General features: G+C 72.7%; 54 protein-coding genes and 1 pseudogene (1 of these 55 running past the window's edge). 34 read left to right on the top strand and 21 right to left on the bottom strand.

What is annotated here, in order from left to right; translation table 11 throughout:
* On the top strand, positions 1-827 hold the 3' portion of the coding sequence (locus ABZZ17_RS01555) for a methylmalonyl-CoA mutase family protein (protein ID WP_356870799.1). It extends 769 nt beyond the left edge of the window; only the last 827 of its 1,596 coding nucleotides appear in the window; its start codon lies beyond the left edge, outside the window; its stop codon occupies positions 825-827.
* A gap of 45 nt (positions 828-872) precedes the next feature.
* Positions 873-1,523: a leucine efflux protein LeuE gene (gene leuE / locus ABZZ17_RS01550; protein ID WP_356870797.1), complete on the top strand. Its 651-nt coding sequence runs from the start codon at positions 873-875 to the stop codon at positions 1,521-1,523.
* A gap of 6 nt (positions 1,524-1,529) precedes the next feature.
* Here leuE and ABZZ17_RS01545 read toward each other — a convergent pair whose 3' ends face one another.
* Together ABZZ17_RS01545 and ABZZ17_RS01540 are read right to left on the bottom strand one after the other, a co-directional pair.
* Positions 1,530-2,927, bottom strand: a complete 1,398-nt coding sequence (locus ABZZ17_RS01545; RefSeq protein WP_356870795.1) for a polysialyltransferase family glycosyltransferase — start codon at positions 2,925-2,927, stop codon at positions 1,530-1,532.
* Positions 2,924-3,907 (bottom strand): glycosyltransferase family 2 protein, encoded by a 984-nt coding sequence (locus ABZZ17_RS01540; RefSeq protein ID WP_356870793.1) that lies wholly within the window; start codon positions 3,905-3,907, stop codon positions 2,924-2,926. The genes ABZZ17_RS01545 and ABZZ17_RS01540 overlap by 4 nt, the downstream gene beginning before the upstream one ends.
* 155 nt (positions 3,908-4,062) lie before the next feature.
* Here ABZZ17_RS01540 and ABZZ17_RS01535 point away from each other — a divergent pair, with 155 nt between their 5' ends.
* From ABZZ17_RS01535 to ABZZ17_RS01480, 12 genes and pseudogenes are all read left to right on the top strand, one after another.
* Positions 4,063-5,601 (top strand): DUF6716 putative glycosyltransferase, encoded by a 1,539-nt coding sequence (locus ABZZ17_RS01535; protein ID WP_356870791.1) that lies wholly within the window; start codon positions 4,063-4,065, stop codon positions 5,599-5,601.
* Positions 5,598-5,984 (top strand): annotated as a pseudogene (locus tag ABZZ17_RS01530) (NTP transferase domain-containing protein); the annotation flags it as partial. The gene ABZZ17_RS01535 and the pseudogene ABZZ17_RS01530, both read left to right, overlap by 4 nt.
* Before the next feature lie 390 nt (positions 5,985-6,374).
* Positions 6,375-7,286 (top strand): N-acetylneuraminate synthase family protein, encoded by a 912-nt coding sequence (locus ABZZ17_RS01525; protein ID WP_356871138.1) that lies wholly within the window; start codon positions 6,375-6,377, stop codon positions 7,284-7,286.
* Between the two features lie 37 nt (positions 7,287-7,323).
* On the top strand, positions 7,324-8,505 hold the full coding sequence (locus ABZZ17_RS01520; protein ID WP_356870789.1) for a hypothetical protein: 1,182 nt from the start codon (positions 7,324-7,326) through the stop codon (positions 8,503-8,505).
* Between the two features lie 137 nt (positions 8,506-8,642).
* Positions 8,643-9,887 carry an amidohydrolase gene (locus ABZZ17_RS01515; protein ID WP_356871136.1) on the top strand — a complete coding sequence of 415 codons (1,245 nt, stop codon included), beginning with the start codon at positions 8,643-8,645 and terminating at the stop codon, positions 9,885-9,887.
* Between the two features lie 252 nt (positions 9,888-10,139).
* On the top strand, positions 10,140-11,204 hold the full coding sequence (locus ABZZ17_RS01510; protein ID WP_356870787.1) for a BMP family ABC transporter substrate-binding protein: 1,065 nt from the start codon (positions 10,140-10,142) through the stop codon (positions 11,202-11,204).
* A 253-nt stretch (positions 11,205-11,457) separates the two neighbouring features.
* Positions 11,458-13,125: an ABC transporter ATP-binding protein gene (locus tag ABZZ17_RS01505; RefSeq protein WP_356871134.1), complete on the top strand. Its 1,668-nt coding sequence runs from the start codon at positions 11,458-11,460 to the stop codon at positions 13,123-13,125.
* The gene (locus tag ABZZ17_RS01500; protein ID WP_356870785.1) at positions 13,122-14,237 is read left to right on the top strand and encodes an ABC transporter permease; all 1,116 of its coding nucleotides are present in this window, start codon (positions 13,122-13,124) and stop codon (positions 14,235-14,237) included. The genes ABZZ17_RS01505 and ABZZ17_RS01500 overlap by 4 nt, the downstream gene beginning before the upstream one ends.
* The gene (locus ABZZ17_RS01495) at positions 14,234-15,499 is read left to right on the top strand and encodes an ABC transporter permease (protein ID WP_356870783.1); all 1,266 of its coding nucleotides are present in this window, start codon (positions 14,234-14,236) and stop codon (positions 15,497-15,499) included. Before ABZZ17_RS01500 ends, ABZZ17_RS01495 begins: the two co-directional genes overlap by 4 nt.
* Complete coding sequence (locus tag ABZZ17_RS01490; RefSeq protein ID WP_356870781.1) at positions 15,496-15,894, top strand: cytidine deaminase; 399 nt, start codon at positions 15,496-15,498, stop codon at positions 15,892-15,894. Before ABZZ17_RS01495 ends, ABZZ17_RS01490 begins: the two co-directional genes overlap by 4 nt.
* A 104-nt stretch (positions 15,895-15,998) precedes the next feature.
* Positions 15,999-17,276 (top strand): thymidine phosphorylase, encoded by a 1,278-nt coding sequence (locus ABZZ17_RS01485; protein WP_356870779.1) that lies wholly within the window; start codon positions 15,999-16,001, stop codon positions 17,274-17,276.
* A 166-nt stretch (positions 17,277-17,442) separates the two neighbouring features.
* Positions 17,443-17,769 carry an STAS domain-containing protein gene (locus ABZZ17_RS01480; protein WP_356871132.1) on the top strand — a complete coding sequence of 109 codons (327 nt, stop codon included), beginning with the start codon at positions 17,443-17,445 and terminating at the stop codon, positions 17,767-17,769.
* On the opposite strand, the gene ABZZ17_RS01475 is transcribed toward ABZZ17_RS01480, so the two are convergent.
* The 3 genes from ABZZ17_RS01475 to ABZZ17_RS01465 form a co-directional block, all read right to left on the bottom strand.
* On the bottom strand, positions 17,665-18,669 hold the full coding sequence (locus tag ABZZ17_RS01475; protein WP_356870777.1) for a sigma-70 family RNA polymerase sigma factor: 1,005 nt from the start codon (positions 18,667-18,669) through the stop codon (positions 17,665-17,667). The two genes, ABZZ17_RS01480 and ABZZ17_RS01475, sit on opposite strands and share 105 nt — an antisense overlap.
* 86 nt (positions 18,670-18,755) lie before the next feature.
* Entirely contained in the window at positions 18,756-19,448 is a 693-nt protein-coding gene (locus ABZZ17_RS01470) for a L,D-transpeptidase (protein WP_356871130.1), read from the bottom strand.
* A 188-nt stretch (positions 19,449-19,636) separates the two neighbouring features.
* Complete coding sequence (locus ABZZ17_RS01465) at positions 19,637-20,950, bottom strand: MFS transporter (protein ID WP_356870775.1); 1,314 nt, start codon at positions 20,948-20,950, stop codon at positions 19,637-19,639.
* A gap of 98 nt (positions 20,951-21,048) precedes the next feature.
* On the opposite strand from ABZZ17_RS01465, the gene ABZZ17_RS01460 reads away from it, so the two are divergent.
* Positions 21,049-21,987: a LysR family transcriptional regulator gene (locus ABZZ17_RS01460; protein WP_356870773.1), complete on the top strand. Its 939-nt coding sequence runs from the start codon at positions 21,049-21,051 to the stop codon at positions 21,985-21,987.
* Positions 21,988-22,002: 15 nt separating this feature from the next.
* On the opposite strand, the gene ABZZ17_RS01455 is transcribed toward ABZZ17_RS01460, so the two are convergent.
* Positions 22,003-23,100 (bottom strand): helix-turn-helix transcriptional regulator, encoded by a 1,098-nt coding sequence (locus tag ABZZ17_RS01455; RefSeq protein ID WP_356870771.1) that lies wholly within the window; start codon positions 23,098-23,100, stop codon positions 22,003-22,005.
* A gap of 138 nt (positions 23,101-23,238) precedes the next feature.
* Here ABZZ17_RS01455 and ABZZ17_RS01450 point away from each other — a divergent pair, with 138 nt between their 5' ends.
* Positions 23,239-24,489, top strand: coding sequence for an ATP-grasp domain-containing protein (locus ABZZ17_RS01450; RefSeq protein WP_356870769.1), 1,251 nt, complete (start codon positions 23,239-23,241; stop codon positions 24,487-24,489).
* Positions 24,490-24,505: 16 nt separating this feature from the next.
* On the opposite strand, the gene ABZZ17_RS01445 is transcribed toward ABZZ17_RS01450, so the two are convergent.
* Positions 24,506-25,225: an alpha/beta hydrolase gene (locus tag ABZZ17_RS01445; protein WP_356870767.1), complete on the bottom strand. Its 720-nt coding sequence runs from the start codon at positions 25,223-25,225 to the stop codon at positions 24,506-24,508.
* A gap of 114 nt (positions 25,226-25,339) precedes the next feature.
* Here ABZZ17_RS01445 and ABZZ17_RS01440 point away from each other — a divergent pair, with 114 nt between their 5' ends.
* From ABZZ17_RS01440 to ABZZ17_RS01430, 3 genes are all read left to right on the top strand, one after another.
* Positions 25,340-26,488 (top strand): adenosine deaminase, encoded by a 1,149-nt coding sequence (locus tag ABZZ17_RS01440; protein ID WP_356870765.1) that lies wholly within the window; start codon positions 25,340-25,342, stop codon positions 26,486-26,488.
* Between the two features lie 139 nt (positions 26,489-26,627).
* Entirely contained in the window at positions 26,628-26,894 is a 267-nt protein-coding gene (locus ABZZ17_RS01435; RefSeq protein ID WP_356870763.1) for a hypothetical protein, read from the top strand.
* 124 nt (positions 26,895-27,018) lie between these two features.
* Complete coding sequence (locus ABZZ17_RS01430) at positions 27,019-27,783, top strand: hypothetical protein (protein WP_356870761.1); 765 nt, start codon at positions 27,019-27,021, stop codon at positions 27,781-27,783.
* Between the two features lie 73 nt (positions 27,784-27,856).
* Here ABZZ17_RS01430 and ABZZ17_RS01425 read toward each other — a convergent pair whose 3' ends face one another.
* The 3 genes from ABZZ17_RS01425 to ABZZ17_RS01415 form a co-directional block, all read right to left on the bottom strand.
* Positions 27,857-28,075 (bottom strand): PspC domain-containing protein, encoded by a 219-nt coding sequence (locus ABZZ17_RS01425; protein ID WP_356870759.1) that lies wholly within the window; start codon positions 28,073-28,075, stop codon positions 27,857-27,859.
* Positions 28,076-28,129: 54 nt separating this feature from the next.
* Positions 28,130-28,630: a VanZ family protein gene (locus ABZZ17_RS01420; RefSeq protein WP_356871128.1), complete on the bottom strand. Its 501-nt coding sequence runs from the start codon at positions 28,628-28,630 to the stop codon at positions 28,130-28,132.
* A gap of 117 nt (positions 28,631-28,747) precedes the next feature.
* Complete coding sequence (locus tag ABZZ17_RS01415; RefSeq protein ID WP_356870757.1) at positions 28,748-29,374, bottom strand: PH domain-containing protein; 627 nt, start codon at positions 29,372-29,374, stop codon at positions 28,748-28,750.
* A 130-nt stretch (positions 29,375-29,504) separates the two neighbouring features.
* On the opposite strand from ABZZ17_RS01415, the gene deoC reads away from it, so the two are divergent.
* Genes deoC through ABZZ17_RS01400 form a run of 3 tightly spaced genes read left to right on the top strand, consistent with a single transcriptional unit; the run spans position 29,505 to position 32,812 of the window.
* Positions 29,505-30,467: a deoxyribose-phosphate aldolase gene (gene deoC, locus ABZZ17_RS01410; protein WP_356871126.1), complete on the top strand. Its 963-nt coding sequence runs from the start codon at positions 29,505-29,507 to the stop codon at positions 30,465-30,467.
* A 10-nt stretch (positions 30,468-30,477) separates the two neighbouring features.
* The gene (locus ABZZ17_RS01405) at positions 30,478-31,923 is read left to right on the top strand and encodes an aldehyde dehydrogenase family protein (RefSeq protein ID WP_356870755.1); all 1,446 of its coding nucleotides are present in this window, start codon (positions 30,478-30,480) and stop codon (positions 31,921-31,923) included.
* A complete protein-coding gene (locus ABZZ17_RS01400; RefSeq protein WP_356870753.1) occupies positions 31,916-32,812 on the top strand; it encodes an aldehyde dehydrogenase family protein in 897 nt (298 codons plus the stop codon). Before ABZZ17_RS01405 ends, ABZZ17_RS01400 begins: the two co-directional genes overlap by 8 nt.
* A 124-nt stretch (positions 32,813-32,936) precedes the next feature.
* Here ABZZ17_RS01400 and ABZZ17_RS01395 read toward each other — a convergent pair whose 3' ends face one another.
* Complete coding sequence (locus ABZZ17_RS01395; protein ID WP_356870751.1) at positions 32,937-33,287, bottom strand: hypothetical protein; 351 nt, start codon at positions 33,285-33,287, stop codon at positions 32,937-32,939.
* A 154-nt stretch (positions 33,288-33,441) separates the two neighbouring features.
* On the opposite strand from ABZZ17_RS01395, the gene ABZZ17_RS01390 reads away from it, so the two are divergent.
* Positions 33,442-34,074 (top strand): hypothetical protein, encoded by a 633-nt coding sequence (locus ABZZ17_RS01390; protein ID WP_356870749.1) that lies wholly within the window; start codon positions 33,442-33,444, stop codon positions 34,072-34,074.
* A gap of 141 nt (positions 34,075-34,215) precedes the next feature.
* On the opposite strand, the gene ABZZ17_RS01385 is transcribed toward ABZZ17_RS01390, so the two are convergent.
* A complete protein-coding gene (locus ABZZ17_RS01385; RefSeq protein WP_356870747.1) occupies positions 34,216-34,914 on the bottom strand; it encodes a SigE family RNA polymerase sigma factor in 699 nt (232 codons plus the stop codon).
* A 175-nt stretch (positions 34,915-35,089) separates the two neighbouring features.
* Here ABZZ17_RS01385 and afsQ1 point away from each other — a divergent pair, with 175 nt between their 5' ends.
* From afsQ1 to ABZZ17_RS01370, 3 genes are read left to right on the top strand one after another with little or no spacing between them, the layout of a single operon-like run.
* A complete protein-coding gene (gene afsQ1 / locus ABZZ17_RS01380; protein WP_180291024.1) occupies positions 35,090-35,767 on the top strand; it encodes a two-component system response regulator AfsQ1 in 678 nt (225 codons plus the stop codon).
* Positions 35,764-37,251: a HAMP domain-containing sensor histidine kinase gene (locus tag ABZZ17_RS01375; protein ID WP_356870745.1), complete on the top strand. Its 1,488-nt coding sequence runs from the start codon at positions 35,764-35,766 to the stop codon at positions 37,249-37,251. The genes afsQ1 and ABZZ17_RS01375 overlap by 4 nt, the downstream gene beginning before the upstream one ends.
* The gene (locus tag ABZZ17_RS01370; RefSeq protein WP_356870743.1) at positions 37,235-37,879 is read left to right on the top strand and encodes a hypothetical protein; all 645 of its coding nucleotides are present in this window, start codon (positions 37,235-37,237) and stop codon (positions 37,877-37,879) included. Before ABZZ17_RS01375 ends, ABZZ17_RS01370 begins: the two co-directional genes overlap by 17 nt.
* Before the next feature lie 91 nt (positions 37,880-37,970).
* On the opposite strand, the gene ABZZ17_RS01365 is transcribed toward ABZZ17_RS01370, so the two are convergent.
* From ABZZ17_RS01365 to ABZZ17_RS01355, 3 genes are all read right to left on the bottom strand, one after another.
* A complete protein-coding gene (locus ABZZ17_RS01365; RefSeq protein ID WP_356870741.1) occupies positions 37,971-39,626 on the bottom strand; it encodes a phospho-sugar mutase in 1,656 nt (551 codons plus the stop codon).
* Positions 39,627-39,654: 28 nt separating this feature from the next.
* On the bottom strand, positions 39,655-40,461 hold the full coding sequence (locus ABZZ17_RS01360; RefSeq protein WP_356870739.1) for a purine-nucleoside phosphorylase: 807 nt from the start codon (positions 40,459-40,461) through the stop codon (positions 39,655-39,657).
* Between the two features lie 147 nt (positions 40,462-40,608).
* Positions 40,609-41,046 (bottom strand): gamma-glutamylcyclotransferase, encoded by a 438-nt coding sequence (locus ABZZ17_RS01355; RefSeq protein WP_356870737.1) that lies wholly within the window; start codon positions 41,044-41,046, stop codon positions 40,609-40,611.
* A gap of 173 nt (positions 41,047-41,219) precedes the next feature.
* Between ABZZ17_RS01355 and ABZZ17_RS01350 the strand changes: the two genes are divergently transcribed.
* On the top strand, positions 41,220-42,659 hold the full coding sequence (locus ABZZ17_RS01350) for an NAD(P)H-quinone dehydrogenase (protein ID WP_356870735.1): 1,440 nt from the start codon (positions 41,220-41,222) through the stop codon (positions 42,657-42,659).
* Between the two features lie 187 nt (positions 42,660-42,846).
* Entirely contained in the window at positions 42,847-43,806 is a 960-nt protein-coding gene (locus tag ABZZ17_RS01345; protein ID WP_356870733.1) for a DeoR/GlpR family DNA-binding transcription regulator, read from the top strand.
* A 71-nt stretch (positions 43,807-43,877) separates the two neighbouring features.
* On the opposite strand, the gene ABZZ17_RS01340 is transcribed toward ABZZ17_RS01345, so the two are convergent.
* The gene (locus ABZZ17_RS01340) at positions 43,878-45,638 is read right to left on the bottom strand and encodes a biotin carboxylase N-terminal domain-containing protein (protein ID WP_356870731.1); all 1,761 of its coding nucleotides are present in this window, start codon (positions 45,636-45,638) and stop codon (positions 43,878-43,880) included.
* A 377-nt stretch (positions 45,639-46,015) separates the two neighbouring features.
* Here ABZZ17_RS01340 and ABZZ17_RS01335 point away from each other — a divergent pair, with 377 nt between their 5' ends.
* Positions 46,016-46,480 (top strand): hypothetical protein, encoded by a 465-nt coding sequence (locus tag ABZZ17_RS01335; RefSeq protein ID WP_356870729.1) that lies wholly within the window; start codon positions 46,016-46,018, stop codon positions 46,478-46,480.
* On the opposite strand, the gene ABZZ17_RS01330 is transcribed toward ABZZ17_RS01335, so the two are convergent.
* The 4 genes from ABZZ17_RS01330 to ABZZ17_RS01315 form a co-directional block, all read right to left on the bottom strand.
* Positions 46,461-47,084, bottom strand: coding sequence for a nucleoside triphosphate pyrophosphatase (locus tag ABZZ17_RS01330; RefSeq protein ID WP_356870727.1), 624 nt, complete (start codon positions 47,082-47,084; stop codon positions 46,461-46,463). The two genes, ABZZ17_RS01335 and ABZZ17_RS01330, sit on opposite strands and share 20 nt — an antisense overlap.
* A 56-nt stretch (positions 47,085-47,140) precedes the next feature.
* Entirely contained in the window at positions 47,141-47,275 is a 135-nt protein-coding gene (locus tag ABZZ17_RS01325) for a hypothetical protein (protein WP_319188909.1), read from the bottom strand.
* Positions 47,276-47,362: 87 nt separating this feature from the next.
* The gene (locus ABZZ17_RS01320; protein WP_356871124.1) at positions 47,363-47,575 is read right to left on the bottom strand and encodes an acyl-CoA carboxylase epsilon subunit; all 213 of its coding nucleotides are present in this window, start codon (positions 47,573-47,575) and stop codon (positions 47,363-47,365) included.
* Positions 47,576-47,596: 21 nt separating this feature from the next.
* Entirely contained in the window at positions 47,597-49,192 is a 1,596-nt protein-coding gene (locus ABZZ17_RS01315; protein WP_356870725.1) for an acyl-CoA carboxylase subunit beta, read from the bottom strand.
* A gap of 131 nt (positions 49,193-49,323) precedes the next feature.
* Between ABZZ17_RS01315 and ABZZ17_RS01310 the strand changes: the two genes are divergently transcribed.
* From ABZZ17_RS01310 to hutH, 5 genes are all read left to right on the top strand, one after another.
* Complete coding sequence (locus tag ABZZ17_RS01310) at positions 49,324-50,190, top strand: biotin--[acetyl-CoA-carboxylase] ligase (RefSeq protein WP_356870723.1); 867 nt, start codon at positions 49,324-49,326, stop codon at positions 50,188-50,190.
* Positions 50,191-50,498: 308 nt separating this feature from the next.
* A complete protein-coding gene (locus tag ABZZ17_RS01305; protein WP_356870721.1) occupies positions 50,499-51,656 on the top strand; it encodes an adenylate/guanylate cyclase domain-containing protein in 1,158 nt (385 codons plus the stop codon).
* Positions 51,657-51,685: 29 nt separating this feature from the next.
* Positions 51,686-52,489: an enoyl-CoA hydratase-related protein gene (locus tag ABZZ17_RS01300; RefSeq protein ID WP_356871122.1), complete on the top strand. Its 804-nt coding sequence runs from the start codon at positions 51,686-51,688 to the stop codon at positions 52,487-52,489.
* Positions 52,490-52,620: 131 nt separating this feature from the next.
* Positions 52,621-53,736: a GGDEF domain-containing protein gene (locus ABZZ17_RS01295; protein WP_356870719.1), complete on the top strand. Its 1,116-nt coding sequence runs from the start codon at positions 52,621-52,623 to the stop codon at positions 53,734-53,736.
* 99 nt (positions 53,737-53,835) lie between these two features.
* Entirely contained in the window at positions 53,836-55,377 is a 1,542-nt protein-coding gene (gene hutH, locus ABZZ17_RS01290) for a histidine ammonia-lyase (protein ID WP_356871120.1), read from the top strand.
* A gap of 88 nt (positions 55,378-55,465) precedes the next feature.
* Here the strand turns inward: hutH and ABZZ17_RS01285 are convergent, their stop codons facing one another.
* Complete coding sequence (locus ABZZ17_RS01285) at positions 55,466-55,705, bottom strand: LPXTG cell wall anchor domain-containing protein (protein WP_356870717.1); 240 nt, start codon at positions 55,703-55,705, stop codon at positions 55,466-55,468.
* Between the last annotated feature and the right edge of the window lie 226 nt (positions 55,706-55,931).

The following is a 55,931-nucleotide window of genomic DNA, read 5'->3' as shown; positions in this document are numbered from 1 at the left end:
TCTTCGTCGCCCGGACCGCCCTGCTGGAGGAGGTCGCCAAGTTCCGGGCGGCCCGCCGCATCTGGGCCCGGGTCATGCGGGAGGAGTTCGGCGCCCGCAACCCCCGGTCGCAGATGCTGCGCTTCCACACCCAGACCGCCGGGGTCCAGCTGACGGCCCAGCAGCCCGAGCTGAACCTCGTACGGGTCACCGTGCAGGCGCTGGCCGCCGTGCTCGGCGGCACCCAGTCGCTGCACACCAACGCCTTCGACGAGGCCATCGCCCTGCCGACGGAGAACTCCGCCCGCCTCGCCCTGCGCACCCAGCAGGTCCTCGCGTACGAGACGGACGTGCCGCACACCGCGGACCCCTTCGCCGGGTCCTACGCGGTGGAGCGGCTGACCGACGGGGTGGAGGCGGCGGCGCTCGCCCTGATGCGGCGGATCGAGGAGCTCGGCGGGGCGGTGGCCGCCATCGAGGCCGGATTCCAGAAGGAGGAGATCGAGCGGAACGCCTACCGGATCGCGCGGGAGCAGGAGTCCGGGGAACGGGTGGTGGTCGGCGTGAACCGGTTCGCGCTGGAGCGGGAGGAGCCGTACGAACCGCTGCGGGTCGATCCGGCGATCGAGGCCCGCCAGTGCGCGGCCCTCGCCCGGCTGCGGGCCGGACGGGACGGGGAAGCGCTCGCGGCGGCGCTGGCGGACCTGCGCCGGGCGGCGTCCGGGACGGAGCGCAACGTACTCCCCCCGATGAAGGAGGCCCTGCGGGCGCGGGCCACGGTGGGGGAGGTGTGCGGGGTGCTGCGGGAGGTGTGGGGGACGTACGAGCCCTCCGGTTCCAGCTGGTGAAACTCACTGGCGGGACAGGTGCGTACCTGTGCGACACTCCTGCGCATGCTGGGTGTGACAGATCTTCCTACGTACCTCGCCGGCCTGGTGCTGATCATTCTGCTGCCGGGGCCGAACTCGCTCTACGTGCTGTCCGTCGCCGCGCGCGGCGGGGTGCGGGAGGGCTACAAGGCGGCCTCCGGTGTCTTCACCGGGGACACCGTCCTCATGGTGCTGACCGCCGCCGGGGCGGGCGCGCTGCTCCAGGCGAGCCCGGTGGTGTTCACCGTGGTGAAGTTCCTCGGCGCCGGATACCTGGGCTGGCTGGCCGTCGGCATGATGCGGGCCGCCTGGGGCATGTGGCGCGACCGCAAGGCCCGCCAGGAGGAGCTGCTGACCGGCGAGGCGCCGGAGGGCGGCGCCGAGCGGCCCTACCGGCGGGCGCTGCTGGTCAGCCTGGTCAACCCGAAGGCCATCCTGTTCCTGCTGTCGTTCTTCGTGCAGTTCGTCGACCCCGGCTACGCGTACCCGGCGCTGTCGTTCCTGCTGCTCGGGCTGGTGTCGCAGCTGGTCAGCTTCGTCTACCTGTCCACCCTGATCTTCACCGGGACCCGGCTGTCGGCCGCCTTCCGCCGCCGCAAGCGCCTGTCGGCGGGGGCGACCTCGGCGGCCGGCGTGCTCTTCCTGGGCTTCGCCGCCAAGCTCGCCACGAGCTGAACGCGGCTACGGCCTCCCCCCGGCCACCCCGCCGAGCCGGCGCCGCACCCGGTGCACCACCCGGCGCACGGCCGGACTGCGCGGGAGGAACGCCAGCTGGGCGGGGATCCCGCCCGGCAGGCCCAGCGCGGTCAGCCGGCGGCGCTTGAAGTACCGCCAGGTCTGCTCCGTCAGGTGCCGCGCCAGGTAGCGCTCGGCGTCCGCCCGGCGCTCCGCGAGGACCCGCGGCTGCATGGTGAAGCCGACCGCGGCGACCAGACCCGGCAGATCGGCCGGGGGCCCGTCGGGCGCCGGTCCGGCCAGGTCCGGGACGAGGGCGTCCACCAGCGTCAGCGGGATCCGGTTGCTGTTCTGGTACGGGGCCAGGCGGGCCAGTATGGCGCCGGTCCCGGCGCGCGCGACCGGGATCCCGTACAGCGCCCGGGCCGTCAGCAGTCCCGTCGAGAAGCAGCCCACCACCAGCGCCGGGCGCAGCTGCTGGTACAGCGTCTCCGCCAGCACCGGGGCGTCCAGCACCGTCAGGCGCGCCCCGAGGCGCACGGCCTCCTCCTCCGCCCGCCGGGAGTAGGCGGCGGGGGCGCTGGGGTGCGGCTTGAAGACCAGCTCCCGGTGGCCCCACTCACAGGCGCCCCGCACCATCTCCACGTGGAGCTCCTCCTCCTGCGCCGGGGACATCAGGTCCAGCGCGGAGAGGTACTGCCCCAGCAGCAGGGCGGGCGCCTCCGCCCCGGCGTCCTCACCGGCCGCCGGGGCGGGGTCCCGGGCGGGGTCCCGGGCGGGCGGTACGGGAAGGGCAGGGCCGGGGAGCTCCGCCAGTTCCGCCAGGACCTTCAGGACGGCCGGTGCGGGGATCACCTCCGCAGGCACCCCGAACTCGGTGAGCAGCAGCGGTTCCAGCCCCGGTACCAGGTCCAGGTGCAGGACCCGCCGCACCCGCATGCCGATCTGCGGATCGAGGCGGAAGCGGGTGGGGCCGTACGACATCAGGCCGTCGGCGTAGACCTCGACCGCGGCGCCCGGGAAGAGCCGGCACAGGCTCTGCGCGGGCGGCACCTGGAGCGACTCCACGACCAGCTCGACCCGGTCCTCGCCGAGCCCCCACAGCGAGCGCAGCTGCCGTTCCCACAGCGGGACGTCCTCCGGGCGCGGGGCCCAGGTGCTGGGGTGCTGCGGGGCGACGACGGCGTTCCAGTCGAGCACCTCGTCGAAGCGGGTGCGCAGCGCGGCGAAGCCGGGCAGACCGGGCAGGCCCGGGGTGATCTCGGGCGCGGGGGAGTGGTTGCTGGTCAGCAGGATCCGCCGGCCGGCCGGGGGGAGGACGCCCGCGTCGAGGGCGGCGGCGAGCGTGGCCGTCCCGTACAGCGTGGAGGCGAGGAAGAGCTGGGTGACGCCGGGGCCGTTCACGCGGCGGCTCCCGCGGCGCGCGCGGAGGTGCGGCGGCGGAGTTTGCGCAGGAGGGCGGCGCGTTCGGCGTCCATCGAGGCCAGGGACCCGTCCAGTACCGCCTGGGGCATGCGGCCGAGCGCGGCCGCGCTCATCGACCGGAGTTTTCTGGCCACGGCAGGTTCGAACCTCTCGATGGACCCGATATGGTGCGCGATAATCGCGCAATACGTTCGGACGGCTTTGGGGAGCAGCAGTTCGGATTCCGGGTCGGCGGCCGTGTCCGCCAGTACTTGATCAAATGCGCGGATGAAATCGAGCTGCCGTTCGTCACCGATCTGCGTCAAGGACGTGGAAATGCCGCGCCGGTAGAAGATCCCGGGCATTCCGACCGCCGCGAAGGACCGTGCCTCCCGGTGCAGCCGCCAGATCCACGGCCGGTCCTCCGCGGTCCGCAGCCCGTCCGTGAAGTGCAGCAGCCCCCGGTCCAGCAGCCGCCGGTGGTACATCCCGGCCCAGGCGTACGGGTAGTCCACCGCGGTGGCCCGCGAGACCGGCAGGATCCCGGCGCGCGGATCGGCCACCACGCCCTGCGGCCCGTACGGGACGCGCTGCACGCTCCGGGCGCGGCCCGTCACCTGGACGTGGTCGGTCCGAACGAAATCGCAGTTCAGGGCCTCGATGGCGGCCAGGGTGCGGGACAGGTGCCCCGGCTCAAGCCAGTCGTCGCCGTCGAGGAACGCGATGTACTCCCCGGAGGCCGCGTCCAGCCCGGTGTTGCGGGCCGTCGCCAGCCCGCCGTTGCGGTCCCGTCTGAGGTGCACCGCCCCGGGCAGCGCGGCGGCCGCCCGCTCCAGCAGCTCGGGCGTCCCGTCCGTGGAACGGTCGTCGACGAGCAGGAACTCGAAATCCTCGCGGGAGTTCAGTTCGAGACTCTTCAGGGCATCCGGTGCGTATGTCTGCACGTTGTAGAACGGCACGACGACAGAGAGCTTGAGCACCCGCGAGACAATAGGGCGCGGGCCGTCATTCACCATGGCCCGGACGCGGATTCCATGTGAACGAAGCGCGGCGGGCGCGTTAACCCGCACGCTTTCGCATTTCGTCGACGGGTTGTTAACCCGCCGTTGTGCGTTCGTTGGGCCGAACACCGGAAATGCGGAATAGCTTCTGCCGGGTGCCAGTGCCACTCAGCAGCAGCCGAGCCGATCTTCGCATCGCCGTCATCGCCGATTCCGATACGCGGTGGAAATGGGGCGCCCTCACCGCCCGCCGCCTCGCCCCGGACCCGGAACACCGCCGGGTCACCGGGTACCTGTTGCGCGGCCGGGCCACCCCCACCCCGCGCCAGCTCGGCGAGGCCGGCGTCGTCACGGACGGCCTCCCGACGGAGGTGACCTGCGCGCAGTTCCTCGCCGAACTCGGCCGCGAACGCTTCGACGTGGTCGTCCTCGCCCTCGTCGGCGGCGCCGTCCAGGCCGTCCTGCACGGGGTCCGCGCCCTGTGGCCCGGCCCGGCCGCCCGGCCCGTCCTCGTCACCGGGTACGTCGGCGTCGTCTACGAGAAGCTCGCCGACGGGCTGCTGCTGCGGCACGGAGCCGACCTCGTCCTCGCCAACTCCCGCCACGACGCCGGCCGGTTCCGCGCCGTGTACGAGGGGGTCGGCGCGGACGCGGGCGCCGTCACCGAGACCGCCCTGCCCTTCCTGGGCGGCGCCCCGTACGCCCCCGCGGGCGGCGGCGCCCACACCGTCGTCTTCGCCGTGCAGCCCTCCGTCCCGGAGAGCCGGGCCGACCGTACGTACCTCCTGGAGCGGGCCGCCGGCCACGCCCGGCTCCACCCCGGGCGCGAGGTGCTCGTCAAACTGCGCAGCCGGCCGGGGGAGCACACCACGCACCTGGAGGAGCACCCCTACCAGCGCCTCGCGGAGCGGCTCCCCGGCGGGCTGCCGGCCAACTGCCGGCTGGTCTACGGGAACATGGGCGAGGTGCTGGACGGCACCGACCTGCTGGTCACGGTGTCCTCCACCGCCGCCCTGGAGTCCCTGCACCGGGGCATCCCGACCGCCGTCCTGACCGACCTCGGCGTCCGCGAGGCCCTCGGCAACCACCACTTCCTCGGCTCCGGCTGCCTGACCTCGTGGGACCGCCTCGACGAAGGCCTCCTCCCCCACGGCAACCCCCACTGGCTGGCCACCCACGGCGTGACCCCACCCCACCGGCCCCCACCCGTCACGCTCCCGGGCGGTCCGGCCCCGGAGGCTGTCCGTCCCGAAGTCCCTGCCTCCGCCCCCGGCGCCGACGTCCCGCCGGGCCTGCTCTCCGTACGGCCCGCCGCTGAGGAGCCCGTCCAGGACAGCGGCCCCCGCACGGGCGGCCCCCGCGCCGAAGGCGGCCACGCCGACGCCCACGCCGTCGCCCGGGCCCGGCTCGCCGAGTTGCTCGCCCGCGAGCGGCTCCCGGCCGTCGCCCCGTACTACACCCCCGCCACCGCGCCCGGTTACCTGCCCGGCATCCTGGCCCGCCACCACCTCGGCATCGACGGGACCCCGCTCCCCGGCGCGGCCCGCCCGGAGGCGGCGGAGTCCGGGGCGCGCCGCTGGCTCCGGGCCCACCTGCGCGAGGCCGCCCGCGGGGCGTACCGGCACGGCGTCCAGCGCGTCGCCCCCGTCATCCGCAGGCTGGGGGAGCTGTGAGGGTCCTCGCGGTGATCCCGGCCCGCGGCGGCTCCAAGGGGGTTCCGGGCAAGAACACCGCCCCGGTCGGCGGGGTGCCGCTCGTCGCCCGCGCCGTCCTCGCCTGCCTGGCCGCGCCCACCGTCACCGACGTCGCGGTCTCCACCGATTCCGAGGCGGTCGCCGCGGCGGCCCGTACCGCCGGGGCCCAGGTGATCCACCGCCCGGCCGAGCTCTCCGGCGACACCGCGAGCAGCGAAGCCGCGGTCCTGCACGCCCTGGACGTCTTCGAGGCCGCCCGCGCCACCACCGTGGACGTGGTCCTCCTGGTGCAGTGCACCAGCCCCTTCCTGACCCCCTCGGACGTGGAGTCCGTCGCCGTCGCCGTCGCGTCCGGAGCAGCCGACTCGGCCCTGACCGCGGCCCCGTTCCACGGATTCCTCTGGCGGCCCGGACCCGACGGCACCGGAACGGGGGTCAACCACCAGGCCGCGCACCGGCCCCGCCGTCAGGACCGGCCCGTGGAACTGCTGGAGACCGGCGCCGCCTACGCCATGGCCGTACCCGGCTTCCGCGCCGCCCGGCACCGCTTCTTCGGGCGCACCCTCCCCGTCGCCGCCGACCCGGCCCGCGTCCTGGAGGTCGACGACCCCCACGACCTGGCCCGCGCCCGCCTCCTGTCCCCCCTCTTCGACCCCCAGCCCCCAGCCCCCACACCCCGAGCCACCCCCGTACCCGCGGCCCCCGCCGCCCCCGCCGCCTTCCCGCACACCGATCGAAGGACCGTACCCGCCATGACCGTCACCCCCGACTCCCGCCTCCGCAGCTTCGGTTCGCGCACCGCCGGCCCCGGCCGTCCCGTCTACGTCGTCGGTGAGATCGGCATCAACCACAACGGCGACCTCGGTACCGCCTTCGCCCTCGTCGACGCCGCCGCCGAAGCCGGCTGCGACGCCGTCAAGTTCCAGAAGCGCACCCCCGAGATCTGCACCCCCCGCGACCAGTGGGACATCGAACGGGACACCCCCTGGGGCCGGATGACCTACATCGACTACCGCCACCGCGTCGAGTTCGGCGAGGCCGACTACCTCGCCATCGACGCGCACTGCGCCAAGCGCGGCATCGACTGGTTCGCCTCCCCCTGGGACACCGAGGCCGTCGCCTTCCTGGAGAAGTTCGACGTCCCCGCCCACAAGGTGGCCTCCGCCTGCCTCACCGACGACGAACTGCTGCGCACCCTGCGCGCCACCGGCAGCACCGTCGTCCTGTCCACCGGCATGTCCACCCCGCAGCAGATCCGCCACGCGGTGGAGGTGCTCGGCAGCGCCAACATCCTGCTCTGCCACGCCACTTCGACGTACCCGGCCAAGGCCGAGGAGCTCAACCTGCGGGTGATCAACACCCTCCGCGAGGAGTACCCGAACGTCCCGATCGGCTACTCCGGGCACGAGACCGGCCTCCAGACGACCCTGGCCGCCGTAGCCCTCGGCGCCACCTTCGTCGAACGGCACATCACCCTCGACCGCGCGATGTGGGGCTCCGACCAGGCCGCCTCCGTCGAACCCGGAGGCCTCACCCGCCTCGTCCGCGACATCCGCACCATCGAGACCGCCCTCGGCGACGGCGTCAAGCGGGTCTACGACTCCGAACTGGGCCCGATGAAGAAGCTCCGCCGCGTCCAGGCCCCGGTCCCGGCAGCGGTCTGACCTCCGCTCCGGCCCTCCCCCCGACGAGGAGTACGTGGTGTCTCCCTCAGCCCCCAGCTCCACCCTGGCTTTCGTCGAGAGCCCGGTCCAGCTCCTGAACGTGCTGGAGTGGGCGCACGCCCGCGGCGCCACCCCCGCGGGCCCCGCCGGAACCCCCGGCCCCGCCGGAACCCCCGGCACCCCCGCCCCCCTCTTCGACGGCGTACCGCCCCAGCGCGGCCGCCGCCCCCGCCCCGCCCCGCCCGCCGAACCGCCGCGGATCGTGGTGCTGCCCCCCACCGACCCCATGTCCCGCGGCCAGCTGCGCCGGGTCGCCGGGATCGCCCGCGACGAGGGGTACCAGGTCCACTGGCAGGAGGCCCGCGGCGGCTCCGGCACCCCCCTGAAGGCCCTGGCCTCCCTCGCCTCGGCCGTCCGCGCCGCCGAGCGGATCGTCATCGGCGACCCCTTCTCCCGCTTCGTCCAGCTGCTGCTCGCCCCGGCCCGGGCCGCCGAACTGGTGGTCGTGGACGACGGCACCGCCACCATGGAGTTCGTCGCCCAGCTCGGCCGCGGCGAACGCCTGCGCCGCTGGCACCGCACCGGCGGCGGCCCGGCCGCCCGGGTGCGGGAGCTCGCGTACGCCCCGGTGTCCGGCACGGCCCGCCGCCGGCTGACCCCGGGGGAGCGCCGCCGGGTGGAGGTGTTCACGTCGATGCCGGTCACCGCCCTGCCCGGCATGGAGCTGCGGGTCAACGACTTCGCCTGGACCCGCTCCCGCTTCGGCCCGCCCCGCCTGACCAAGGGCACCGACCTGGTCGGCACCTCCCTGGTGGAGACCGGCGTCGTCGATCCGGACCGCTACCTGGACGCCGTCCGCGCACTGACCCTGGAGCACGGCGTGACCCGGTACTTCGCCCACCGCCGGGAGTCCCCGGAGAAGCTGCGCGCGCTGAGCGAGGCGACCGGGCTGGAGATCGTCCGTCCGGACCTGCCGCTGGAGCTGATCGCCCGCCGGGGGCCGATCGGCCGGACCGTCGTCAGCTTTCCGTCCACGGTCGTCCACACGCTGCCGTACGCCCTGTCCGGTACCGGGGTGACCGTGGCCGTCCGCACCGTCGACCCGGCCTGGCTCACCGCCGCCGCCTCGCCGAGGGCCCGCAGCTTCCTCGCCGGGGTCACCGACACCGCCCGTGATGTGCGCAGACTGCCCGCGCAGGCCGCTCCGGCGGCCGGATGAGCGCGCGAGTGTACCCCCGGGCGCATCCGATCATGCGTCCAGAGGCCGGGTTTCTTTCCCCTAACGGCATGAACTTTTTGTGATCTCCAGCCAGTTGACCCGTTCGTGCGCCTACCCTTCAACGGGTGAACCAGTTGATGTCCCGCGAGTCCCAGACCGCCCTGCCCGGCACGCCCGACCGGCCCGAGCTGCCCGGCAAGCTTCCGGACCACCTGCGTGCCGAACTGATCGCCTTCCGACGGGACTTGCACATGCATCCCGAGCTAGGACACCAGGAGTTCCGCACCACGGCGGCGATCAAGGCCCGGCTGGAGAAGGCCGGCCTGCGCCCGCGCGTGCTGAAGTCCGGCACCGGCCTGATCTGTGACGTGGGGACGTGGGACGGCGTACGGCCGATGCTGGCCCTGCGCGCGGACATCGACGCCCTGCCCATCCCGGACGCCAAGACGCACGTCTCGTACCGCTCCACCTTCCCCGACCGCGCCCACGCCTGCGGCCACGACGTGCACACCGCCGTCGTCCTCGGCGCCGGTCTGGTCCTCGCCGAGCTGGAACGCCAGGGCATGCTGCCCCGGCCCGTACGGCTGCTGTTCCAGCCGGCCGAGGAGGTCCTGCCGGGCGGGGCGAGCGACGCCATCGAGTCCGGGGTGCTGGACGGGGTCGGCAAGATCATCGCCGTGCACTGCGACCCGCGCGTCGACGCGGGCCGGATCGGGCTGCGGGCCGGCCCGATCACCTCGGCGTGCGACCGTCTGGAGGTCAGCCTCTCCGGTGCGGGAGGGCACACCGCCCGCCCGCACCTGACCACCGACCTGGTGACGGCCGCCGCCCGCGTGGCCGTCGACGTCCCGGCGCTGCTGACCCGCCGCATGGACGCCCGCTCGGGCATGTCGGTCACCTGGGGCCGGATCGAGGCCGGGCACGCCTGCAACGTGATCCCGATGCACGCCGAGCTGTCCGGGACCGTCCGCTGCCTGGACCTCAACGCCTGGCACGACGCCCCCGACATGCTCCACGCGGCGATCGACGAGGTCGCGACCATGCACGGGGCCAAGTTCGAGATCAACCACGTCCGCGGGGTGCCGCCCGTGGTGAACGACCCGGCCGTCACCGAGCTGCTGCGCGAGGCCATGGCGGTCCGCCTCGGCGCCGACGCGGTCGAGGACACCGAGCAGAGCCTGGGCGGGGAGGACTTCTCCTGGTACCTGGAGCACGTCCCCGGCGCCATGGCCCGCCTCGGCGTCCGCGGGCCCGGCGACACCGCCAAGCGGGACCTGCACCGCGGCGACTTCGACGTGGACGAGTCCGCGATCGGCGTCGGAGTGGAGTTCTTCACCGCCGCGGCGCTCCTCGACGGACTGCGCGCGGCGCCGGTCCGGTAGGACGCGCGGGGGCGTTCGGCCCGGAGACGGGCGGAAGTCCCTACAACACCGGCCGGTCTTCCGGCGGAGGTGTCCAGCCCTTGGTACGCAAGGGCTGGGCGCCCCACCAGTTACCGATCCGTCACTGTCCGGTTCGCGACGATCCGATAACGACTCATGAACGGGCCTTTAACTGACATCTACGCGCGTTACGATCGCCGCGAAACCAGCGCCGGTCGTGGCGCTTCGGTCAGGTTTTGAAGGAGCCTCCCCTTGCGCCGGATCACCAGGATCGCCACCGTGGGCATCGCGTCCGCGGCGCTGGCCCTCTCGGCCACCGCCTGTGGCGGTAAGAAGTCCTCGGACAGCACCGCTTCCTCGTCGAGCTCCGGCTCCTCCGAGGCCAGCGCCGCCATCGCGTACGACATCGGTGGCCGCGGCGACCAGTCGTTCAACGACGCCGCCTACGCGGGCCTCGAGAAGGCCGAGAAGGAACTCAAGATCAAGGGCGCCGAGGCGGAGCCCACGGACGGCGAGGGCGAGGCCGACAAGGTCCAGCGCCTCACCGAGCTGGCCCGCAAGGGCAACAACCCGGTCATCGGCGTCGGTTTCGCCTACGGCCCGGCCATCAAGAAGGTCGCCCCGAAGTTCCCGAACACCACGTTCGGCATCATCGACGACACCTCGGTGCAGGACAAGAACGTCGCCAACCTCGTCTTCAACGAGGAGCAGGGCTCGTACCTGGCCGGCGTCGCCGCCGCCAAGGTCTCGAAGACCGGCACGGTCGGCTTCATCGGCGGTGTCGAGGTTCCGCTGATCAAGAAGTTCCAGGCGGGCTTCGAGCAGGGCGTCAAGGACACCAACCCGAACGCCAAGGTGCTCTCCACCTACCTGACCCAGCCGCCGAACTTCGACGGTTTCGCCAAGCCCGACCTCGGCAAGGCCGCCGCGCAGGGTCAGATCGACGGCGGCGCCGACGTGATCTACGCGGCCGCGGGCCTGGCCGGCTCCGGTGCCATCGAGGCCGCTTCGGCCAAGGGCAAGTGGGCCATCGGCGTCGACTCCGACCAGTACAACCAGGCCGGTCTGTCGAAGTACAAGAACTCCATCCTGACCTCGGTCACGAAGGACGTCTCCGACTCCGTCTACGACCTGATCAAGTCGGTCAAGGACGGCAAGCCGACCACCGGTGAGATCCGCTACGGCCTGGACAAGGACGGCGTCGGCCTGGCCGACTCCAACCCGGAGTACAAGAAGATGACCGACGTCATCACCGCGGTGGACAAGGCGAAGGCCGACATCATCGCCAAGAAGATCACCGTCAAGACCGCCCCGTAGGGTTCCGTCTGACAAGTCCAGCGTGGTTTCCGGGGTTCGGGAAGCGGTCTTCGCCGCTCCCGGACCCCGCACCTCGTCGGACACGTTCCGTGTTGACTCGTGGCCAGTTGGTCGCAAGTTTTCACTTTCGACAGTGCTACGCGCGTAGAGGCATCGGGGACGCGATACCGTCCTGCTCCCGCCCACCCGCCCGGCCGATCGACCGCCCTGTTCCCCCTGCCTCCAGCTCCTTCCGCGCCAAGGAGAGTGCGTCATCAACGCGTCCAGCCCGCCCCCCGCCGTAGAACTGCACGGCATCACCAAGCGCTTCCCCGGCGTCGTCGCCAACAAGGACATCGCGATCACCGTCCGCAAGGGCACGGTCCATGCCTTGATCGGCGAGAACGGCGCCGGCAAGTCGACCCTGATGAAGATCCTCTACGGCATGCAGAAGCCGGACGAGGGCACCATCGCGATCGACGGGGAGCAGGTCACCTTCTCCAGCCCCGGCGACGCCATCGCCCGCGGGATCGGCATGGTGCACCAGCACTTCATGCTCGCCGACAACCTCACCGTCCTGGAGAACGTGGTTCTCGGCGGCGAGAAGCTCTACGGCATCGGCTCCAAGGCCCGCAAGAAGATCCTGGAGATCTCGAAGGCCTACGGCCTCGGCGTGCGCCCCGACGCCCTGGTCGAGGACCTCGGCGTCGCCGACCGGCAGCGCGTGGAGATCCTCAAGGTCCTCTACCGCGGCGCGAAGATCCTCATCCTCGACGAGCCGACCGCAGTGCTCGTGCCGCAGGAGGTGGACGCCCTCTTCGACAACCTGCGCGAGCTCAAGTCCGAGGGCCTGACGGTCATCTTCATCTCGCACAAGCTGGGCGAGGTCAAGAAGGTCGCCGACGACATCACCGTCATCCGGCGCGGCACCACGGTCGGCACCGCCGACCCGAAGACCGCCACCACCAAGCAGCTCGCCGAGCTGATGGTCGGCGCGGAACTGCCCTCGCCGGAGACCCGCGAGTCGACCGTGACGACCGTCCCGATGCTGACGGTGTCGAACCTGACCGTCGCCGCGGGCGACGTCGTGTCCGTCGAGCCGGAGACCATGGCGGGCGCGGACCAGGACGACTCCTCCCTGCGCGAGCACGTCGCGGTCGGACGCCTCCTGCTGGACGACGTCAGCTTCACCATCCACAAGGGCGAGATCCTCGGGATCGCCGGCGTCGAGGGCAACGGCCAGACCGAGCTCATCGAAGCCCTCATGGGCATGAGCGCCGCCGACGCGGGCGTCATCACGCTGGACGGCAGGGACATCACCAAGGAAACGGTGCGCAAGCGCCGCGAGGGCGGCATCGGGTACATCCCCGAGGACCGCCACCGGCACGGCCTGCTGCTGGAGTCCCCGCTGTGGGAGAACCGCATCCTGGGCCACGTCACCGAGACGCCGAACTCCAAGCGCGGCATCCTCGACCCGAAGGCCGCCCGCAAGGACACCGAGCGGATCGTGCGCGAGTACGACGTCCGCACGCCCGGCATCGACGTCACCGCGGCCTCCCTCTCCGGCGGCAACCAGCAGAAGCTGATCGTCGGCCGCGAGATGAGCCACAACCCGAAGTTCCTCATCGCCGCCCACCCCACCCGTGGTGTGGACGTCGGTGCGCAGGCGCAGATCTGGGACGCGATCCGCGAGGCCCGCCGCGAAGGTCTGGCCGTCCTGCTGATCTCCGCGGACCTGGACGAGCTGATCGGCCTGTCCGACACCCTGCGCGTGATCTACCGCGGCCGCCTGGTCGCGGACGCCGACCCCGCGACCGTCAACGCCGAGCAGCTCGGCACCGCCATGACGGGCGCCGCCTCCGGGCACCTGGAAGCCACCGACAACCACTCCGCCGCCGGTACCGACGCGGGTACCGAAGCACCGGAGGACGAGGCCCGATGAAGAAATTCGACAAGGACCGGCTGCTCCTCGGCTTCGCCGGACCCGTGCTCGCCCTGGTGAGCGCCTTCCTGCTGACCGTGATCGTGCTGGCCGCGACGGGCATCGACCCGATCGAGCCGCTGCGCCTCATGGTGGAGAACGCCGGCTACGAAGACGTCCAGGTCCTGATCCTGAACCAGGCCGGTACGTACTACCTGGCGGCCCTGGCCGTGGCCATCGGCTTCCGGATGAACCTCTTCAACATCGGCGTCGACGGCCAGTACCGTCTCGCCGCGATGGTCTCCGCCGTGGTCGGCACCGCCGTCACCCTGCCCGGTCCGCTGCACATCCTGCTGATCGTGCTCGTCGCCATGCTCACCGGTGCGTTCTGGGCCGGCATCGCGGGCGTGCTGAAGGCCAAGCGGGGCGTCAGCGAGGTCGTCTCCACGATCATGCTGAACGCGATCGCGACCAGCCTGATCGCCTGGCTGATCCTGCCGGAGAACCTCGGCGTGCAGCCGGAGGGCTCCAACGACCTGACGACCGGCGACATCGCCGAGTCGGGCTGGTTCCCGTCCCTGTCCATCGGTGACGGCCTGGAGATCTACGGCTTCACCTTCGTGGCCTTCGCGCTCGGCATCGTCTACTGGTTCGTGCTCAACCGCACGCGCTTCGGCTTCGACCTGCGCGCCACCGGCGCCAGCGAGTCCGCCGCCCAGGCCTCCGGCGTGGACGCCAAGAAGATGATCGTCACCGCGATGCTCATCTCGGGCGCGGTCGCCGGTCTGTCCGGCATGCCGCAGCTGCTGGGCGAGACCCACACGTACAACCTGTCCTTCCCCGTCGGCGTCGGCTTCACCGGCATCACCATCGCGCTGCTCGGCCGCAACAGCCCGGTCGGCATCCTCTTCGCCGCGTTCCTGATGGCCTTCATCGACAAGGCCTCGGCCTCGCTCGACACCGAGGGCTACGCGAAGGAGATCGGCACGATCATGAAGGGCCTGATCGTGATCGCCGTCGTCGTCTCGTACGAACTCGTCCGCCGCTACGGAATCCGCCGACAGCAGCAGAAGGTCGGCGCGGAACTGGCCGCGGGCCACGCCATCAAGACCGACAAGGAGGTCGCGGCGTGAGCACCAGCACCGTTTCCGCGACGGCCGCCGCCCCCAAGAAGCCGGGCGGCCGCAAGAAGCTCACCCTGCCCTGGATCATGCTGATCATCGCGGGCGGCCTCGCGCTGGTCTCGCTGGTCCGCGTGATCAGCGGGGCCGACGACCTGACCTCCGTGGGCCAGGTCTCCGGCGCCCTCTCCCTCGCGGTCCCGATCGGCCTCGCCGGCCTCGGCGGCCTGTGGGCCGAGCGCGCGGGCGTCGTCAACATCGGTCTCGAAGGCATGATGATCCTCGGCACCTGGTTCGGTGCCTGGGCCGGCTACCAGTGGGGCCCGTGGACCGGCGTCCTCGTCGGCATCGCCGGCGGCGCCCTCGGCGGCCTGCTGCACGCGATCATCACGGTCACCTTCAACGTCAACCACATCGTCTCCGGTGTGGCCATCAACATCCTCGCGCTGGGCTTCACCCAGTACCTGTCGAACTTCACGTTCGCCGAGGCGCCCGGCGGCTCCTCCAAGCAGTCCCCCCGCGTCGAGGAGATCTACAAGATCACCGTGCCGGGGCTGTCCGACTGGATGGCGGACCTCCAGGGCAAGCACTGGTTCTTCATCTCCGACCTCGCCGGCGTCATCGGCGGCCTGGTCACCGAGCTGTCGCTGCTGACCGTCCTCGCGCTGCTGCTGATCCCCGGCACCTGGTGGGTGCTGTGGCGGACCACCTTCGGTCTGCGACTGCGCTCCTGCGGCGAGAACCCCGTCGCCGCCGAGTCGCTGGGCGTCAACGTCTACAAGTACAAGTACATCGCCGTGATCGTCTCGGGCGCCCTCGCCGGCCTCGGCGGCGTGTTCCTGTCGATCGTCGCCAGCCCCATCTACCAGGAGGGCCAGACCGGCGGCCGCGGCTACATCGGTCTCGCCGCGATGATCTTCGGTAACTGGATGCCGGGCGGCATGGCGCTGGGCGCCGGCCTCTTCGGCTTCACCGACAGCCTCAAGCTGCGCGGCGGCGCGGAGAACGTCCACGCCATGCTGCTGCTGGTCGCGATCCTGCTCACCCTGGTGCTCGCCTGGCAGCTGTACAAGAAGAAGTACGTCCAGGCCGGCATCTCGGCGGCCTTCGCCGTGCTGCTGTACCTCTGGTACGCCTTCACGGACGAGGTGCCCAGCCAGTTCGTGGACGCCGCCCCGTACCTGACGACGCTCTTCGTGCTCGTCCTGTCGGCGCAGCGCCTGCGCATGCCCAAGGCGGACGGCATGCCGTACCGCAAGGGCCAGGGCAAGTGACCCCGCCCGCGGCAGTGGACTGGGAAGCCCTGCGGACGGCCGCCCGGGACGCGATGACCCGGGCGTACGCCCCCTACTCGGGCTTCCCGGTCGGCGTGGCCGCGCGCGTCGACGACGGCCGGGTCGTCACCGGCTGCAACGTCGAGAACGCCAGCTACGGCCTCGGCCTGTGCGCCGAGTGCGGCCTGGTCTCCTCGTTGCAGGCCACGGGCGGCGGCCGCCTCACGCACTTCACGTGCGTGGACGGCAAGGGCGAGATCCTCGTCCCGTGCGGGCGCTGCCGCCAGCTGCTCTACGAGTTCGGCGGCCCGGACCTGCTGGTGGAGACGCCGGACGGGATCCTGCCGCTGAGCGCGATGCTGCCGCAGGCCTTCGGGCCCGACCACCTGAGATAGCCGTGCCGACGGCCCTCCGCCCCTGCCCGGGGCGGAGGGCCGTCGGTTTCTCTTCCTCCCCCGTTACACCCCTCATCTCTATGCGCGTAGAAGGAAGTCACCTCATGGACGTCATCTCCGTCATCCGGACCAAGCGGGACCGCGGTGAGCTGAGCCCCGAGCAGATCGACTGGGTCATCGACGCGTACACGCGCGGTGTCGTCGCCGACGAGCAGATGTCGGCGCTGGCGATGGCCATCCTGCTCAACGGCATGAACCGGGCCGAGATCGCCCGCTGGACCGCCGCGATGATCGCCTCCGGCGAGCGGATGAACTTCGACTCCCTCTCCCGCCCGACCGCCGACAAGCACTCCACCGGCGGCGTCGGCGACAAGATCACCCTTCCGCTCGCCCCGCTCGTCGCCGCCTGCGGCGCGGCCGTCCCGCAGCTCTCGGGCCGCGGCCTCGGCCACACCGGCGGCACCCTGGACAAGCTGGAGTCCATCCCCGGCTGGCGCGCGCTGCTGTCCAACGAGGAGATGCTGCACGTCCTCGACACCACCGGCGCCGTCATCTGCGCGGCCGGCGACGGCCTGGCCCCCGCCGACAAGAAGCTCTACGCCCTGCGCGACGTCACGGGCACCGTCGAGGCCATCCCGCTGATCGCCTCCTCGATCATGTCGAAGAAGATCGCCGAGGGCACGGGCTCGCTCGTCCTCGACGTCAAGGTCGGCAGCGGCGCCTTCATGAAGAACATCGAGGACGCCCGCGAGCTCGCCTCCACGATGGTGGCCCTCGGCACGGACAGCGGCGTCAAGACGATCGCCCTGCTCACCGACATGTCCACCCCGCTCGGCCTCACCGCCGGCAACGCCCTGGAGATCCGCGAGTCCGTCGAGGTCCTCGCCGGCGGCGGCCCCTCCGACGTCGTCGAGCTGACCCTGGCCCTGGCCCGCGAGATGCTGGACGCCGCCGGGATCAAGGACGCCGACCCGGAGAAGGCCCTGGCCGACGGCTCCGCGATGGACGTGTGGCGCCGGATGATCTCCGCCCAGGGCGGCGACCCGGACGCGGCCCTGCCCGTCGCCCGGGAACAGCACGTGGTCACCGCCTCCGCCTCGGGCGTCCTGACCCGCCTCGACGCGTACGCGGTCGGCGTCGGCGCCTGGCGCCTGGGCGCGGGCCGCGCCCGCAAGGAGGACCCGGTGCAGGCGGGCGCGGGCATCGAGCTCCACGCCAAGCCCGGCGACACGGTCACCGTGGGCCAGCCGCTGATGACCCTGCACACGGACACCCCGGAGAAGTTCGAGTACGCCCTCGCCTCGCTGGACGGCTCCTACGACGTGGCCCCGGCCGGCACGGCCTTCTCCGCCACGCCGATCGTCCTGGACCGCATCGCCTGACCTGCGGCTCCCCTTTCGGATGAACGGGACCGGCGGACCCCCGCCGGTCCCGTTCGCCGTCCCGGGACCGGTCACGCCGGACACCTCCGCCTTCCCCGCGCCGTGAGCCGGGCGGCCGCCGCCGATGAGTTCGGCCGTCCCCGGCAGTCACCCCTGCGTGGAGATCATGCGACTCGTCCTGCCCGGCCCCGCACCGGTCCCGCAGGACGTGCCGGGGCTGTGCGCCCGCCTGGAGCTGCTGTACGAGGCCGGCGCCGCAGCGGTGGTGTGCGACGCCGGGGCCGTCACCGCCCCGGGCCTGGGCGCCGTCGAGGCGCTGGCCCGGCTGCGGCTCACCGCACGGGACCGCCCGTTCCGTGTCACCGGAGCCGGCCCGCCCCTGCGCGGGCTACTGCACCTCGTCGGACTCGTCGAGCTGCTCGGGGAGCCCGAACAGCGGGAACCAGCGGGCGGTGTCGAGGAAGGCGTTCAGGCCGGTGATCCGCCCCTCTGACACCTCCAGCACCTGGAGCGCCCACGGCGTGTGCCCCTTCCCCGAGGGGTCCGGCCGGTACTGGCCGAAGGCCGGCATGCCGTTCGCCGTGGTCGGGACCAGGCGCGAGCCCTTGCAGCCGATGCCCTGGTTGAGGTGCCACGCGGCGATGTCCGCGTGCCCCTGGAGCCACAGGTCGAACGGCGGCATCGACAGCACCGCGTCCTCGTGCAGCAGGGCGGTGAGCCGCGAGATGTCGTAGGCCTCGAAGGCGGACAGGTACTGCTCCAGCAGCTTCGCCTGGTCCGTGTCCAGCGGGTCCGCCGCCTCGCTCTCCCGGATCCGCTGGGCGGCGAGCGTGGCCCGCGCCCGCTGGAGCGCGCTGTTCACCGAGGCCACCGTGGTCTCCAGCAGCACCGCGACCTCGTCCGCCTTCCAGGCCAGCACCTCCCGCAGGATCAGTACGGCCCGCTGCTTCGCCGGCAGGTGCTGGAGCGCCGCGACGAACGCCAGCCGTACGGACTCCTTCGCCAGGGCCATCTCCGCCGGGTCGGCGGTCTGCGGCAGCACCCGCCCGTCGGGCACCGGCTCCAGCCAGGTCACCTCGGGCCGCTCGCTGAGCACGGCCGAGGCCTGGTGCTGCGGGGCGGTGAGGTCCATCGGGCGGGCCCGCTTGTTGCCGGCGCTCAGCAGGTCCAGGCAGACGTTGGTGGCGATCCGGTACAGCCACGAGCGCAGCGAGGAACGGCCCTCGAACTTGTCGAAGCCGCGCCACGCGCGGACGTACGTGTCCTGCACCGCGTCCTCGGCGTCGAAGGCCGAGCCGAGCATCCGGTAGCAGTATCCGGTCAGCTCCACGCGGTAGCGGTCCATCGCGGTGTCGAGGTCCGCTTCCGGTGGTGTCGTCGCGAGGTCACTCATGGCTGCCGTCCGTCCCCCAGAAGGTTTCCGTTGCTTCGGAAACTACCCGAGGGCACCGACAACGGCAGCCGCAGAGCGTCGAGCCGTCACGTTCCGGGCTTGCGCCCGTACACGAACACGTCCTCGCCGTTGCCCAGCATGCTCCAGTACGCCTTGGCGTCCGTGGTGGTCATGTTGACGCAGCCGCCCGACCCCGGCGGGTTCCACATGCTCTTGGGCGTGGAGTGGAAGGCGATGCCGCCGTCGAAGAACTGCGAGTACGGCATCGCGACGTTGTAGATCGTCGACCAGTGGTTGATGCTGCGGTAGTAGATCTTCTTCAGGCCGGTCCGGGTCGGCGTCCCCGCCTTGCCCGTGCGCACCGGCACCGGCCCGTACTTCAGCGTCGCGCCGTCCTGGATCCAGGTCAGCTGCCGCGTCAGGTCGACGCAGGCGATCCGCCCGAGGTTGGTCGGACACTTCTTGTCGGCGTTCGGGTTCTTCCCGGCCGCCCGCTGCGCCAGCATCGTGCTCATCGTCTGCCAGGTCAGCGGGCCCGCGTAGCCGGCGGTCGGGGTGATCCCGTGCGTGGCCTGGAAGGACTGGATGGCCTTGCAGTCGGCCGCGGACTGCACCCCGTCCACCGGCCTGCCGAGGAACTGCTCCACCTGCCGCTGGTACGGCCCGGTCGTCACGTTGCAGGACGCGGCCTGCGCCGCCCCGCCCCCGGCGACCACCATCGGCACGGCCAGGGCCAGCGCCCCGCCGAACACCACCGCCGCCCGCCGCCCCGCGCGCATGCGTATCGAACCCATTCGGTCCCTCCCCGGTTCGCTGTGCGTCCTCCGGGACCACGGCCCGGATGACCGGCGCGATTGCGCTCGGCGGAAGCGTAGTGACGGCGAGCGGGTTCGTCAGCGGGCTGAACAGTACTTTTCCGGACGGATTTCGGCCGACGGCCCGCCCCGGGCGGACCGCCGACGGCCCGTCAGCGCGCGGTCGCGGCCGGCAGCGCGAGCCGCCGCTCGGCGCGGGCCGCGTGGGACCCGTAGAGGGTGATCGAGGCGACGCCCACCACCGCCAGCAGCGCGATGCCGACCGTGGCCGCCCACCCCGAGGCGTGGTAGGCCAGCGCGCCCAGGGTGCCGCCCGCGCTGGAGCCCAGGTAGTACGCGGACTGGTAGAGCGCCGAAGCCTGCGCCCGGCCCGTCTTCGCGGTCCGGCTCACCGCCGCGGAGGCCACCGCGTGCCCCGCGAAGAACCCCGCGGTGATCAGCACCAGCCCCAGCAGGATCGCGGCCAGCGCGTCCGACAGCGACAGCAGCAGGCCCAGCGCGGTCGTCGTCACGGCCAGGTACAGCGCCCCGCGCCGTCCGGCACGGGCCACCAGCTTCCCGGCGGCCGCCGAGGAGACCGTACCGACCAGGTACACCAGGAACACCGACCCGACGACGCCCTGCCCCAGCGAGAACGGCTCGTCCACCAGGCGGTAGCCGATCACCGTGTACACGGCTCCGAACACCGTCATGAACAGCGCGCCGATCCCGTACAGCCGCAGCAGCAGCGGATCGCGCAGGTGACCGGCGACGGTACGTCCCACCGCGCGCGGCTTCAGCGAAGCCGGCCGGAAGAACCGCGCCCGGGGCAGCAGCACCAGGAAGGCCACCGCGCAGACCAGCGCCATCAGGCCCACGCTCAGCAGCCCGGCCCGCCAGCCCCACAGCTGCGCCGCCCAGCCCGTGACGATGCGGCCGCTCATCCCGCCGATCGAGTTGCCCGCCACGAACAGGCCGATCGCCCCGACCAGCGCCTTCGGCCGGACCTCCTCCGCCAGGTACGCCATCGCGGAGGCGGGGATCCCGGCGATCGCCGCGCCCTGCACCGCGCGGAGCGCCACCAGCCACTCCAGGTTCGGCGCGAATGGCACCAGCAGGCCGACGCCGACCGCCACCACCATCGACCAGGTCATCATCCGGGTCCGCCCGAACCGCTCGGACAGCGCGCTGAGCGGCAGGACGAACAGGGCCAGCGCCCCGGTCGCCGCGGACACCGTCCAGCTGGCCTGACCCGCCGTCACGCCGAACCCGGCGGAGACCGCGGGCAGCAGGGCCTGGGTGGAGTAGAGGAGCGCGAAGGTCGCGAGGCCCGCGGCGAACAGGGCCAGGCTCATCCGGCGGTAGCCGGGGCGGCCGGGCTCGGCGGGAACGTTCACCGGCGAGGGGGCCGCGGCGGGGGGAGCGGAAGGGGACGACAGGATGGAGGCACCCGAGGTGACGGGTGCCCCGGTATGAGCGGGAGGCATACGACGACCGTAGGCCCGCCTTTTTCATGCGTCCAATGCACAGATTCGCCATAATCGATCCACTCACGCATCACCACAGCTCAGGGCGGCGGATGTCAATGAACCGTTACGAAGAAGACATGGCCGTGACACGCCAGCTGGCCCCCCGGCTCGCCCATTTCGTCGTGGTGGCCCGGCACGAGCACGTCACCCGCGCCGCGCACGAGCTGGGCGTACCGCAGTCCACCCTGTCGCGGGCCATGGTCCGCCTCGAACAGGACCTGGGCGTCACGCTGTTCGCCCGCAAGGGCCGTACCGTCTCCCTCACCACGGCCGGCCGCACCTTCCTGGCCTCCGCCGAACAGGCCCTCGAAGGCATCGCCCGCGCCGCCGAGTCCGTGCAGCAGGACGCCGACCCGGCCTTCGGGAAGGTCGCGTTCGGGTTCCTGCACACCCTGGGCCCCGAGACCGTACCCGGCCTGATCCGCGCCTTCCGCGCCGACCACCCCCGCGTGCGGTTCTCCCTCGTACAGAACTACGGCGAGGCCATGCTGGAGAAGCTCAGGGCCGGCGAACTCGACCTGTGCCTCACCTCGCCACTGCCGGACGCCCCCGACCTGGTCGCCCGCCGGCTCGACGAGCAGCGGCTGCGCCTGGTGGTCCCGGACGACCACCGCCTCGCGGGGCGCAAGCGCATCCGGCTCGCCGAGGCCGCCGAGGAAACCTTCGTCACCCTCGAAGCGGGCTACGGCCTGCGCCGCATCACCGACGACCTGTGCGCGGAGGCCGGGTTCACGCCCAAGGTCGCCTTCGAGGGCGAGGAGGCGGAGACCCTGCGCGGCCTCGTCGCCGCCGGACTGGGCGTGGCCCTGCTGCCGCCCCCGGCGGTGCCCCGCCCGGGGGTGGTCGAGCTGACGGTCACCGCCCCGCGCGCGGTCCGCGAGATCGGCGTCGCCTGGCTCGACGGCCACCCGGACACCCCGCCCGTCGCCGAGTTCAAGCGCTTCCTGCTGTCCCGCCGCGGCCGCCTCATCCCGGAACTGGAACCGCCGGCCTGAGCGGGCGCCGACCGGCTAGGCCCCCGGCGCCGGCGCCCCAGCCGCCCCCGGCCCCGGCTGCGGCCCGGAGGCCGGCCCCGCCGACAGCAAGTACCCCGCCTGGAAGCGCGACTTGGCGCCGACCGCCCGCATGATCTCCGCGATGTGCCGCTGGCAGGTCCGCTCCGACATGCCCAGCCGGCGCGCGATCACCTTGTCCTCCAGCCCCTCCGACAGCAGCCGCACGATGGTCTGCCGCAGCTCCTCCGAGATCGACCGGGCCGCGTCCGGGCTCACCGTCACCGGGAACGGCTCCGCCCCCAGCCAGGACCGCTCGAAGGCCGCCGTCATGAAGTGCACGACGTTCGGCTCCCGGACCACCAGCGCCGCCCCGTTGCGGTCCGGCACCGCCATCAGCCCCGTGTGCTGGTCGAAGATCAGCATCCGCATCAGCCCGTCGCCGAGCGTCCTCACCTGCGCCCCCAGCGCCGTCACCCGCTCGACGTACGCCGCCGTCGGCCGCGAGTAGCGGGCGGTGTGCTGGTAGATGGTCCGCATCCGCACCCCGCGCGCCAGCAGCGACTCGTCCCGCCCGACCGCGTCCTCCAGTGTCTCCAGTGGCCGGCCCCCGCCCGGCTGCGAGGTCAGCAGCTCCCGCTCGCACCCCGCCGCCAGTTCGGTGATCAGTCCCCGTACCGCGCCCAGGTCGGTCACCAGCTCCAGGTGTCCCGAGCCGCTCAGCTCCCGGTGCGCGGCCCCCGCCTCGTACGCCGGGACCAGCGCCTCCAGCCGCCCGCGCAGCCGGTCCATCTCGTCGTGGGTCTCCCGTACGAGGAGCGCCAGCGGGGCCAGTACCCGGGCCGCCGCCGCCCGGGGCGCCACCGCGCTCCACCGCTCCGGCCCGTCGCCCGGGGCCCGCTGGAGCAGGTGCGCGGCGGCCAGTTCGGTGATTGCGGCGCCCGCCCGGGCGCCCAGGGCCGCCGTGGCCTCCGCCGCGGCGAAGGCGTGCCGCTCCACCGCGTACGCGTACAGGCGCCGCGCGGCGGGACTCAGCTCGCCCCCGTGGCCTCCGTGGAGGCCCTCGGCCCCGTCCACCCCGTGCACCCCATCGGCTCCGTCGGCATCGGCTGGCATATGCGTATTCGTCCCTGCATGTGACCGTTTATAAACCCCTCGTGTTCCCGCAAGGCGGCAACTCGACGCCTGACCGGGCCCCTCCGGCATATGCCGAACCGGCACAGTGGAGCCACGGCGTGACGGGGGGAGCGCGGTATGCGGCAAGGACCGACCGGCCGGCGGCACCAGCCCGTGGCAGTCCTGCTGAGCCCGCGCCCCGCCGAGGTTGCCGCCGCCCGCCGTGCGGGCGCGCGCACCGTGGTGGTCGCGCCGGATCCGTCGGTGCCATCCGACCGTGAGGGGGCGGAGCGGCGGGTACGGACGGACTGGCGCGACCACCCCCGCCTCGTCGAGGCCGTCGGCCGGCTGGCGGAGGTCCGTCACGGCCGGGCCGCCGTCTTCGGCTTCGGACCCGCCTCGGCGCTGGCCGCCGCCCGGGCCAACGAGGCCCTCGGCCTCCCCGGCACCCCGGCCGCCGCCGTCACCGCCCTCATGGACAAGGCCGCCCTGCGCGCCCGCTCCAACTCCCTGCACCCCGCCGGTCCCGTGTCCTTCGCCCGCTGCGGCCGGTCCTCCCTGATCCCCTTCCTCACCGGCCTCATCGGCTACCCCTGCGTCGTCAAACCCCGCGCGGGCGCCGACGGAGAGGGCGTGCGGTTCGTCGGTGACGCGGCCGGGGCGGAGGCCGCCGCCCCGTACTACCCCGAGGTCACCGACCTGCTGGTGGAGGAGTACCTGGAGGGCCCCGAACTCGCGGTGGCGGCCCTCTCCCGGCAGGGCCGCCACCGGATCCTCGGCTGGACCCGCCGCCTGCCCGGCCCCGGCCTCACCGCCGCCGGCCACGAGCTGCCCGTCGCCCTGGACCCGGCCGCCGCCGAGGCCGTACGGGCCCTCGTACGCGGCGTCCTGGACCTCGCCGGCCACCGCGACGGCCCCTCCCACACCGAGGTCGTCCTCACCCCGCGCGGCCCCCGCCTCGTCGAGGCCCACGCCCGGCCCGGCCCCGAGGAACTGACCCAGCTGCTGCGCCTCGCCCACGGCACCGACGTGCTCGCCCTCGCCCTGGCCGCCGGGCTCGGCCTCCCGGACCCGGTGCGCCGTACGCGCGCGGCCCACGCCGGGCTGCGGTACGTGGACTTCCCGCCCGGCCGGAGCCTGGCCGAGGCCGGCCCCCGCCTCGCGGCGGCCCGCGCCGTCCCCGGCGTGGTCCGGGCGCGGCTGGAGGTCCCGCAGGGCGTCGTCGTCAGGGCCGCCCCGACGGGTGCGCTCCACCACGCCCACCTCCTGGCCACCGCCCCGACCGCCGCGTTACTGAGGAGCGCGCTGGACCGGGCCGCCGATCTGCTCACTTCCGGCCCCCGGGCGCGCGCCCCGCTGCCCCGCCGCCCCGACCGCGGCCTCGCCTGACCCCTCCGGGCGGCCTTCAGCCCCGCAGGGAGCGTCCGAAGCCCGAGGCCAGCGGCATCCGCAGGCCCAGCGGCGGCGGAGCCGCCAGCGCGTCCGTGACCGGGCGCGAGTACCGCCCCGAGACCATCGAGCCCAGGACGAAGTCCACGCCGAGGGCGACCACTTCCGCCTGGTGGTCGCGCAGTCCGTGCCCGTCCGAATGCACCTCGAAGCGGCACGTGGAACGATTCGCCTTCTTCGCCCGGGCCGCCAGCAGGAACGAGGACTCCGGATCGCTGCGCGCGTCGTTGGTGCCGTGCACGATCAGCACCTGCCGCCCCGCGAGGTGTTTCACCGGTTCAGGGGAGCCGTCCCCGGCCGCCCCGCCCAGACAAGGGGCGAGCGCCACGACGGTGTTGACCGCCCCGTGACCGCCCGCGCGCAGGGCCGCGCGGCCGCCCGCCCCGTACCCGGCCAGGCACACGGGCACGTCCCCGTACCTCCGTAAGGCCTCGTCCGCCGCCCAGCCGGCGGCCTCCTCCTGCGGCCCGGACCCGTGCAGGACCGTGTGCGCGACCAGCCCGTCCGTCCCGCCCGCGCGGGCCAGCGCCCGCGCGAGCGGACGCAGGGGGCCGGGGAGGAGTCTGGACGCCCCGGGGAGCAGGAGCACCACACCACTGACCGTCGAAACCGAACCGTTCGCTCCGGCGGCCCGCCCCAAGCGGGCCCCGCGCGCCTGCGGCGCATGCTGTGCCATGGCGGAACAGTCTCAGACCGGGAGGTGTACGCCACCCGTCCGCACGGTCACTGTTACATATCGACGACCGTTGCCGAGGCTACGCTCTACGCGCGTAGGAGCTAGAGTGCCCAGATGACGAGCGAGACCCCCACCCTGCCCACGCCGGACCAGATCCGCCGCTCCCCGAAGGTGCTCCTGCACGACCACCTCGACGGTGGACTGCGCCCCGGGACCATCATCGAGCTGGCCCGTGAGGCCGGCTACGAGAACCTCCCCGAGACCGACGCAGACAAGCTCGGCGTCTGGTTCCGCGAAGCCGCCGACTCCGGCTCCCTGCCGCGCTACCTGGAGACGTTCGCGCACACCTGCGCCGTCATGCAGACCAAGGAGGCGCTCTTCCGGGTCGCCGCCGAGTGCGCCGAGGACCTGGCCGAGGACGGCGTCGTCTACGCCGAGATCCGCTACGCCCCCGAGCAGCACCTGGAAGCCGGCCTGACCCTCGAAGAGGTCGTCGAGGCGGTCAACGACGGCTTCCGCGAGGGTGAGCGTCGCGCCAAGGCCAACGGTCACCGGATCCGCGTCGGCGCCCTGCTGACCGCGATGCGCCACGCGGCCCGCGCGCTGGAGATCGCGGAACTGGCCAACCGCTACCGCGACAACGGCGTGGTCGGCTTCGACATCGCCGGCGCCGAGGCCGGGTTCCCTCCCACCCGCCACCTCGACGCCTTCGAGTACCTCAAGCGCGAGAACAACCACTTCACGATCCACGCGGGCGAGGCTTTCGGCCTGCCGTCGATCTGGCAGGCCCTCCAGTGGTGCGGCGCCGACCGGCTCGGCCACGGCGTGAAGATCATCGACGACATCCAGGTCGCCGAGGACGGCTCGGTCACGCTGGGCCGCCTGGCCTCGTACGTCCGGGACAAGCGCATCCCCCTGGAGATGTGCCCGACCTCGAACCTGCAGACGGCCGCGGCCGCCTCGTACGCCGAGCACCCGATCGGCCTGCTGCGGAAGCTGCACTTCAGGCTCACCGTGAACACCGACAACCGGCTGATGAGCGGCACCAGCATGAGCCGCGAGTTCGAGCACCTGGTCGACACCTTCGGCTATTCGCTCGACGACATGCAGTGGTTCACCGTCAATGCGATGAAGTCCGCGTTCATTCCTTTCGATGAACGACTGGCCATGATCAATGACGTGATCAAGCCGGGGTACGCGGAGCTGAAGTCCGAGTGGCTCTTCCGTCAGACCGCCTCGACCAGCGGTTCCGTCTCGGCCTAGGCCACGGCATGACGGACTGAAAGCGCCCGGGAGGAGCAATTCCCGGGCGCTTTCTCGTATTAGAGGATGTTTGCGGGCGGGGGTTTCAAGTGACTAGCTTGCGGAGCCGCTCAATTCCCCGTCGCAAGGACGATCTTTCATGAAGCAGTCTGCTGCCAAGTCCCTCGGTGTCGCTGTCATTGGTGCCGCCCTCGCCGCGGGTGCCGCCGGCACCGCATCCGCCGCCGCGCTCCCGGCCGCCAGCCTGACGGACGCCCTCGGTTCCGTCACCAGCGCCACCAGCTCGCTCACGAACCAGACCGAGCAGGGCCAGGAGGGCCAGTCGTCCGACCCCGCCGCCCCGGTCACGGGTCTCCTCGGCGGCCTCACCGCGGGCGGCGGCGGCCTGCCCGGCCTCGGCGGCTGACACCCCGCGACGCGTACGCGCGTGCGGTCGGCGCACGCCTCTTCGAGGAGGTGTGCGCCGCGCCGCGCCGTGTGCCACGATCGCCCGTAACTTCCGGTCGACGTACGGGGTATGAGGTTCCGTCATGCGCTTCAAGGCACGATCCACCGCGCCCGTGACGACGGTCGCGCTGCTTCCCGCGCTGCTCCTGGCAGCCGTCGGATGCAGCAGCGCGGGCTCCCCCGCGTCGGGCAGGGCCCCGGACCCCAAGGGCTCCGCCGCCGCCTCCCAGGGCGCGCCCGGCGCGCCCGGGTCCGGCTCCGCCACGCCCAGGGCCGCGGCCACCGGGCTGGAGCGGGCCGCCCTCGAACAGGGCGACCTCGCCGGCTACCAGATCTCCGCGCAGGGCAAGAACCCGAACGCCCCCGACGGCCAGCCGCAGGCCGACAAGAAGGCCTGCCAGCCCCTCGCCGACGTCATGGGCGACAAACCCGACCCCGCCGCGCGCGAGACCGTGAACCGGGGCATCGGCTCCCAGAAGCAGGTCGGCCTCGCCGTCTCCGCCTCCGTCAGCTCGTACGCGGAGGGCGACGCCAAGCGCCTCGTCTCCCGGCTCCGCGACGCCGTCGCCGCCTGCGGCACGGGCTTCTCCGCCACCGTGGAGAAGCAGACCGGAAGCTACCGGGACGTGAAGGCGGTCCCGTACAAGACCGCCGGTGACGAGAGCGTCAGCTGGACCACGATCGCCGCCGCCGGCGGGGTGTCGGCGCAGGTGCACCTGGTCGTCGCCCGGGAGGGCGACACCGTCGTACGGCTGATGGCGCTGAACGTGGCCGGCGCCGGTCAGACGGCGACCGTCCCGCAGGAAGTCGCCGACAAGCAGCTGGACAAGGTCTCCAAGGCCGGCTGACCGGCCCGGCGGCGCGGAACCGGCCCGCGCGGCGGAATTCACCAGGCCGCGCGGCGCGGAACTCCGGCGGAATTCACCAGGCCGCGGAGGCGGAACCGGTGCCCGTCCCGTACTTCTCGTTCGGCAGCAGCAGCCACAGCGCCAGGTAGATCAGGAACTGCGGGCCGGGCAGCAGGCACGAGACCACGAAGATGACGCGCATCGTCTTCGTCTTGATTCCGAAACGTCGCGCGAGGCCGGCGCAGACGCCGCCGATCATCCGTCCGTCACGGGGGCGGGTAATCGCGCTCATGGCTTTCTCCTTCGTAGGGGGACCGCGCCTCGGGAATTCCCCCTGCGCGATGCCTCAATACTCGCGCGGTACCGCCGACAGGACCTCGGTCCAGCGGCCGAGCCCGACCCTGGTAATTCTCGGGGTGGGCCCCTGAGAACGCCGGAGCCTGGCCCTCAGGGCCGGGACGACGGCCACGTGCGCGAGCACCATCCCGGCCGTGTTCAGCAGTACGGAATCCACGTCGACGACCTGTCCGGGGACGGCCGTCTGGAGCATCTCGATGCAGAGGGAGACCAGCATCCCGGCGGCCGCGGTACGGGCCAGGGAGGACCACGCCGACAGCGGCGTCGGCGCGAGCCGCCCCCCGGCCAGCGGCAGCAGCACCCCGAGCGGGGCCAGCAGCGCCAGCCCCTCCCCGATCCGCCGGGCGGCCTCCAGCGGCCCGTACGTCAGGTCCGCCCGGATCCCCTCCAGCGGCGTCAGATTGGCGGCCGCGGCCCAGGGCACGTCCAGGGGCCGCAGGGTCAGCCAGCCCACGACGACCAGATGCGCGGCCAGCAGGACCCCGCTCAGGAGCCGGGGCCGGAGCGGGAGCTGTGTGGCGGTGGCGGCGCTGCCGCTGCCCTCATGACGGTGCACACCTGCGAGGACGCACCCCCCGGCGGCGGCGGTTCCGCTCCGCGGGTGTGGTCAGCCCGTGACGAGCAGCACGATGAGCAGCACCACGCCGGCCACGGCCGGCGCGATGATCTCGAAGGACCACGTGACGCTGACGGAGCCCTGCGCGCCGGGCCGGGCCGCACCCCGCTCGGCGAGCTCGCGCAGTTCGTCCACGACCTTGTCGGCGGCGGCCCGCTCGGGCGCCGCGGGCGCGGCGGCGCCGTCCTTCTCCAGGCCCTTGCCGCTCAGCGCCCCGCGCCGGCTGAACTGCCGGCTGGCCTTCTTGCGCTCGCGCAGCGACACCGGAACCGACCAGAGCTGGTACTTCGACCCCTCCGCCAGCACCTCCGCCGAGTACCCGGCGCGCACCGCGTCCACGGCGGCCCAGGGCAGCTCGATGACGCGGAACGGATTGCGCACCCGCATCCGGTCGTCATTGGCGAAGACGGCCGGCCGGATGGTGAAGGCCACGGTCAGCGGCACGGCGAAGAGCGCGATGGCCAGCCCGATCCAGCGGCCCACCCCCTCGCCCCGCACGACGGCGTCCCCGCACAGCCACCCGATCATGCCGAGCATCAGCACCCCGGTGACGACGGCCATGGGGGAGCGGTAGACGCGGTCGTCGTAGACCGGCTCGTGGGGGGAGGGCGTAGTCATGCCGCCGATTGTGCCGTACGCACGCGCGAGCGGGGCAAGCGCTCCCGCACCGATGGCGGATGTCACGCCCATATGTGCGCCGTGGGGGGTGACAGGCAGCTACGCGCGTAGATATGCTCATCTGGTGACCATGCCCACCACCCTCACCGCATTCGCTGACGTGACGACGTCCGACAGCGCGCTGCGCCGCTTCCTGCACGGGCTGCCCGGCGTAGACGCAGTCGGCCTGGAGGCCCGCGCGGCCTCCCTCGGCACCCGCTCGATCAAGACGACGGCCAAGGCGTACGCCATCGACCTGGCCATCTCGATGATCGACCTGACGACGCTCGAGGGTGCGGACACCCCGGGCAAGGTCCGGGCGCTCGCCACGAAGGCCGTCCACCCCGACCCGACCGACCGTACGACGCCCATGACCGCCGCGGTCTGCGTCTACCCCGACATGGTGGCCACCGCCAAGGCGGCCCTGAACGGCGCCGACGTCAAGGTCGCCTCCGTCGCCACCGCCTTCCCGGCGGGCCGTGCCGCCCTGCCCGTGAAGATCGCCGACACCCGTGACGCCGTCGCCGCCGGCGCCGACGAGATCGACATGGTCATCGACCGTGGCGCCTTCCTCGCCGGCCGCTACCTCGACACGTACGAGCTGATCAAGGCCGTCAAGGAAGCCTGCGTCCGCGAGGACGGCACGGCGGCCCGGCTCAAGGTGATCTTCGAGACCGGCGAGCTGTCGACCTACGACAACATCCGCCGCGCCTCCTGGATCGGCATGCTCGCGGGCGCCGACTTCATCAAGACCTCCACCGGCAAGGTCGGCGTCAACGCCACCCCCGCCAACACGCTGCTCATGCTCGAAGCCGTCCGCGACTTCAAGGCGCAGACCGGAATCCAGATCGGCGTGAAGCCCGCCGGCGGCATCCGCACCACCAAGGACGCCCTCAAGTTCCTCGTCCTGGTCAACGAGACCGTCGGCGCGGACTGGCTCTCCAACCACTGGTTCCGTTTCGGCGCCTCCAGCCTGCTGAACGACCTGCTCATGCAGCGCCAGAAGCTGAGTACCGGACGTTACTCCGGACCCGACTACGTGACGGTGGACTGAGATCATGGACATGAAGATGCAGTCATCCGCATTCGAGTACGCGCCGGCCCCCGAGTCCCGCTCGGTCGTCGACATCGCCCCCTCCTACGGCCTCTTCATCGACGGCGAGTTCACCGACGCCGCGGACGGCAAGGTCTTCAAGACCGTCTCGCCGTCCTCCGAGGAGGTGCTGGCGGAGATCGCCCAGGCGGGCGCCGCCGACGTCGACCGTGCCGTCAAGGCCGCCCGCAAGGCCTTCGAGAAGTGGTCCGCGCTGCCCGGCTCCGAGCGCGCCAAGTACCTCTTCCGCATCGCCCGGATCATCCAGGAGCGCAGCCGCGAGCTGGCCGTCCTGGAGACCCTGGACAACGGCAAGCCGATCAAGGAGACCCGCGACGCGGACCTCCCCCTGGTCGCCGCGCACTTCTTCTACTACGCCGGCTGGGCCGACAAGCTCGACCACGCGGGCTACGGCGCCAACCCCCGCCCGCTGGGCGTGGCGGGCCAGGTCATCCCCTGGAACTTCCCCCTCCTCATGCTGGCGTGGAAGATCGCCCCGGCGCTCGCCACCGGCAACACGGTCGTGCTCAAGCCGGCGGAGACGACCCCCCTCTCGGCGCTGTTCTTCGCGGACATCTGCCGCCAGGCCGGCCTGCCCAAGGGCGTCGTCAACATCCTGACCGGCTACGGCGACGCGGGCGCCGCCCTCGTCGAGCACCCGGACGTCAACAAGGTCGCCTTCACCGGCTCGACCGCCGTGGGCAAGAAGATCGCCCGCCACGTCGCCGGCACCGACAAGAAGGTCACCCTGGAGCTGGGCGGCAAGGGCGCCAACATCGTCTTCGACGACGCCCCCATCGACCAGGCCGTCGAGGGCATCGTCAACGGCATCTTCTTCAACCAGGGCCAGGTCTGCTGCGCGGGCTCCCGCCTGCTGGTCCAGGAGTCGATCCACGACGAGCTCCTCGACTCCCTCAAGCGCCGCCTCTCCACGCTGCGCCTGGGCGACCCGCTCGACAAGAACACCGACATCGGCGCGATCAACTCCGCCGAGCAGCTCGCCCGGATCACGGCGCTCGCCGAGACCGGCGAGGCCGAGGGCGCCGAGCGCTGGTCCCCGGCGTGCGAGCTGCCGTCCGCCGGCTACTGGTTCGCCCCGACGCTCTTCACGAACGTCACCCAGGCGCACACCGTCGCCCGCGACGAGATCTTCGGCCCGGTCCTGTCCGTGCTGACGTTCCGCACCCCGGACGAGGCCGTCGCCAAGGCCAACAACAGCCAGTACGGCCTCTCCGCCGGCATCTGGACGGAGAAGGGTTCGCGCATCCTGGCGGTCGCGAACAAGCTCCGCGCCGGTGTCGTGTGGGCCAACACGTTCAACAAGTTCGACCCGACCTCGCCCTTCGGCGGATACAAGGAATCGGGCTTCGGCCGCGAAGGCGGTCGCCACGGCCTGGAGGGGTACCTCGATGTCTGAGTCCGCGACGCGTCTGAACGTCTTCAAGACCTACAAGCTGTACGTCGGGGGGAAGTTCCCCCGCTCCGAGAGCGGCCGGGTGTACGAAGTGACGGACTCCAAGGGCAAGTGGCTGGCCAACGCCCCGCTCTCCTCCCGCAAGGACGCCCGTGACGCGGTCGTCGCGGCCCGGAAGGCCTTCAGCGGCTGGTCGGGCGCGACCGCCTACAACCGCGGCCAGATCCTCTACCGCATCGCCGAGATGCTGGAGGGCCGCCGGGAGCAGTTCGTCCGCGAGGTCGGCGAGGCCGAGGGCCTGTCCAAGTCGAAGGCGGCCGTCGTCGTCGACGCGGCCATCGACCGCTGGGTCTGGTACGCCGGCTGGACCGACAAGATCGGCCAGATCGTCGGCGGCGCCAACCCCGTCGCGGGCCCGTTCTTCAACCTCTCCACCCCCGAGCCGACCGGTGTGGTCACGGTCGTGGCCCCGCAGGACTCGTCCTTCCTGGGCCTCGTCTCGGTGATCGCCCCGGTCATCGCGACCGGCAACACCGCCGTCGTGATCACCTCGGAGAAGGCCCCGCTCCCCGCCCTGTCCCTGGGCGAGGTGCTGGCCACCTCCGACCTGCCCGGCGGCGTGGTCAACATCCTGTCCGGCAAGGCCTCCGAGATGGGCCCGCACCTGGCGTCCCACCAGGACGTCAACGCGATCGACCTGGCGGGCGCCGACGCGGCCCTCGCCAAGGAACTGGAGATCGCGGCGGCCGACAACCTCAAGCGCGTCCTGCGTCCACAGCCTGTGGACGACTGGAGCGCCGACCCGGGCACGGCGCGCATGACCGCCTTCCTGGAGACCAAGACGGTCTGGCACCCGACGGGTTCGCTCGGCGCGGGCGGCTCCTCGTACTAGACGTACGGGCGGCACCCGCTCATGAACCGGCCCCGGCAGCGACCCCCGCGCTGTCGGGGCCTTCCCGTGCCCACGGAACCAGTGCCGTGGCCGGAGAGGTCCACCGCCCTTCCCGGCCACGGCACTAGGCCTTCGGGAGCACCGGTCCCAGCAGCGAGGACACCGCCGCCGTGGGCAGTTCGCCGACGGACGGGCCCTTGGTCAGGGCGCCCGTCACCATGCCCGTGCCGACGGACGGGAAGTCCGCGACCTGCGTGGCGACGCCGTTGTCGAGGGGGTCCACGCCGGTGTTCGCGAGGGGGTTCACCTTCAGGTTCGTGACCGGGTCGGTCACCCCCGCCAGCGCCGCCGGGACGGAGAGTTCACCGGCCTGGGCCCCGCCGGCCGCCATGGCCAGGGCCGCCCCGGCCATGGACAGGGTCAGACCGGCGGCCCGGAGGCGCTTCGGAGGGGTGGGAGCTGCGTGACGTGCCATGGGTTCCCGCCTGTGGTCGTAGTCGCGTGCGCACACAGGGTAGTCGAGGCGGGTTCCCCGATTCCAACCGGCGGCCCGGCCGCCGTGTGAGGGTTGTCGCAGGGGCCGTCACGGGTGTGCCGTTACGCCCGGTCATGCCTCACACTGGTCTCCCGTGAGCTGCTCTCCTCTGCCTACGCGCGTCGTGCTGCTGACCGGACCCTCGGGATCCGGCAAGTCCTCGCTCGCGGCCCGCTCGGGGCTGCCCGTACTGCGCCTGGACGACTTCTACAAGGAGGGCACCGACCCGACCCTCCCGCTGGTCGGGGGCAGCTCCGACATCGACTGGGACTCCCCGCTCTCGTGGGACGCGGACGCCGCCGTCGCGGCCATCGCGGAACTCTGCGCCACGGGCCGCACGCAGGTGCCGGAGTACTCCATCGCGACCTCTTCGCGGACCGGCACCGAGACCCTGGACATAGCGCGGACCCCGCTGTTCATCGCGGAGGGCATCTTCGCCGCCGACGTCGTGGCCCGCTGCCAGGAGTTGGGTCTCCTCGCCGACGCGATCTGCCTGCGCGGCCGCCCCTCGACCACCTTCCGCCGCCGGCTGGCACGCGACCTGCGCGAGGGCCGCAAGTCCCTGCCGTTCCTGCTGCGCCGCGGCTGGCGCCTGATGCGCTCCGAGCGCGGCATCGTCGCCCGGCACACCGCCCTCGGCGCCCACGCCTGCGGCCGCGACGAGGCCCTCGGCCGCCTGGCCGCGGCCGCGGCGGGCCGCCACCGCACCGCGACCACCCCGGCCTGACCCGGTCCCCCCTCGGACACGCGCAGCCGGACATACGAAGAGGCGGGATCACGCGGACCCCCGACCGCTTGATCCCGCCTCTTCCCCCCGCAGGCCTCCGTCCCACCCCCGTAGGACGGACCCCCTGGCCCATGGTCTGTGTTACGCGACGAGCTCCCCGAAGGACTCCGCCTCGTCACGTCCGAAGCTCAGCGCCTCGTCGTCCCGCAGCCGCCGCAGCGACCGCCAGATGCTCGACTTCACCGTGCCGACGCTGATGCCCAGGATCTCCGCGATCTCCGGGTCGGTGCGGCCCTCGTAGTAGCGCAGCACCAGCATCGTGCGCTGCGGCTCCGGGATGCGGGTCAGCGCCTGCCAGAGCACCGCGCGGAGCTCCGTACCGCGCATCGCGTCCGTGTCGGAGGCCGTCTCCGGCAGCTCCTCGGTCGGGTACTCGTTGAGCTTGCGCCGCCGCCACGCGCTGATGTGCAGGTTCGTCATCGTGCGCCGCAGGTAGCCGCCGACGGCCGCCTTGTCGCTGATCCGGTCCCAGGCGCGGTACGTGGAGAACAGCGCGCTCTGCAGCAGGTCCTCGGCCTCGTGACGGTCACCGGTGAGGTGGAAGGCCGTCGCGAAGAGGGCCGCGCGGCGCTCCTGCACGTACGCCGTGAACTCGGCCTCCGAAGCGGAGGAAGGAGTTCGCGGTGCGGCGGGAACCGCCTGGTACTGGTTCGCGTCAATGGCTGTGACGTGCACCGGCCGCGGACGGGCGACCGGCGCCGTACGGACACCCGCCCGGCGGTTCACATCGTGCAGCCGCGTGACAACCGCGCTGGTCGTGGTGCTGTGCAGCGTGTTCATCTCGCGCCCCCCGTCGTGGAGTCTGCTTCGGTCCGTTGGTTCGATGACAGAAGACTGCCCGCCGGACATAACCGGGGTGTCCTTCGACTGTCACAGGCCTGTCACAGCGGTCCGTGGCCCGATCCACGGCGCCCGACGGTCGAAGTCCCGACGGGCGATGGGACAGAATGAGCGCGTGCCTTTCCTGTTGCTGATCGAGGACGACGACGCCATCCGCACGGCCCTCGAACTCTCCCTGTCACGCCAGGGCCACCGTGTGGCCACCGCGGCGACGGGCGAGGACGGCCTGAAACTGCTGCGCGAGCAGCGGCCGGACCTGATCGTGCTCGACGTGATGCTGCCCGGGATCGACGGCTTCGAGGTGTGCCGGCGGATCCGCCGCACCGACCAGCTGCCGATCATCCTCCTCACCGCGCGCAGCGACGACATCGATGTCGTCGTGGGCCTGGAGTCGGGAGCCGACGACTACGTCGTCAAGCCCGTCCAGGGCCGGGTGCTCGACGCCCGGATCCGCGCCGTCCTGCGCCGCGGGGAACGCGAGGCGAGCGACTCCGCCGTCTTCGGCTCCCTGGTCATCGACCGGGCCGCGATGACGGTGACGAAGAACGGCGAGGACCTCCAGCTCACCCCGACCGAGCTGCGGCTGCTGCTCGAACTCAGCCGCCGGCCCGGCCAGGCCCTCTCGCGCCAGCAGTTGCTGCGCCTGGTCTGGGAGCACGACTACCTCGGTGACTCGCGGCTCGTCGACGCCTGCGTGCAGCGGCTCCGCGCCAAGGTCGAGGAAGTGCCCTCCTCGCCCACCCTGATCCGTACCGTCCGCGGCGTCGGCTACCGGCTGGACTCACCGCAGTGATCCGAGCCCTGTTCGCGGGCAGGCGCTGGACCAGCCTGCGGCTGCGGCTCCTCGTCGTGTTCGCCCTGGTCGCGCTGACGGCCGCCGTATCGGCCTCCGGGATCGCCTACTGGCTCAACCGCGAGGCCGTGCTCACCCGTACCCAGGACGCGGCCCTCGGGGACTTCCGCCAGGAGATGCAGCTCCGGGCCGCCGCGCTGCCCGCCGAGCCGACGCCGGAGGAGATGCAGCGGGCCGCCGAGCTGATGGCGGGCAGCAGCCCCGGCTACAGCGTGCTGCTGGTCCACGAGCGCAAGGACGGCCGGAAGGTGTTCGGCGCGGCGGGGGCGGCCTCCTTCGGGCTGAACGACGTACCGAAGTCCCTCCAGCACGCCGTGAACGACCGGCAGAAGACCACGGCCGCCAACGACGCCGAGTACCACATGTACTGGCAGCGGACGAAGCCCCAGGGCAACCCGTACCTGGTGGGCGGGACGCGGATCGTGGGCGGCGGGCCGACCGGTTACATGTACAAGTCGCTGGCCACGGAACGGGACGACCTCAACGCGCTCGGCTGGTCGCTGACGATCGCCACGGGACTGGCCCTGCTCGGCTCCGCGCTCCTCGCGCAGGCGGCCGCCCGGACGGTGCTGAAGCCCATCCAGCGGCTCGGGGACGCGGCGCGCCGGCTCGGCGAGGGCGAACTGGACCACCGGCTCGACGTGTCGGGCACGGACGAACTCGCCGACCTCTCCCACACGTTCAACAAGACGGCGGAGGCGCTGGAGAAGAAGGTCGCCGACATGAGCGCGCGCGAGGAGGCCAGCCGCCGCTTCGTCGCCGACATGTCGCACGAACTGCGCACCCCGCTGACGGCGTTGACCGCGGTCGCCGAGGTGCTGGAGGAAGAGGTCGACGACCTCGACCCGATGATCGCGCCGGCGGTGGGCCTCGTGGTGAGCGAGACCCGGCGGCTGAACGACCTGGTGGAGAACCTGATGGAGGTCACCCGCTTCGACGCGGGGACGGCGCGGCTGGTGCTGGACGACGTGAACGTCGCCGACCAGGTCACGGCGTGCATCGACGCGCGGGCGTGGCTGGACGCGGTGGAACTCGACGCCGGGCGGGGGATCGTGGCGCGGCTCGACCCGCGGCGGCTCGACGTGATCCTGGCCAACCTGATCGGCAACGCGCTCAAGCACGGCGGTTCGCCGGTGCGGGTGTCGGTGGCCGTCGAGGACGACTGGCTGGTGGTGACCGTCAAGGACAACGGGCCGGGCATCCCCGAGGAAGTCCTGCCGCACGTCTTCGACCGGTTCTACAAGGCGAGCGCGTCCCGGCCGAAGTCGGACGGCAGCGGGCTGGGCCTGTCGATCGCCATGGAGAACGCGCACATCCACGGCGGCGACATCACGGCCGAGAACGGGGCGGACGGCGGGGCCGTCTTCACCCTGCGGCTGCCGGGGGACGTGGGGAAGGTGAGTACGGGTGACGTGGACGCGTAGGGCGGTCCTGCCGGGGGTCGTGGCGGCGCTGCTGCTGGGCGGGACCTCCGCGTGCGGGATCCGGGCGACGACCGTGCCGGTGGACGTGGGGGCGGCGCCCTCGCGGGTGTCCTGCGACACCCCGGAGCGGCCGGAGGGGCAGAGCGGGGTGCAGGGCTTCCGGGCCACGGTGGAACTGGTGTGCGGCTCGCAGCTGGTGGGCGTGGAGCGGATCGTTCCGGTGCCCGAGAAGAGGCCGGTCCGGGACGCGGAGGTCCTGGTCGCCCAGGCGCTGCTGGAACAGCTGGAGCGGCCGCTCTCGGCGGAGGAGCGGGACGCCGGCTTCACGAGCGGGGTCAGGGACGGGCTGACGGCCGCCCCGCCGCGGACGGGCGACCCGGCGGGCACCGTCAGGCTGAGCCGCAAGCCGGAGGACCTGCCGCCGGTGGCGCTGTCGCAGATCGTGTGCACGCTGGCCGGCAGCGACGCCATCTCGGCCGGGCCCGGTCCGGTGGTGCTGGGCGGGCCCGACGCGGATCCGCCGCGCGCCTGGGAGTGCACGGACGCCGTCCGCTCCCGCCCGGAGTCGGTGCCGACGCTGGGCGAGCTGGTCCGCCCCACCCCGGGCCCGTCCCCCTCGGCTTCCTGAGCGCCCGCGCGTCCCCGCGTACGGGAAAGGCCCCCCGGGCCGGAGCTCGGGGGGCCTTAGCCCCGTACGGACGGGCGGCGCGCGGAAGGGATCAGATCCCGGCGGCGGCCGACAGGTCCTTCTTGATCGCGTCCAGGACGCCCTGGCCGCGGCCGCGGGCCGGGGCGAGGTCGGAGGCGTCCTCGACCGGGACGACGACCTCCAGGTAGCACTTCAGCTTCGGCTCCGTACCCGACGGGCGGACGATCACCCGGGCCTTGTAGTCGCCGTCGAGGTGGTACCGCAGGCCGTCCGTGGGCGGCAGCGCGGCCGAACCGACCGACAGGTCCTCCGCCGAGACGACCCGCAGGCCCGCCAGGGACACCGGGGGCTCCGCGCGCAGCGCGGCCATCGCCGAGGCGATCACCGACAGGTCGGAGACGCGGACCGACAGCTGGTCGGTGGCGTGCAGGCCGTGGGCCAGCGCCAGGTCGTCCAGCAGGTCGGTCAGGGTGCGGCCCTGCTCCTTGAGCTCGGAGGCCAGCTCCGCCACCAGCAGGGCGGCGGTGACGCCGTCCTTGTCGCGGACGCCCTCGGGGTCCACGCAGTAGCCGAGCGCCTCCTCGTAGCCGTAGCGCAGGCCCTCGACGCGGGAGATCCACTTGAAGCCCGTCAGGGTCTCCTCGTAGCCCACGCCCGCGGCCTCGGCGATCCGGCCCAGCAGGCTGGAGGACACGATGGACTCCGCGAAGACGCCCCGGGCGCCCTTGTGCACCAGGTGCGCCGCCAGCAGCGCGCCGACCTCGTCGCCGCGCAGCATGCGCCAGCCCGTGGCCGCCGTCGCGTCCGGGACGGCCACCGCGCAGCGGTCGGCGTCCGGGTCGTTGGCGATCACGATGTCCGGGTCCGTCTCGGCGGCCTTCGCGAAGGACAGGTCCATCGCGCCCGGCTCCTCCGGGTTGGGGAAGGCGACCGTCGGGAAGGCCGGGTCCGGCTCCGCCTGCTCGGCGACGAGCACCGGCTCGGGGAACCCGTGCCGGGCGAAGGCCGCCATGACGACGTCCTTGCCGACGCCGTGCATGGCCGTGTAGACGGTCCGCACGCCCCGGGGGGAACCCGGGGTCAGGACGGCGTCCGTACGCTCCAGGTAGGCCTCCAGGACCTCGTCGCCGAGGTCCTGCCAGCCGGCTTCGGGGCGCGGGACGGAGGCGAGGGCCTCGATCCGGTCGATCTCCGCCGCGATCTCGGCGTCCGCCGGGGACACGATCTGGGAGCCGTCGCCGAGGTAGACCTTGTAACCGTTGTCCCGCGGCGGGTTGTGGCTCGCCGTCACCTCGACGCCGGCGACGGCGCCCAGGTGCCTTATGGCGTACGCGAGGACCGGCGTGGGCAGCGGCCGGGGCAGTACGGCCGCGCGCAGTCCGGCACCGGTCATCACGGCGGCGGTGTCACGGGCGAAGTCCGCCGACTTGTAGCGGGCGTCGTAGCCGACGACGACCAGGCCGCCGGCGTGGCCCTGGGCCTTGAGGTAGGCCGCGAGGCCCGCCGCGGCCCGGATGACCACGGCACGGTTCATCCGCATCGGGCCGGCGCCGAGCTCGCCGCGCAGTCCGGCGGTGCCGAACTGGAGCGTGCCGGAGAAACGGTCCGCGAGTTCCGCCGTGTCGCCCGCCTCGACGAGCCGGCCGAGCTCGGCCGCCGTCTCGGGGTCGGGGTCCTCGGCCAGCCAGGCCTGCGCCCGGGTGATCAGGTCGTCCTGTTCCTGCACTGCTTCCGCCTTACCTCTCGTACGTCGATCAGATGCGGGCGAGGACCTGCGTCAGCAGCGTGCCCATGCGGGCGGCCGAGTCGCGGCCGGCCTGGAGGACCTCTTCGTGGTTCAGCGGCTCGCCGGACAGGCCCGCCGCCAGGTTGGTGACCAGGGAGATGCCGAGCACCTCGGCGCCGGCCTCACGGGCGGCGATGGCCTCCAGCACGGTGGACATGCCGACCAGGTCGGCGCCCATGACGCGGATCATGTTGATCTCGGCCGGGGTCTCGTAGTGCGGGCCGGGGAACTGCACGTAGACGCCCTCTTCGAGGGAGGCGTCGATGTCCTTGCACATCGCGCGCAGGCGCGGCGAGTACAGGTCGGTGAGGTCGACGAAGTTCGCGCCGACGATCGGCGAGGTGGCCGTCAGGTTGAGGTGGTCGCTGATCAGGACGGGCTGGCCGGGCTTCATGCCCTCGCGCAGACCGCCGCAGCCGTTGGTCAGGACGACGGTCTTGCAGCCGGCCGCGACGGCCGTGCGGACGCCGTGGGCGACGGCGGCGACGCCGCGGCCCTCGTAGTAGTGGGTCCGGCCGAGGAAGAGCAGCGCGCGCTTGTCGCCGATCTTGTACGAGCGGATCTTGCCGCCGTGGCCTTCGACGGCCGGGGGCGGGAAGCCGGGCAGCTCGGTGACCGGGAACTCGGCCTCGGGGGCGCCGAGCGCCTCTGCGGCGGGGGCCCAGCCGGAGCCCATGACGAGGGCGACATCGTGGGAATCGACGCCGGTCAGCTCGCGCAGGCGGGTGGCGGCGGCGTCGGCGGCGGCGAAGGGGTCGGTAACAGATGCGTTCACGCCGACGAGCGTAGCCGCTCTCGGCCTACGCGCGTAGATGGCACAGCTCACGGTGTTCGGATCGTTGCCTTGTCGTTTCCGCCGAATCGTCCCCGCCGGCCCTTGCGGGGCCCGGGACGTGGCGGGGAGGAGCCGCTGCGGGAGGGCTCAGCAGGGGCGCTTGCGGAGTTCCATCACATAGTCGTGCGGGGCGCCCGCGGACTCGGCGGCGTCGGCGATCTCACCCAGGTAGCGCGCCGAGGGCAGGCCGCCCTCGTAGCCGTTGAGGACGTACACCCAGGCCGCCTCCTCGCCGTCCAGCGTGTGCACGCGCACCCGCATCCGGCGGTAGATGTCCATTCCGACGCCCTCCCACCGGTCCATGGACTCCTCGTCCAGCGGGGCGATGTCGTAGAGGGCGACGAAGACCTGGTGGCGGGGGGCTTCGACGACCGTGGCGAGGGCGCCCTCCCACCCCATCTGCTCGCCGCCGAAGGTCAGCCGCCAGTCGTTGATCCAGCCCGTGCCGCGCAGCGGCGAATGCGGAGCGCGGCGCGTCATCAGCCGCGGGTCGAGGTTGCCGGCGTACGCGGCGTAGAGCGACATGAGCTCGAGGGTACGGGAGGGGCGGCCCGGCACGCGTGCCCGGATGGCGGGACCGGGGGCGAAGCACCTTGAAGCGTGCGGGACAATGGAGCACGGAATGCATCCCCCGGGGAGACCCCCCGGAACGCCGGCCGGGGCGGCAGCCGGCCGGGTAGACGTGAGGCGGACTTTTCGTGACCCGGATCGTGATCATCGGCGGCGGACCCGGCGGGTATGAAGCGGCCCTGGTGGGGGCCCAGCTCGGCGCGGAGGTGACCGTCGTCGACTGCGACGGTCTGGGCGGGGCGTCGGTGCTCACCGACTGCGTGCCCTCGAAGACCCTCATCGCGACCGCCGAGGTCATGACGACCTTCGACTCGTCGTACGAGGAACTGGGGATCGTCGTCGCGGACGACACCCCGCACATCGAGCAGGCCGCGCGCGTCGTGGGCGTCGACCTCGGCAAGGTGAACCGGCGCGTCAAGCGCCTCGCGCTCGCCCAGTCCCACGACATCACCGCCTCCGTGACCCGGGCCGGCGCCCGCGTCATGCGCGGCCGCGGCAAGCTCGGCGGCCCGCAGGGCATCGACGGCACGCGCGACGTCATCGTCACCGCGGCCGACGGCACGGAGACGATCCTGACCGCCGACGCCGTCCTGATCGCCACCGGCGGGCACCCCCGGGAGATCCCGGACGCGATGCCCGACGGGGAGCGGATCCTCAACTGGACCCAGGTCTACGACCTGGAGGAGCTCCCCGAGGAGCTCATCGTCGTCGGCTCCGGCGTCACCGGCGCCGAGTTCGCCGGCGCGTACCAGGCCCTCGGCTCCCGGGTGACCCTGGTGTCCTCGCGCGACCGCGTGCTGCCGGGCGAGGACCCGGACGCGGCCGCCGTCCTGGAGGACGTCTTCCGCCGCCGCGGCATGAACGTCGTCGGCCGCTCCCGCGCCGAGTCCGCCAAGCGGGTCGGCGACCGGGTCGAGGTCACCCTCTCCGACGGCCGCGTCATCACGGGCACGCACTGCCTGATGGCCGTCGGCGCGATCCCGAACACCAAGGACATGAACCTGGAGGAGTCCGGGGTCCGGCTCAAGGAGTCCGGGCACATCTGGACCGACAAGGTCTCCCGCACCTCCTCGCCCGGCGTGTACGCGGCCGGCGACGTCACCGGCATCTTCGCGCTGGCCTCCGTGGCCGCCATGCAGGGCCGGATCGCGATGTACCACTTCCTCGGCGACGCGGTCACCCCGCTCAACCTGAAGACGGTCTCCTCGAACGTCTTCACCGACCCCGAGATCGCGACCGTCGGCTACACCCAGGCCGACGTGGACTCCGGCAAGATCGACGCCCGCGTGGTGAAGCTGCCGCTGCTGCGCAACCCGCGCGCGAAGATGCAGGGCATCCGGGACGGCTTCGTGAAGCTGTTCTGCCGCCCGGGCACCGGCATCGTGGTCGGCGGCGTGGTCGTCGCGCCCCGCGCGAGCGAGCTCATCCACCCGATTTCGATCGCGGTCGACAACAACCTGACGGTCGAGCAGATCGCAAACGCGTTCACCGTGTACCCCTCGCTGTCCGGTTCGATCGCCGAGGTCGCCCGCCAGCTGCACACGCGCAAGGCCGCCGGCGAGGCCTGAGGAACCGTCAACCACCCCTTCCCGTAGGGGGGTTGGGGTGGGCGCCCGGACGGGGTGGGGGCGCGGCGCGGCGGGCCGAGGGTCCACCCGGCCGCGTATACCACTTGTCGACCCGCTTTACGGACAACTTCGGTATTCCGGCGCAAGGAGCTGAAAGCAGACGGTCGTCCGGGTTACTGTCAGTTTCGTGTTCGCTGCAGAACGTCGCCAATTGATCCTCGAAATGGTGCGGGCCAACGGAGCGGTATCGCTCCGGGAGCTCGCCCGCGTCGTCCAGACCTCCGAAGTGACCGTACGGCGGGACGTGCGGGCACTGGAGGCAGAAGGACTCCTCGACCGCCGGCACGGCGGTGCGGTACTGCCGGGCGGTTTCACGCGGGAATCCGGCTTTCCGCAAAAGTCCCATCTCGCCACGGCGGAGAAGACCGCCATCGCCGATGTCGCGGCCGGGCTCGTCGAAGAAGGCGAGGCCATCGTCGTCGGCGCGGGCACCACGACCCAGGAACTGGCCCGCCGGCTGGCGCGGGTGCCCGGGCTGACCGTGGTCACCAACTCGCTGCTCGTCGCCCAGGCGCTCGCGCACGCCAACCGGGTCGAGGTGGTGATGACCGGCGGAACCCTGCGCGGCTCCAACTACGCCCTCGTCGGCAGCGGAGCCGAGCAGTCCCTCCAGGGGCTGCGGGTCTCGCGGGCCTTCCTGTCCGGGAGCGGGCTGACCGCCGAACGCGGGCTGTCCACCTCCAACATGCTCTCCGCGAGCGTGGACCGGGCCCTGGTGCAGGCCGCCGCCGAGGTGGTGGTCCTCGCCGACCACACGAAGCTCGGCACCGACACCATGTTCCAGACCGTGCCGACGGACGTCATGACCCGCCTCGTCACCGACGAGCCGCCCCCGCACGACGACCGGGCGGGTACCGAGCTCCAGGCGCTGGCCGACCAGGGCGTCCAGATCACCGTGGCCGGCGCGGCGGTGGCCTCCGGCGGGGGTCCCGGCGGCGGTGCGGGCGGTGACGGGATGCAGGGGCGCAGGCCCCGGCGGGAGTCCCCCCTCCCGGTCCAGCGGCGCGGCGGACCCGGGGCCCTGAGGCCGGCCGCGATGGCCGAGCCCGGTGAGCGGGCGAGGGTCGCGGACCTGCGCCGGCGGTAACGGACGCGGATGCGCGAAGGCCCCGCCCGGGCGGACCGGGCGGGGCCTTCGCGTTCGGCGCGTCTTGGACGTCAGTCCTTGATCTCGCAGATGGTGGCGCCGGAGGTGAGGGAGGCGCCGACTTCGGCGGTCAGACCGACGATGGTGCCGGAGCGGTGCGCGTTGAGCGGCTGCTCCATCTTCATGGCTTCGAGGACGACGACCAGGTCTCCCTCGTTGACCTGCTGGCCCTCCTCCACGGCGATCTTGACGATGGTGCCCTGCATCGGGGAGGCGAGGGTGTCGCCGGAGGCGGCCGGGCCGGACTTCTTCGCGGCGCGGCGCTTGGGCTTCGCACCGCCCGCGGCGGCGGTACGGGCCAGGGTCATGCCCAGCGACGACGGGAGGGAGACCTCCAGGCGCTTGCCGCCGACCTCGACCACGACGGTCTCGCGGCCGGGCTCGTCCTCGGTGTCCTCCGCGGCCGGAGCCGTGAACGCCTTGATCTCGTTGACGAACTCGGTCTCGATCCAGCGGGTGTGGACCGTGAAGGGCCCTTCCGCCGGGGCGAAGGCCGGGTCGGTGACGACGGCGCGGTGGAACGGGACGGCCGTGGCCATGCCCTCGATGTTGAACTCGGCGAGGGCGCGGGCGGCCCGCTGGAGGGCCTGCTCGCGGGTGGCACCGGTGACGATCAGCTTGGCGAGCAGGGAGTCCCAGGCCGGGCCGATGACCGAACCGGACTCCACGCCCGCGTCGAGGCGCACGCCCGGGCCGGACGGCGGCTCGAACTTGGTGACGGTGCCGGGAGCGGGCAGGAAGCCGCGGCCCGGGTCCTCGCCGTTGATGCGGAACTCGATGGAGTGGCCGCGCAGGACCGGGTCGCCGTAGCCGAGTTCCTCGCCGTCGGCGATGCGGAACATCTCGCGGACGAGGTCGATGCCCGAGACCTCTTCGGTGACGGGGTGCTCGACCTGGAGGCGGGTGTTGACCTCCAGGAAGGAGATGAGGCCGTCGGCGGCGACGAGGAACTCGACGGTGCCGGCGCCGACGTAGCCGGCTTCCTTCAGGATCGCCTTCGACGCGGCGTACAGCTCGGCGTTCTGCGCCTCCGACAGGAACGGCGCGGGGGCCTCCTCCACCAGCTTCTGGTGGCGGCGCTGGAGGGAGCAGTCGCGGGTGGAGACGACGACGACGTTGCCGTGGGAGTCGGCGAGGCACTGCGTCTCGACGTGCCGCGGCTTGTCGAGGTAGCGCTCGACGAAGCACTCGCCGCGCCCGAAGGCGGCGACGGCCTCGCGGACGGCGGAGTCGTAGAGCTCCGGCACCTCTTCGAGGGTGCGGGCGACCTTGAGGCCGCGGCCGCCGCCGCCGAAGGCGGCCTTGATGGCGATGGGGAGGCCGTGTTCCTTGGCGAACTCGACGACCTCGTCGGCCCCGGAGACGGGGTCGGGGGTACCGGCGACCAGGGGGGCGCCGGCGCGCTGGGCGATGTGGCGGGCGGCGACCTTGTCACCGAGGTCGCGGATCGCCTGCGGCGGCGGTCCGATCCAGGTGAGGCCCGCGTCGATGACGGCCTGGGCGAAGTCGGCGTTCTCCGACAGGAAGCCGTAGCCGGGGTGGATGGCGTCCGCCCCGGAGTCGGCGGCGGCCTGCAGGACCTTCGCGATGTCGAGGTAGCTGGCGGCCGGGGTGTCACCGCCCAGCGCGAAAGCTTCGTCTGCCGCGCGGACGTGCAGGGCATCCCGGTCCGGATCGGCGTAGACGGCTACGCTCGCGATCCCTGCATCCCGGCATGCCCGAGCAACGCGGACAGCGATTTCGCCACGGTTGGCGATGAGCACCTTGCGCACGATGGCTCCCTCCTTGAAACAAGCTGAGTTTAGGGACAGTCGACACGGCCTTTCGACCCTGATCCAGAGGTGAGCTTGCCCACACAGAGCGTGATTCGAGGCAGGCTCGAGTCTGAAAACCCTTGTGTCGCCCCAGGTCAGGGAGATCCCAGACTGCACAGTAACCCTGTTGGACGGCGGAGGTCTCTGTTCACCGGGTCAGCGGCCCCTGCTGATTCTTTGTGGAGTCCCTACGAACGGCCTATGCATTCTTTGCGTGAGAGCCGTCACGGGGGGCCTCCGTAACGAAGCCGCCCCGGCCTCTTGTCCGCAGGTTTACTCGTTAGTAGCCTCCAGGACGTCGAACACGCTTGTGACGTGTGGGGGATGGGGGCGTCGTGCTGCGCAGATTCGTGGCCGGGCTGGCCGCGGTCGTGCTCGTCGCGGAAGCGGCGCTGCTCGTACTCGTCCACCTCGTGCTGGGCAGGACCACCGCGAACCAGTCGATGTCCATCGCGGGCAGCGACCCGGAGCTCATGTCCACGGCCACCTACGTGATGGGCGCCGGCATCGGCGCGTTCCTGCTCCTGTGCGCCGTCCTGCTCGCCGTCGCCGCCGTACGGGACCTGCCGCCCGGCCGCTTCGCCCGCGTCGTGCTCGTCGTCGCGGCCGTCGTCCACGGGTTGCTCGGCACGCTGTCGGTCGGACTCTCGGGCTGGACGGTCTTCGCCGCGCTGATGCTGGTCCTGTGCCTGCTGGTCCTGAGCCTGATCCTCTACGCCGCTCCCGCCGCGGACGCCTCCGACGGCCCGCCGCAGGCGCCCCCGGCGCCGCGCGGGGAGGTCAGGCCCACAAGTCCGTGATGGCCACGTCCAGTTCGCCCAGCAGGGAGCGCAGCAGCGGCAGCGACAGGCCGATCACGTTCCCGGGGTCGCCGTCGATGCCGTCGATGAACGGAGCCGACAGGCCGTCCAGGGTGAACGCGCCGGCGACGTGCAGCGGCTCCCCGCTCGCCACGTACGCCGCCACCTCCGCGTCCGTGGGCTCGCCGAAGCGGACCGTGGTGGAGGCGGTCGCCGAGACCTGACGGCCGTCCGCCGTGTCGATCACGCAGTGCCCGGTGCGCAGCACGCCCGACCGGCCCCGCATCGACTTCCAGCGGGCGGTGGCCTCCGTGGGGTCCGCCGGCTTGCCGAGCGCCTCGCCGTCCAGCTCCAGCACCGAGTCGCAGCCGATCACCAGGGCGCCCGCGGCCTCCTGGAGGCCCGCCACGACGGCGGCCTTGGCCTCGGCCAGGGCCAGTGCCAGGTCGGCCGGGTTGTCGTGGTTCAGCGTGTCCTCGTCGAAGCCGCTGACGATCACGTGCGGGGCGAGCCCGGCCTGCCGCAGCAGGTTCAGCCGGGCGGGGGAGGCGGAGGCGAGGACCAGCGTGCGACGCCGGTTTCCGGGCAGAGGGGTTGCGGTCATGGGGGCCATCGTAGGACGGCCCCGGAGGCCGCACGGTGCCGCGGCCGGTCACGGCACTAGAACGGGGCGACGCCGAGGACGTACACGCCCACGACCATCGCGAGGACGAGGACGACGAGCAGCCGCCGGAGCATCGCCTGCGCGTCCCGCATGTCCTTCGGGGGCTCGTCCTTCGGGTCTGACCAGAGCATGTTCCGATCCTGGCGCCGGTACGGCAGTGGCGCCTGAGTACTCGTACTCAGGCGCCACCGTCCGTTCACGTCATCTTCGGCCGGGCCTCAGCCCTGGCCGGGCCAGTACGTACGGCCCCACGCGCGCGGCCCGGGCCGCGGTACGCGCTGGCGGGCCACCCGGGCGGGTGCGGCCCACTCGTCCGGTACCCGGGGCGCGCCCGACGGGGCCGAGGCCAGCGCCGCCGCGCGCGCTTGGACCACCGCCAGTGCGGCGGCCAGCTCCTCGGGGGTCGGATTGCCCTTGACGACCTTGATCACCACAGAGACCTCCTCGGGGGCTTACAGGGGGATGTTGCCGTGCTTCTTCGGGGGCAGGGACTCCCGCTTGGTGCGCAGCTGGCGCAGGCCCTTCACCACGTGGGCGCGGGTCTCGGACGGCATGACCACCGCGTCGACGTAGCCGCGCTCGGCCGCCGTGTAGGGGTTGAGCAGGGCGTCCTCGTACTCGGTGATGAGCCGTGCGCGGGTCTCGTCGGCGGTGCCGGCGGCCTCCGCCTCGGCGATGGCGCGGCGGTGCAGGATGTTGACCGCGCCCTGGGCGCCCATGACGGCGATCTGGGCGGTCGGCCAGGCCAGGTTCAGGTCCGCGCCGAGGTGCTTGGAGCCCATGACGTCGTAGGCCCCGCCGAAGGCCTTGCGGGTGATGACCGTGATCAGGGGGACGGTGGCCTCGGCGTAGGCGTAGATCAGCTTGGCGCCGCGCCGGATGATTCCGTTGTACTCCTGGTCGGTGCCGGGGAGGAAGCCCGGTACGTCGACGAACGTCAGCACCGGGACATTGAAAGCGTCGCACGTCCGGACGAATCGTGCAGCCTTCTCGGAGGCGTTGATGTCGAGGCAGCCGGCGAACTGCATCGGCTGGTTCGCGACGATGCCGACCGGGTGCCCCTCGACGCGGCCGAAGCCGGTGAGGATGTTCGGGGCGAACAGCGACTGCGTCTCCAGGAACTCCGCGTCGTCGAGCACGTGCTCGATCACGGTGTGCATGTCGTACGGCTGGTTCGCGCTGTCCGGGATGAGCGCGTCGAGTTCCAGGTCGGTGCCGGAGACCTCGGTGTCCGCCTCCTCGGGGAAGGCGGGCGGCTCGGACAGGTTGTTCGACGGCAGGTACGCCAGCAGGGACTTGACGTACTCGATGGCGTCCTTCTCGTCGCCCGCCATGTGGTGGGCGACGCCGGACGTGCTGTTGTGGGTGCGGGCGCCGCCGAGCTCCTCGAAGCCGACGTCCTCTCCGGTGACCGTCTTGATGACGTCCGGTCCGGTGATGAACATGTGCGAGGTCTGGTCGACCATGACGGTGAAGTCGGTGATCGCGGGGGAGTACACCGCGCCGCCGGCGCAGGGGCCGACGACCAGGCTGATCTGCGGGATCACGCCCGACGCGTGGACGTTGCGGCGGAAGATCTCGCCGTACATGCCGAGCGCGCTGACGCCCTCCTGGATGCGGGCGCCGCCGGAGTCGTTGATGCCGACGAGCGGGCAGCCGGTCTTCAGCGCGAAGTCCATGACCTTCATGATCTTCTGTCCGTAGACCTCGCCGAGGGCTCCGCCGAAGACCGTGAAGTCCTGCGAGAAGACGGCCACGGGCCGGCCGTCCACCGTGCCGTAGCCGGTGACGACGCCGTCGCCGTAGGGCCGGGTCTTCTCCAGCCCGAAGTTGGTCGAGCGGTGCCGGGCGAACTCGTCCAGCTCTACGAAGGACCCCTCGTCCAGCAGCAGTGCCACCCGCTCACGGGCCGTCAGCTTGCCCTTGGCGTGCTGCTTCTCCACGGCTCGCTCGGAACCTGCGTGGGTGGCTTCCTCGACTCGGCGCCGCAGGTCCGCGAGCTTGCCCGCGGTCGTGTGGATGTCGATCGGCTCTGAGGGTTGTGACATCGGGGTCGCGGCTCCCTGTGTGGTGTCAACTGCCTGGTCAATTGATTGACTGCTGCTGGCTACTGGTGCGTAGCGTATCGGCGGGCATGGCGCTCGGCAGTGCGGCGTTTGACACACCTACATTGACTTGCATGACGCCATCAGATGCTTCATCCGGAGCTTCCGCGGGACGCTGGTCGAGCCTGGACCGGCCTCCCCTCAACGCCGCCGCCCTCCAGCGGGCCCTCGTCACCGAGGGCGGGCTGTGGACCTCCCTCGAGGTCGTCCCCGCCACGGGGTCCACCAACACCGATCTCGCGGCGCGGGCCGCCGCGCTGCCCGAGGGGGCGGTGCTCGTCGCCGAGGAGCAGACGGCGGGGCGCGGCCGCCTCGACCGCAGCTGGACGGCGCCGGCCCGGTCGGGGCTGTTCTTCTCCGTCCTGCTCAAGCCGGGCCCGGCCGTGCCCGAGGAGCGGTGGGGGTGGCTGACGCTGCTGGCCGGGGTGGCCACCGCGGCCGGCCTGTCCCGGGCGGCGGGCGTGGACACCGCGCTCAAGTGGCCCAACGACCTGCTGGTCACGGTGGACGGTGACGAGCGCAAGACCGGCGGGATCCTCGCGGAGCGGGTCGCGGACGGGGTGGTCGTGGGGATCGGCCTCAACGTCACCCTGACGGAGGACGAGCTGCCCGTACCGGCCGCGGGCTCGCTGCTGCTGGCCAAGGCCTCGGCGACGGACCGGGACCCGCTGCTGAAGAGCGTGCTGCGCTCGCTGGAGCAGTGGTACGGGAACTGGCGCGAGGCCGGGGGCGACCCGGGCGCGAGCGGGCTCCAGGAGGCGTACGCGGCGGGCTGCGCGACCCTCGGCAAGCACGTGCGGGCGGACCTGCCGGGCGGGCGGGCCCTCACCGGAACGGCCGAAGCGGTCGACGCGGACGGGCGGCTGGTGATCCGTACGGCCGACGGCGAGCGGGAGGCGGTGGGGGCGGGCGACGTGGTGCACCTGAGGTCGGTCCACTGACCTTGCCGTCGCCCGGCCGGGCGGGGGCGGGCGCGGGGTCGCGTCGGGGGCGGCCGTCGCCCGGCCGGGCGGGGCGGCCGTCCCCGCGGCTGCGGCTCCGTTGCCGGGGGCGCCGCTGCCGGGGGCTCCGTCCACGGGCCCCCGCGCCCCGGACGCCGGCGGGGCCGGATCGCCGGGTGAATATGCCGGAGCCCGTCCTCCGGAGAGGGAGTGAGGTACGGCACACCTGCCGTATGGTTTAGGCGATCCCGGTCCTCCCGGTGATCACTCGGTTCGGCAGTGCGCACGGAATGGACAGGAGGCGGCCCTTGACCGTCGACGGCTCTTCGTCCAGCGCGTCCGGGTCCGGTTCCGCGAGCGGTCCCGGCACCCCCATCGGGCGGGACCAGCACACGCCGCACCACGAGGTGGACCACACGGCGCAGCCGACGGCCGATCCGCTGGCCATCCGGCTGGAGCAGCTGATCCTGGGCGCCGAGCGCCGGTACACGCCCTTCCAGGCCGCCCGCAGCGCCGGGGTGTCGATGGAGCTGGCCTCGCGCTTCTGGCGGGCCATGGGCTTCGCGGACATCGGGCAGGCCAAGGCGCTGACGGAGGCGGACGTACTGGCGCTGCGGCGTCTGGCGGGTCTGGTGGAGGCGGGGCTGCTGTCCGAGCCGATGGCGGTGCAGGTGGCCCGGTCCACCGGGCAGACGACCGCCCGTCTGGCCGAATGGCAGATCGATTCCTTCCTGGAGGGGCTGACGGAGCCGCCCGAGCCGGGGATGACGCGTACGGAGGTCACGTACCCGCTGGTCGAGCTGCTGCTGCCGGAGCTGGAGGAGTTCCTCGTCTACGTGTGGCGGCGCCAGCTGGCGGCGGCGACGGGGCGGGTCGTGCAGGTCGCGGACGACGAGGAGATGGTCGACCGGCGCCTCGCGGTGGGCTTCGCGGACCTGGTCGGCTTCACGCGGCTGACGCGGCGGCTGGAGGAGGAGGAGCTCGGCGAGCTCGTCGAGGCCTTCGAGACGACGGCGGCGGACCTGGTGGCGGCGCACGGCGGCCGGCTGATCAAGACGCTGGGCGACGAGGTGCTGTACTGCGCCGACGACGCGGCGACGGCGGCGGAGATCGCGCTGCGGCTGATCGAGACGATGGAGGCCGATCCGCAGATGCCCGAGCTGCGGGTGGGCATCGCCTTCGGGACGGTGACGACCCGCATGGGCGACGTGTTCGGGACGACGGTGAACCTGGCGAGCCGGCTCACCTCCATAGCGCCGAAGGACGCGGTGCTGGTGGACGGGGCGATGGCCGAGGAGCTCGGCCGGGTCGGCGCGGCGCCGCTCTCGGAGAAGTCGGCGGAGCTGGAGGAGGGCGGCGGGACCTACCGCTTCGCGCTCCAGCCCATGTGGCAGCGGCCGGTCCGCGGGCTGGGTGTCGTGGAGCCCTGGTCGCTGACGCGGCGGACGCCTAAGATCCCGACGTAACGTTCGTTAACCGGGAGGGTGGCGTGGCTGTGGACGAGGTCCGGTACGGGGAGTTCGTCGCGGTGCGGCGCCACGGCGACGGCGGCGTGGTCGCCGAGCTGGTGCTGGACCGGCCCAAGGCGATGAACGCCGTCTCGACGGAGATGGCCCGGTCGATCGGGGCCGCGTGCGCGGCGCTGGCCGCCGACGCCTCCGTACGGGTCGTGGTGCTGTCCTCGACGCACGAGCGGGCGTTCTGCGTGGGCGCCGACCTCAAGGAGCGCAACTCGCTGTCGGACGCCGAGCTGGTGCGGCAGCGGCCGACCACGCGCGGGGCGTACGGGGGCGTGCTGGAACTGCCGGTGCCCACGGTCGCGGCGGTGCACGGCTTCGCGCTCGGCGGCGGCTTCGAGCTGGCGCTGGCCTGCGACGTGATCGTGGCCGACGAGACGGCGGTGGTCGGCCTGCCCGAGGTGTCGGTCGGCGTGATCCCGGGCGGTGGCGGTACGCAGCTGCTGCCGCGCCGGGTCGGGGCGGCGCGGGCCGCCGAGCTGATCTTCACGGCGCGCCGGGTCGAGGCCGCGGAGGCCCTCGCCCTGGGGCTGGTCGACTCGCTGGCCCCGGCCGGTGAGGACCGTACGCGGGCCCTGGAGCTGGCCGCGCGGATGGCGGCGAACTCCCCGGTCGGGCTGCGCGCGGCCAAGCGGGCCCTGCGGCTGGGGCACGGCATGGACCTGGCGGCCGGGCTGGAGATCGAGGACGCCGCCTGGCGCACGGTCGCCTTCTCCGGGGACCGGGCCGAGGGCGTGGCGGCGTTCAACGAGAAGCGCAAGCCGGAGTGGCCCGGGCAGTGAGGCCGCGTCGCCGGAGTCGTGCCTGCCCGGCGCCGGCGGGGACGGGTGGCGCGGTCACGGTTCGTGACCGCGTGCCACCGAATGCCGCACCAGCCATCACCGATTCGGACAAAACTCCCTAATCTGGGGTGATGGGAGTTGACGGGCGGCTGCGAGCCGTCGTGGGCCTCGCGCAGGCCATGGCGGCCGCCTGCGCGCCGCGGGACAGCGTCCGGGCGGCCGCGCGCGGGGCGCGCCTGGCGATGGACGGCTCCTTCGCCGCGATCTCCGCCTGGGAGCGCGAGCGGGGCCGGCTGCGGGTCCTCGTGAACGAGGGGGAGCGGCGGGCCGGCGAGGAGGAGTTCCCCGAGGACGAGTCCTACCCCGTGCACGACTTCCCGGAGATCACCGAGTTCCTCCACGAACGCTGGGCCGGCGGCGGCGGACCCCACGCCTGGGTCGAGAGCGCCGTCGGCAGCCGCCCCGGGCGGCGGGGCGAGGCCCTGCGCCGCCGCGGGCGCGGGACCTGCGTGGTCGCTCCGGTCGTGCTCAGCGGCCGCGCCTGGGGGGAGCTGTACGTCGCCCGGGACGAGGGGCTGCCGGACTTCGACGAGGACGACGCCGAGTTCGCGACCGTGCTCGCGGCCGTCGTCGCCGCCGGGCTCGCGCAGAACGAACGCCTCGAAGAGGCGCGGCGGCTCGCCTTCACCGACCCCCTCACCGGGCTCGCCAACCGGCGGGCCGTGGACATGCGGCTCGACGAGGCCCTGGAGGAGCACCGCCGGACCGCGGCCGTCGTCAGCCTCGTCGTCTGCGACCTCAACGGGCTCAAGAAGGTCAACGACACCCTCGGCCACGCCATGGGCGACCGGCTGCTGGAACGGTTCGGGTCCGTCCTGAGCCTGTGCGGGGCCATGCTGGCCGGGACCCTGGTGGCGCGCCTGGGCGGGGACGAGTTCTGCCTCGTCAGCGTCGGGCCGTCCGCCGACGAGGTCGTCCGCGTCACCGAGGAGGTGTGCCGGCGGGCCGCCGCCCTCGAACTCGGGGAGGGCGTGGCCTGCGGGGTCGCCTCCACCGGGGACCCCATCGGGCTCGTGAAGTCCTCGCGGCGGCTGTTCCGGCTCGCCGACGCGGCCCAGTACAAGGCCAAGGCCGCCCGCTCGCCGCTGCCCGTCGTCGCGGGACGCGACACCGCCGTGGTGCGGCTCGCCGACGCGGCCGCCCGGGAGGAGCCGGGGGAGCGGCGGCGCTTCCGCGGCAGGGGCTGAGGCCGGCGGGGTGAAGTAAGGGGTGGTCGTGGGGCTTGATCGTGACGAACTCGGCTAGTGACATGAAGGGATTCAGTCCGTAGGGTGCTGAATATGGATATGCACACTGTCGTGGTGGGGACGTCCGGGACCACCGCCGAGGACGTCATCGCCGTCGCCCGCGGCAACGCGCGGGTCGAGCTGTCCGGCGAGGCGCTCGACGCCCTCGGCCGCGCCCGCGAGATCGTCGACGCGCTGGCCGCCAAGCCCGAGCCCGTCTACGGGGTCTCCACCGGCTTCGGAGCCCTCGCCTCCCGGCACATCAGCCCCGAGCTGCGCGCGCAGCTCCAGCGCAACATCGTCCGCTCGCACGCCGCCGGCATGGGCCCGCGCGTCGAGCGCGAGGTCGTGCGCGCCCTGATGTTCCTGCGGCTGAAGACCGTGGCCTCCGGGCACACGGGCGTGCGGCCCTCGGTCGCCCAGACCATGGCCGACGTGCTGAACGCCGGGATCACCCCCGTCGTCCACGAGTACGGCTCCCTCGGCTGCTCCGGCGACCTCGCGCCGCTCTCCCACTGCGCGCTCGCGCTCATGGGCGAGGGCGACGCCGAGGGCCCCGACGGCACCGTCCGCCCGGCGGGCGAGCTGCTCGCCGAAGCCGGGATCGAGCCGGTGGAGCTCCGCGAGAAGGAGGGCCTCGCCCTCCTCAACGGGACCGACGGCATGCTCGGCATGCTGGTCATGGCCCTCGCCGACCTCGGCACGCTCTACACCTCCGCCGACATCACGGCCGCCCTCACCCTGGAGGCGCTGCTCGGCACGGAGAAGGTGCTCCAGCCCGAGCTGCACGCCATCCGCCCGCACCCCGGCCAGGGCGCCTCCGCCGCCAACATGGCCGCCGTGCTCAACGGCTCCGGCCTGACCGGGCACTTCCAGGATGAGTCCGCCCCGCGCGTCCAGGACGCCTACTCGGTGCGCTGCGCCCCGCAGGTCGCGGGCGCCGGCCGGGACACCATGGCGCACGCCGCCCTGGTCGCCTCCCGCGAGCTGGCCGCCGCCGTCGACAACCCGGTGGTCCTGCCCGACGGGCGCGTGGAGTCCAACGGCAACTTCCACGGGGCCCCGGTCGCGTACGTACTGGACTTCCTGGCCATCGCCGCCGCCGACCTCGGCTCCATCGCCGAGCGGCGCACCGACCGGCTGCTCGACAAGAACCGCAGCCACGGCCTGCCGCCGTTCCTCGCGGACGACGCCGGCGTGGACTCCGGTCTGATGATCGCCCAGTACACGCAGGCCGCCCTGGTCAGCGAGATGAAGCGGCTCGCGGTTCCGGCGTCCGCCGACTCGATCCCCTCCTCCGCCATGCAGGAGGACCACGTCTCCATGGGCTGGTCGGCCGCGCGCAAGCTGCGCACGGCGATCGACAACCTGACCCGGATCATCGCGATCGAGCTGTACGCGGCCACCCGGGCCATCGAACTGCGCCACGGCCTGACCCCGGCGCCGGCCAGCCGGGCCGCCATCGAGGCGACGCGCGCGGCGGGCGTGCAGGGTCCCGGGCCGGATCGTTTCCTCGCCCCCGACCTGGCCGCCGCCGACGCGTTCGTCCGCGCGGGCGGCCTCGTCGCGGCGGTGGAGCCGGTGACGGGTCCCCTCGCCTGACGGGCCCCGGCCAGAAGTGAAGGGCCGTGGCCCGGGGAGTGATCCCCGGGGCACGGCCCTTCTTCCTGTCTGTGGGTTTCCTGCGCTGCTACAGGGCGCGGGAGCGGCGTACGGAGAAGGCGACGAACCCGGCGCCGAGGCCCAGGCAGAGGGTGCCGCCCATGACGTAGGGGGTGGTGTCCGTGCTGCCGGTGTCGGCGAGGGACAGGGTGACGGTGGCTCCGTCGGAGCCAGAGTCGGAGGCGGAGTCCGACGCGGAGTCCGATGCGGAGCCGGAACCGGAATCTGAACCGGAACCGGCGTCGGGTTCCGTGGCACCGCCGTTCACGGTGCCGGTGTTGGCGGAGTCGGGGGGGGGGGGGGGGGCCGCCGGGGGGGGGGGGGGGGGGGGGGGGGGGGGGGGGGGGGGGGGGGCCGGGGGGGCCCGGGGGGGGGGGGGGGGGGGGGGGGGGGGGGGGGGGGGCCGTGGGGGCGCCGGCGTCAGGGAAAGGGGTGCGGGTGGAGTGCCAGGTCCTCGTGGCGCAGGGGACGGGCCGTGCGGCCGAGCCGGTACG

The organism is Streptomyces sp. NPDC006512, from assembly GCF_040611935.1.
Classification (GTDB): Bacteria; Actinomycetota; Actinomycetes; order Streptomycetales; family Streptomycetaceae; genus Streptomyces.
This window is presented reverse-complemented; position numbering and strand designations above follow the sequence as displayed.

Coding starts and splice junctions, on each gene's coding strand:
- leuE (WP_356870797.1), top strand. CDS start 873: ATGCTGGGTGTGACAGATCTTCCTACGTACCTCGCCGGCCTGGTGCTG.
- ABZZ17_RS01535 (WP_356870791.1), top strand. CDS start 4,063: ATGCGGAATAGCTTCTGCCGGGTGCCAGTGCCACTCAGCAGCAGCCGA.
- ABZZ17_RS01525 (WP_356871138.1), top strand. CDS start 6,375: ATGACCGTCACCCCCGACTCCCGCCTCCGCAGCTTCGGTTCGCGCACC.
- ABZZ17_RS01515 (WP_356871136.1), top strand. CDS start 8,643: ATGTCCCGCGAGTCCCAGACCGCCCTGCCCGGCACGCCCGACCGGCCC.
- ABZZ17_RS01500 (WP_356870785.1), top strand. CDS start 13,122: ATGAAGAAATTCGACAAGGACCGGCTGCTCCTCGGCTTCGCCGGACCC.
- ABZZ17_RS01485 (WP_356870779.1), top strand. CDS start 15,999: ATGGACGTCATCTCCGTCATCCGGACCAAGCGGGACCGCGGTGAGCTG.
- ABZZ17_RS01480 (WP_356871132.1), top strand. CDS start 17,443: ATGCGACTCGTCCTGCCCGGCCCCGCACCGGTCCCGCAGGACGTGCCG.
- ABZZ17_RS01475 (WP_356870777.1), bottom strand. CDS start 18,669: ATGAGTGACCTCGCGACGACACCACCGGAAGCGGACCTCGACACCGCG.
- ABZZ17_RS01470 (WP_356871130.1), bottom strand. CDS start 19,448: ATGCGCGCGGGGCGGCGGGCGGCGGTGGTGTTCGGCGGGGCGCTGGCC.
- ABZZ17_RS01465 (WP_356870775.1), bottom strand. CDS start 20,950: ATGCCTCCCGCTCATACCGGGGCACCCGTCACCTCGGGTGCCTCCATC.
- ABZZ17_RS01460 (WP_356870773.1), top strand. CDS start 21,049: ATGAACCGTTACGAAGAAGACATGGCCGTGACACGCCAGCTGGCCCCC.
- ABZZ17_RS01455 (WP_356870771.1), bottom strand. CDS start 23,100: ATGCCAGCCGATGCCGACGGAGCCGATGGGGTGCACGGGGTGGACGGG.
- ABZZ17_RS01450 (WP_356870769.1), top strand. CDS start 23,239: ATGCGGCAAGGACCGACCGGCCGGCGGCACCAGCCCGTGGCAGTCCTG.
- ABZZ17_RS01445 (WP_356870767.1), bottom strand. CDS start 25,225: ATGGCACAGCATGCGCCGCAGGCGCGCGGGGCCCGCTTGGGGCGGGCC.
- ABZZ17_RS01440 (WP_356870765.1), top strand. CDS start 25,340: ATGACGAGCGAGACCCCCACCCTGCCCACGCCGGACCAGATCCGCCGC.
- ABZZ17_RS01435 (WP_356870763.1), top strand. CDS start 26,628: ATGAAGCAGTCTGCTGCCAAGTCCCTCGGTGTCGCTGTCATTGGTGCC.
- ABZZ17_RS01430 (WP_356870761.1), top strand. CDS start 27,019: ATGCGCTTCAAGGCACGATCCACCGCGCCCGTGACGACGGTCGCGCTG.
- ABZZ17_RS01425 (WP_356870759.1), bottom strand. CDS start 28,075: ATGAGCGCGATTACCCGCCCCCGTGACGGACGGATGATCGGCGGCGTC.
- ABZZ17_RS01415 (WP_356870757.1), bottom strand. CDS start 29,374: ATGACTACGCCCTCCCCCCACGAGCCGGTCTACGACGACCGCGTCTAC.
- deoC (WP_356871126.1), top strand. CDS start 29,505: ATGCCCACCACCCTCACCGCATTCGCTGACGTGACGACGTCCGACAGC.
- ABZZ17_RS01405 (WP_356870755.1), top strand. CDS start 30,478: ATGAAGATGCAGTCATCCGCATTCGAGTACGCGCCGGCCCCCGAGTCC.
- ABZZ17_RS01400 (WP_356870753.1), top strand. CDS start 31,916: ATGTCTGAGTCCGCGACGCGTCTGAACGTCTTCAAGACCTACAAGCTG.
- ABZZ17_RS01395 (WP_356870751.1), bottom strand. CDS start 33,287: ATGGCACGTCACGCAGCTCCCACCCCTCCGAAGCGCCTCCGGGCCGCC.
- ABZZ17_RS01385 (WP_356870747.1), bottom strand. CDS start 34,914: ATGAACACGCTGCACAGCACCACGACCAGCGCGGTTGTCACGCGGCTG.
- ABZZ17_RS01355 (WP_356870737.1), bottom strand. CDS start 41,046: ATGTCGCTCTACGCCGCGTACGCCGGCAACCTCGACCCGCGGCTGATG.
- ABZZ17_RS01330 (WP_356870727.1), bottom strand. CDS start 47,084: ATGACCGCAACCCCTCTGCCCGGAAACCGGCGTCGCACGCTGGTCCTC.
- ABZZ17_RS01325 (WP_319188909.1), bottom strand. CDS start 47,275: ATGCTCTGGTCAGACCCGAAGGACGAGCCCCCGAAGGACATGCGGGAC.
- ABZZ17_RS01315 (WP_356870725.1), bottom strand. CDS start 49,192: ATGTCACAACCCTCAGAGCCGATCGACATCCACACGACCGCGGGCAAG.
- ABZZ17_RS01310 (WP_356870723.1), top strand. CDS start 49,324: ATGACGCCATCAGATGCTTCATCCGGAGCTTCCGCGGGACGCTGGTCG.
- ABZZ17_RS01295 (WP_356870719.1), top strand. CDS start 52,621: ATGGGAGTTGACGGGCGGCTGCGAGCCGTCGTGGGCCTCGCGCAGGCC.
- hutH (WP_356871120.1), top strand. CDS start 53,836: ATGCACACTGTCGTGGTGGGGACGTCCGGGACCACCGCCGAGGACGTC.